The following is a 57,671-nucleotide window of genomic DNA, read 5'->3' on the forward strand; positions in this document are numbered from 1 at the left end:
AATCAAGAGTTTTCTTCCTATAAGGAACATTTGTCTTTTTATAGTAGACATTTTTGTTTTCTTTCATAGTATATGTCAAAATGACGCTACAATGATCAAGATTGTTTCTATCATATAAGAAAAGCGCAAGCGCCTTGATCAGCCCCGACAAGCATAAGGCGATTTGGAATAGAAGGCGTTCTTTGCCTTCTATTCCAAATTGGCTTATGACCTCGAGGGGCTAGGCGCTGGAGCTAGACACTAAAACTAAGTTCAAAATGTTATACTTTCTTACCTTGTAAAAAAACCTCTCTAAGATAGAGAGGTTTCACCACATGTATTAGGAGTCTCCTCTCTTATCTGTCAAAACCAATATTGATTTTGCAGGAATTAGCACCAATTCTACGTATAGAACGGTTGCTGGGCGTCATCGGGCCAGTCCCTCCGCCACTCTTGATAAGAGATATTTAGAATATGCATTTAAGAAAGAATAAATTTACTTTAATCTTGAACATGGAGAATGTCAAGAACAATTGAACCTTGGGGACTGTCCCCAATATTAAATATCAACCTTTACTTGTTTTTTCGCTGGCTTATTGAGCACTAGCGGCATGACGAGCAGTACACCTAGCAGCATAAAAATCGCGGAAATTTGATAGGAAATCGTTAAGCCGAACAGTTGCTTTAAAACACCAGCTAGCCCCATCATAATGACCATCGCTCCCATAAATAATGGTGTCATAATCCCATTTACACGGCCTACAAATGCTTCCTCTGCATTTGTTAAAATCATCGTATTAATACTGATTTGAATCGCAGGCATCATGAGACCACAAAAGAATTGAGCAGCAATGGATAGCCATAATATATTTGAAAAACCGATTATCGAAATCATTAAAGCGTTGATAATCATCCCTGCAGCAAGCATACGAATTGGTGAGATCTTTTTCGATACAGCTAATGCGATGCCACCGCCAATAATCATCGCAACCCCATTTACCGCCATAAACCATTGAAGAAATTCCTTATCCATATGTAGCTGCTGTGTAACAATAAATATCCCTAATGGCTGAATTAATCCTATCGCTAACCCCGCGACAAAGAAATTCGCCCCTAATATTGTTAAAAAGCGATTGCTTACTACATATTTAAATCCTTGAACAAGCTCTTGAATGACCGTTGTTTTTTCTCGAGAAGCTTCCACTACCTTATCAGCAGGTAAAAACATGAGCGCAAATGCCGAAAGTAAAAACATCACACCAGTAATCGCAATCGAAATTGTAATCCCAAAATTCCCATAAATAATCGTACCGATGACAGGACCGATAATCATAAATAACGCAAACATCGTTTGATATATCGACATCCCCATTTGTAATTGGGCTTCAGGTACATGCACCTTAAACAGCTTCATTCCTGATGGCTGAGAAAACTGTGACAAAATGGAGGAGATTAGCATTGCAAAAAAGACAACCTGCCAAGTTCCGACAACAAGAGTTAGCAAAACCGCAAAAACGGAAATGGAGCTTAAAATATCGCACCACACCATCGTTCGTTTCGGCCTCCAGCGGTCAGCAAACGTACCACCTATAATTGAGAAAATAAAAATTGGGGCATATTCTGCCACTGAGATTAACGAAACTGCAAAGGGATCTTCATTTGTTTGTTCCATAACAAATAATAAAACAGCAAAATTTCTAATCCAAATACCTAATTGCAAAAACAATCCTGAAAGTAATATGGCCCTTACGAACCGATTGCTAAGAAAATCTTTAAATGCTGACTCCTGACTCATTTTCCATCCTCCACTTATTCATCTATCCAAAGGTAAACACCATTGCACGATATTATCATAATTCCACTATATCCAAAAAATTCCTACTAAATCAATTCATCTTTTTAAAATTCTCTTAAAATGAATAAAATTTAACTTTGTGTGCAGAATGAGTTATCATGCAATTATATGAATTTTACTAATGAAATTAACCTTTTTCAATTCTATTGGTATAATGATATGCAGAACTTATTTTTACATAGTAAAATTGGTTTTAAAAAGATGGAAGTGTAGATCATTTGGCATCATTATTTCATCTCTTTAAACAACCTCTATAAAGAAAGGTTTGATTTGAATTGGAACACAACTCCTCAAACTTTATTAAAAGTATTATTAAAGAGGATCTTGAAACTGGTAAACGCGACTATGTATATACTCGCTTTCCACCAGAACCAAACGGATACTTACACATCGGTCATGCGAAATCAATTGTAATCAACTTTGGACTAGCTGATGATTTCAATGGAAAAACAAATTTGCGATTTGATGATACAAACCCATTGAAAGAAGATACAGAATTTGTTGAGGCAATTAAAGAGGATGTAGCTTGGCTAGGTTATGAATGGGATGGCTTATTCTTTGCTTCAGATTATTTTGAAGAAATGTATAACCGTGCATTACTGCTCATCAAGAAGGGCAAAGCCTATGTTGATGATTTAACAGCAGATGAAATAAGACAATACCGTGGAACATTAACAGAGCCTGGTAAAGAAAGTCCGTATCGCAATCGTTCAATTGAGGAAAACATCGATTTATTTGAAAGAATGCGCAAGGGAGAATTCGGAAACGGTGAAAAGGTACTCCGTGCCAAAATTGATATGGCATCACCTAATATTAATCTTCGTGACCCTGTTCTTTACCGTGTATCTCATGCGACACATCATAATACTGGTGATACTTGGTGTATTTATCCGATGTATGCTTTTGCACACCCACTTGAGGATGCAATTGAAGGAATCACACATTCATTATGTACAACTGAATTTGAAGACCAACGTCCACTTTACAACTGGGTTATTGAGGAATGTGAGATGGAGCATAAGCCTCAGCAAATCGAATTTGGTCGTCTAGGTATTACAAATACTGTCATGAGTAAACGTAAGCTAAAACAGCTTGTTGATGAAAAATTTGTTGACGGCTGGGATGATCCACGGATGCCGACAATTTCCGGCTTACGTCGAAAAGGGTATACACCTGAAGCAATTCGTGAGTTTGTAAAACATACAGGCGTATCAAAAGGATCTGGTTTAGTAGATGAAGCCATGCTAGAGCACTTCGTCCGCGAAGATTTAAAGCTAAAAGCTCCTCGAACAATGGGAATTTTAAAGCCTTTAAAGGTTGTCATTACGAATTACCCTGAAGGACAGGTTGAGATGCTTGATGCAGAAATTAATCCGGAAGTTCCTGAAATGGGAATGCGCCAAATTCCATTCTCTCGCGAAATCTATATTGAGCAAGAGGACTTTATGGAGGATCCGCCAAAGAAATATTTCCGACTTTTCCCTGGTAATGAGGTCCGCCTAAAGCATGCTTACTTCATTAAATGTGAGGATGTCATTAAGGACGAAGAGGGGAATATCGTTGAAATCCATTGTACGTATGACCCAGAAACAAAAAGCGGTACAGGCTTTACAGGTCGAAAAGTAAAAGGAACAATCCATTGGGTAGAAGCTTCACAAGCAATCCCGGCAGAATTCCGCTTATATGAACCGTTAATTTTAGATAAGCAAGATGTAGAAGATGAAGATGAAGACAGTGAAGAAGATGTGGAAGAAGAAAAAACGTTCCTTGATTATGTAAATGAAAACTCATTGGAGGTTTTACAAGGGTTTGTAGAGCCAAATATGAAGGAAGTAAAGGCACATGATAAATTCCAATTTTTCCGTCATGGCTACTTTAATGTAGACCCAAGACATTCAACGGACGAGAAAATCGTCTTCAACAGAATAGTATCTCTAAAAAGCTCATTTAAGCTACAGAAATAAATAGTGAACATAAGCGCAAGATCCTTCAACTAGCCTCGAGGGGCTAGGTTGCTCGAGCTTGATGTAAAAAAAGGGTCAGTCCCCACACTTTCGTAGGGACTGACCCTTTATTTAATTGGAATGGAAATTTGAAATGTAGTACCTTCCTCTGTACTATTAAGTAATTTAATCGATCCTTGATGGTTTTCGATGATCCTTTTTACAATCACTAACCCTAAGCCTGTCCCATTTTCTTTAGATGTAGAAAATGGCTCAAACATCGTTTCACGTACTTGTTCTGGGATACCAGGACCATTGTCCCTCATATATATTTTGTAGAAGTTGTCCTCTACTTGTGACGTAATAGAGATTTTTCCCTTTCCACCCATTGCCTCGATACTGTTTCGAATCATATTATGAAATACTTGCTTTATTTGCTTTACATCGACATTTACTGGAGTTTGATTTAGTTGGATTGAAAAATGGATATCCTCTGATGACTCAACGATTAAAGGTAAAAATTCCTTAATAATCTCTTCAATATAGACCTCTTTCGTAATTGGAGCACCTGGCTTTGATGTTAATAGCATTTCTTCAATAATAACATTGATTCGCTCAATTTCCTTCATAATCAGTGGTAAGTGAAACTGGTCTTTATTACTTTCTGATAATGATTGATTCATCAAAGATAAAAAGCCATGGACAACAGCAAGCGGATTTCGAATTTCGTGTGCAGCATCTGCAGCCATCTCCCCAACAAGAGCTAGCTTTTCTGATTGGTGCATCCGTTTTTCTAATTCCTCAGTCTCTGTAATATCGATAAAATTAATGACTCTTCCGATTGTATCCTGCTTTTGATCAACTAACCCGACTTGAGAGACTAATAGAATTCGTCTCTCATCGTTGGCTTGAAATGTTACCTTTGTATGCTTATACGATTCTTTAGCAGCAACAATTTCCCAGAACTCCTGATTCTCACCTTCTGCTTTTGTAAATAAAAAGGTTTTCACCTGTTCTTCATCAAGGTTTAGCAAATGCTTAGCTGTATTATTTAATGTAATATCCCTTTTTTGATCATTGAGCGTTATTATTCCGACTGATAATGAATTCAATATTTGTTCTCGGTAGTTTTTATCATTTAAAATTGTATTAAACGAATCCTTCAATCGACTCGACATTGTGTTAATTGAATTCGTTAATTGTCTAAGCTCGATTTGATCATTTATTGATCCAAGTGACATACCGTAATGCCCTTTTGCAATTTTATCAACCTTGCTGATCATGTTTTCAATTGGCTTCGTAATGTTAGCGCTCATTCGATAAGAAACAATAATAGAGAAGAAAACAGCCCCAATCGAAAGGCAAATGAGCAGCCATAAGGACCCTTTAATGATCTCGGAAAAGGAGCTTGATTTACGATTTAAATTTCCAATGGATTTATTCTTTTCTACGATAATCTTATCTTGTAACTGATCAAGCTTCGGAAGAAATTCTGTTTTTATATAATCCTCAGCTGAAGCATGATCATTTACATTCAACAAGCCTCCAACTCTATCATCTAAATCAAAATCTAACAAATCAATCTCACTCTTAATTTTTTTTAAGCTACTTGGCAGTTCCTCTGCTTCCGTCTCTTCCTTAACATCCGCAACATATGCTTGATATTCTGCTATAAAGGTACAGCATGAATTGGATTTTATAGAGCTCGTTACAATATGCTCCCTTATCGATAGCTCCTCACTAAATTTTGATAACCAGAGCAGCTCGGGAATATTCTCCTCTTGAATGTTATTACTAACTTTCGTAATATCCTCAATTGAGTGAACGAGGATCAGACCGAAACTACTATATAAAAGTGTAATAAAAAGGAGAACTGTGATAATTTTCAATCGAAATGTCATATTTCCTACTAAATCCCTCATCACAATTCCCCTCACTTAGTTAAATTTTAACTCACCAATTTTGTATTTCATTCTTTGGTCTTTTATATATTCAATATCCTCTTCATCAAACATTGGTCCAAATGGAGCTAATTCATAAACACCATGACTACTATTAAGCATTCTTCCTCCTGGTGGAATGCCCTCTTCACTAAAATAATCATTCATAATCGCGATATATGCCTGTGAAACATCGTTCATTACACTTGTTAATACATAATTTTTCCCCATATATGATTGATCGTCAAGATATCCAATTACATAAATACCTTCTTTTTTTGCTAGACTAATAACATCACGATTATATAGATTTCCCTTACTATATATTACATCGACACCCTCTGCTATTAGCTCTCTCATAATTTCTGTCGCCTTTTTACCATTATCCCGATCCCCAACAACTCTATAATAAAAGGTTGCATCAGGTTTATAGTGACGAAGAGCATTTTCAAATTCTGGATTTATGTCTCTACTCTCTATAGAATCGATTAAACCGATTTTATTTGATTTTGTCACTAATGTTGCAGCTAAGGCAGCAAAATACTCGATTTCACCTTGATCAAATGTATAGACAGCTTGATTTTTATATTTTGCATAACCATGGATTGTAACAAATTTAATATCTGGGTAAGATAGAGCTAGCTTTTCGAACGAAGGAGAGAATTCCCGACCATGTCCAATAATAACTTTTGAACCGTTATGAATCGCTTCAGTAACAGTTTTCATTATCGATTTTTTTGTCGAAATTCCACTATAAATAGCTACAGTAACTGGAAATTTTTCTTCAATTTTTAATTTTCCCTTATATGCTAAGCTTCCCCAGCTTTGATCTGTTAAAGTCCCTGAAGCGATAATTGTTACTTCCGGCTTTTTTATGTTATGAATATTTGATACTTCAATTTCCTTTATTATCCCGTTTGTTTTCAAAATCATTGTTCCAATAATAATGATAACAACAATCACGGTGAAGGTGGCTATCATTCTATGAAGTTTTGATTGCTGCATCGCCTTTTCTCCCCTTAAAACAGTTCCATTATCCTATTCCATTATAGCGAACAAATATGTTATAAGCTACAAATTTCTAAAAACTTTCTACATTCTTCGACAAATTCTACTATTATCATCTACTATCTATTATTCGTAGTAATCCCTTAAGTATAGGCATAGAAAAACCCAGTAATTGACTAAATCACTGAGTTTAAAGGCATCATTCATTTACTTCAAAGATGTTAACCAAATCTTTAATTGCTGCATAAGTTCCTCATGTATCGGCGCTGTTGCTCCTTGTTTGTACTGTTTCATTAAGTTTAAAACTGTTTTTTCACCTTTAAATTCTTTTAGCATATGATTCATATTTTTAATGATTACAGTCTTAATCGTTTCATTTCCTAGATCTTCAACGACTTTTAAATCATCGACATTTGCTTGAACATCCTTATCACCCGTTACTGCAAGTATCGGGCATGTGGCATGCATTAAATCATGAAGAACCTCTTCTGTACGATAACGAAAATGCTCCCGAAACCATTTTGCAGGCATCCTTTTCAATTTGTACTTCACGAAATCAGTTGTCGATTGTTCCATTTTGTTAAAGAGCGCATTAGTCTGATTCAAGATTTTATCTTCTTTTACAAGAATTCTTAATAGCTTCCCTTTCAAGCCTCTAAGTCGTTTAATTTCTTCGAGCATTTGCCGGTTTTGATAAATTATTGGATCCTTTAAATTTGTTCCTGCCCCAGCAATTAAAATTAATCCAGCAACAGGCATCGTTGCATTAACCTTTGTTGCTAAGACACAGCCTTCACTATGGCCCAGTAGCATAATTTTATCTGGATCAACTTGTGGGTGCTGTTTCAAGAAGGTGATCATCGTCTTTATATCGTCGACTAATTCTGTCATTCCTGTCTTGAGCAGGTCACCTTCACTTTCACCGACTCCTCTTTTATCATATCTTAACGTGATAAAATCTAATTCAGTCAGAAAATGTGCTAAGTCTTTATATAAATTCGTAACAAGTGGCGGCTTTTTCATATTCCCATCCCTGTCTGCACCGCCTGATCCACTAATGATGATAATAGCAGGATACCTGGCTAATCCTGAGGTAGGAATAGCAACGGTTCCCTTGAGCATGACATCACCTTTTACTTGAATCTGTTCCTCTCTTAATCTCCCCATTAAATTGTTGCCCCTTTTCAAATAATGTTATTATTATCAATAATGATAACATTATTTTTGTTAAAGAAATAGCCTTTTTAACAAGACTAGGAGCAGAAGTTATTCAGGGCGGCATAAAGAGATTCTTTGCTTAATCCTCATCCTTTATATCAATGTCCTCAGGTATAGGCTCTTTCATATACTCATCATATAATCGTTTATATTTCTCTAATTGCTCAAAATGAGTTTGAAATTGATCTTTATAAATTAAATATTGCTCCCCGTCAAATAAAGCTCTAATCTTCTTTTGAAGGACTAAGCTTCTCACGATTTCCTCGGGTAATGACAAATATTCTGCAGTTTCTTGAATCGTTAAATACATCTGATTCACCTTACTTTTTTCACCAATTATATCATATGTTTATGAAAGGAATGAGAAAAACACGTGCACTTTAAATCAAAAGGCACGTTCTTTCTTTCAATTCACTTGTGTTGTAGTTACAGAGAGAAGCTAGGCGCTGTAAAAAGCAGAAGCCCCTCACTCAATTTGGAAAATACTTTTATTAGATGCTCATCTTAACTCTTTCAAGTACTTCCTGCTCCTTTGTTAACCCATAAGGTAAGCATAGTGGCAGCCCTGTACGCGGATCAGGAATGATATCACTTTTTACTCCGAATACTTCCTCAAGCACTTCCTCCGTCATGACCTCAAATGGTGTTCCGCTTTTCACAACTGTCCCTTTTTTGATCGCGACAATATGGTGTGCATAACGACTTGCATGATTTAAATCATGAACAACCATAACAATCGTCCGACCTTGTTCTTTATTTAATTTCTCTAGTATCGTTAATACTTCAATTTGATGGGCCATATCAAGAAATGTCGTCGGCTCATCTAGAAATAAAATCGGTGTCTCCTGTGCCAACGCCATCGCAATCCAAGCACGTTGACGTTGACCACCTGACAATTGGTCAATAGGACGATCGGCAAATTCAACAATCCCTGTCATTTCCAATGCTGAATAAATAATTTCCCGATCAGCATTTGTTAAAGCTGCCATCCCACGCTGATGTGGAAACCGGCCAAATGTAACGAGCTCATAAACCGTTAATCCCTCTGGTGCAGTTGGATTTTGAGGTAAAATCGCTAATTGCTTAGCAATCTCCTTTGTTTTTTGCGTATGAATCGCTTTTCCATCTATCGTTACAATTCCACTTTTCGGCTTCATTAACCTGGCGATTGTTTTTAAAATCGTTGATTTCCCTGAACCGTTCGCACCGACTAAAGCAGTAATTTCTCCATTTGGAATGACAATATTTAAATCCTTTACGATTAACCGTTCTTCATATCCTATATTTAAATTTTCAGTCGTGATCACGTTTATCACCTCTGCCTTCTAAAAAATACATTGTTGCCTTGCTAGAAAATATAAAAAATATCGATACTAATAAAAGCCATCTTAAAAATTTCATACAGCTATATTAATCTCTCTCGATTTGTATTTGCAATAATTACAAACTTCTGTTCTTCTCTAACGGTATGACAAAAAATGTGGATACACCTAATGTTCTTGCATAAATCATACCAAAAAAACTTCCCTAGTACAGGTTAATGACTATCACCTAAGCTTAAATACAACTGTTGGTATTGATAATCATTATCACCATCTATAATATCAACCCTCTCATTAATTGTCTATATGATTCGAGTTCTTTTCCCCAATTGACTTTGAGAGGGAGATGCTATCTTGTTTTTACATAAGGGTATAAGATTTTTTGTAACTTTATAACTAGAAAATACAAGCAGGAATTATCCTAAATATATCGAAAATTGAATGATGGGATTTTGGGAATAATTAAATTTGGCGTAACACCTTATCAGGTGGCGTGACGACTTAATTATTCCCCCCTTTTTAAATCTGTTTTAAAGCTTTTATTTCTAAAGCCTCCACGAAGCAGAGTAATATTAACGTGTACATCCAAATCTGCTCTTGCAAATTCTTTATCCCAATCAGCTTTTACTTCCTTAAACTTTTTCGGATTTGTTTGATTTAATCGATCGCCGAATCCATAAATATCACTGCCAAAGTCTTCTTGAACTTTCTTTATGGAATCAGTTATTTCTTTTTTTACTTGCTTGTTCAAGTTTTTTTCATATTCCTGATAAACATCCAAATTTGTTAAATCTCTCGTACATTCATTTCCTTGAATATTTGCTTCTCCGTATATATCAACATGAAGCTTAGGCATATTATGCTTATATGTCGTCTTTATGTTCGTTTTCGTTCGGATAATTCGAAGATCTAAGAACGTTTCATCTTCTTTCTTCTTCTCATTACAAGGAACAGCTATACTTGTTTGTTGTAGTCTTTGCGTCCAAAAGTAGTTTCTTGTATCGGTAACTGTAAGTGAACCGACCATTTTATCATTATTAAAAACAGCAAGTCCATCGATATAGACAAGTGCTTCCGGATCTAATGATTTGTTGTTTTCTGTTTTTTTCCCTTTATCAACATCCCCCTTTAGTTTAACAATAATCGCAACCGGGTTCCGACCTTTTGATATAATTGAGGAAATAAAATCAGTTAGTTTAACAGAAGGGTCACCGCCCCATTCCCTTTGCATTGATTCTGTTTGTTGATGCAGTTTTAAGGATGGACTTTTTTGGATCGGATATACGATTCTCGTAAAATCTGCAGCCTGATCTCCTTTTGTAATAATGATTCTAAAATCATTGCGAAATTGTCCACTTCTTTCAAGGAAGTCTAAAAAACCGAGCAATCCTTTTTTAGCAATTTCTTCATTGATAAATAGAACCCTCGTATGGGAATAAACAAGCTGCTTCGTTAACCCGATATTCATTTTATTTGTCAGCTCGGCAATGGAATCCCCTTCAAGAGAATAAGTAATAACCGGGGCATCTCCTTGTGCACTCTGTTTTCCGAACTCTGCTGCATTTGCGACTTCAACAGTTAATTTATATTTTTTCTTTTCGCCCGGATCGACCGCAATCCCTGTCACGATCGATATATCATTTAACTCACGTCTATCCCAGCAACCTGTTAGAAAAACAATCATACATAAAAAGATAATAATGATCCTTTTATCCATTGTTTTCATCCCCTTTATTTGGACTAGGAGGCTTTGGCTGTGATTGATTTTTCATTTTAACCGGTGCTGCAGTTCTTAAATAGGACGGACGTGTCGTGTTCGTCCAAAATGGAAATCGAGCAAATACATCCTTCTGATCCTTTAATTTAAAAGGAGCAACAGGTGTTAAATAAGGAACGCCAAATGACCGTAAGCCAACGAGATGAGTTACCATGACGACAAGGGTCAAAAGGATTCCGTATAACCCCATGATGGATGCCATGAGAATTAAAATAAAGCGGATTAATCTTGCTGCAATCGAAAAGTTAAAGACAGGTGATACAAAGCTTGCAATTGCAGAAAATGCAACAACAATAACTAATACATTTGACACTAATCCAGCTTCAACAGCCGCTTGTCCGATAACTAATGCCCCTACAATCGATAGCGTTTGCCCAACAACTCGAGGCATCCTAATTCCAGCCTCTCGCAAAACCTCAAATGTAAACTCCATAATTAACAATTCAATAACGGCAGGAAACGGCACACTTTCCCGTTGTGATTGTATATTAATTAGAAGTGTTGTTGGGATTAGCTCCTGATGATACGTAACGATCGCTACATATAAAGAAGGTAAAGTTAACGTAATCATAAAGGATACATAGCGAATCACTCGAATAAACGTTGTTAAAAAGTAAGGCTGATAATAATCCTCTGATGATTGAAAAAAATCCGTAAATACCGCTGGAGCAATTAAAACAAATGGTGTCCCTTCAAGAAAGATTGCAATTTTCCCTTCAAGAATATTTCCACTCGTGCTATCAGGCCGCTCAGTGTTAAATAAAAGCGGAAAAAAAGTGTAGCTTGAATCTGTTATTAGCTCCTCGATATTCCCAGTATCTAATAGTGCTGATGCCTCAATTTTTTTTATCCGACTTCTTAGCTCTGATAAAATATCTTCATTTACAATCTCCTTCATATAACAAAGTGCAAGCTTCGTATTTGAATCATTTCCAACAACAAATTCCTCAAAGACTAACCGGGGATTTTTGATCCTTTTTCTCACTAGCCCCATATTTACTTGCATATCTTCAACAAAGCTATCTTTCGGTCCACGAACGATCGTCTGTGTACTCGGTTCCGTAATGGACCGCTTTTCCGTTCCTCCAATATTTAGCGCCAATGCTCGCTTACATTTATCTATCATTAATATCGCGGAACCATTTAACATTTCCCAAATGACCTGGCTTAATGAATCCACATATTCATAGGAAACAGCCGGAAAAAAAGTCTCTCTAATACTTTCTATACTTTTAACTTCTACATCTCTTTTATAGGCATCTCTTAATGGCTCAAGTATTTGCGAATTTAAATCATTTTTACTTAATGTAGTCGTTAAATAGCATAGATAAGCATCTTGGTGGCCAATTTTCAAAGGAACTTTTTTAAAATCTACTGTTTGATGAAAAACATTTTCTAAGCTTTTTATATTCTTTTCTAGAGCAGAATCATATTTTTTGGGGATATTTTCCTTATCAAAAAGCTCCTTTTCTGCAGTTCTATTGCTATATTTGTTTTTTCTCCTTTGAAACAATGCTGATAAAATGCTCATTGGTTAGACTCCTTCTTCTGTTTTTTCTTCGCCTTCCAAAATAAAAAAGGAAGAATAAACAACGGGATTCCAAATTGTAACGGAAGATGGATATATAATGGAACAAACTTTAAACCTTCGATGATATGTTCCCGATAGCTACTAGCGATTTCAATTGATAAAAAAGCAATAATCGCTCCTAACGGAAGGGTAAATGAACGATGCGTTTTATGTGTTAGCGCCTCAATCCCCTTCAATCCGCAATAAAAAAAGATACTGACCTTTACAATTACGCCGAACATAATCGTAAAGACGATTAAGATATCTACTCGCTCAATAAAGTCTAGTAGCGATATTTCCCGTGCCGCATTAAGCAACGGAAAATTTGTCCGCTCCTTTAAATTAACACCTAAAGTTGCAATTTGAATGATCGCACTATATGTTAATAAAAATCCACTTGTTAGGACGGCAATGATACTTGTCGAAGTCACTTTTTCATTTGTTATCACCTTTGAAAAAATACACATAAAGGCTATCGATTCACCAAAAGGAAAGGTAATGATCCCTGGAAAGATTGCATTCATAACAGGCTTAAAACCATCCCCTAACACAGGCTGTAAATTATGGAAATCCATTTCACCTGATAATAATAAAAATAGCCCGATAAACACGATAAATGTGAGCACATATGGAAAAAACACTTCACTCGTTCGTCCTAATACTTCAACACCTTGGTGAAGAATATAAACGATTGTTAAAATCATTGTGATTGAGATAAACTCAATTGGTGTAAATTCAAAAATAGAGGAGACAATTAGTTCGTCAAAATCTCTTAATACCCTTGCTGATAAATACAAGAAGTAGATGACATAAAGAAAGATAAGCGGCTTACCTATCCATTTACCAAAGCAAAAGAGGATGATTTCAAATAGATTTTTGCCTGGTAGCTTTTTTAATATAAACAAATAATACCAAATAATTGCCACTCCTATAATGGTTCCAATGATGACCGCTATCCAGGCATCACCCTTTGCTTCATTACCGATCCCAACTAAAACAGCACTTCCAACCTGAAAACCGATAATTAAGATATATAACTGCCAAATCGATATTTTTTCTACATTTTCATTCATCTTACGATTGTTTCCTATTCTTTTTAATCTTTTCCTTTACATCTGCAACAACTGCAAATAGCAAGCCGAATAGTAAAAATGATGTTACCATCCATTCATTTGTCCCTTTATCAATTGAAAGTAAATGAATGTATTCTTTTAATAAGTAACTTTTATAGATATAGGTATCTCCGACTGAAGTAAGTGTTGATGTACACAAAAACAGCAGTATAAAAATGAATACTCTCAACCTCATCATCCTACTTTTATAAATTTCAGTACGATTTTCTCAAAACTTAATATGTGCAAAAGAAGGAAAAATTAGTCCATATGTGGAAATATGTAGGAAAAATTATTTTTTTGTCTATTGCATAGAACAATTGTCGAAACCATTTCAAAAATTAATAAAATCATTAATAATATAAATATTAGTTAATATCTTTTACAGGAGAATTAAAAAATGAATACAAATATTAACTCTGATTTATCATATAAAATTAATCTCGTTCGTAAATTGATGGTTGTCACCGCAGAAACAAAGGGGTTTACAAATCCAGAAACGATAAAATATAGCGAGGAATTGGACAAGCTTATTCTTGAAACACAGCTTATCGGTTATTACAATAAAGCTGCAGTTAATGGATAAATCTAGATTAACACCTTACTTTTAGCTCCTCATCAAGATTGTCTTCATTTTAGTAGCTATTACAAAATACAAATCCCTATCATTTATAACTATTAAGACTCCTTATATATAAGGAGAAGATATGAGCATCTGATTAAATAAAAAACCTTAGCCCATATAAGAGCTAAGGAATTTTTCATAAAAAATTTATTTGCTATCAAGATTTTCTTTATCTGACAAGCTGCCCCATGCTTCAACATTTTTTAAGCCTTTAATATTTGATACATGGAATACTGGATTCTTTCCGTTCTTTTTTTGCTTGATATAATCGTTTAGCGCTTTTATCGCAATATGGCCTAATAGCACAATCGCAATCATATTAATAATTGCCATTAGTCCCATCATTAAATCAGCTAGGCTCCAAACAAAGCTTAAAGAAGCAAGTGAGCCGAATGCAACCATTGCAACGACGGCAATTCGATAAATATTCAACCAAAGTTTATTAGTACTAATAAAATCAATATTTGTTTCACCATAGTAATAGTTTCCAACGACAGAACTAAAGCAGAACAATAGGACGATGATCGCTAAGAAAATGCCGCCCCATGAACCTAATAATTGATCTAATGCATTTTGTGTCAAGACAATTCCATCGCTTTCCTTTGACGTGTATAGTCCTGAAAACAAAATGATAAATGCTGTTGAGCTACAAATTAATAACGTATCAACAAAAACACCAAATGATTGGATTAAGCCTTGTTTAACGGGGTGTGTAACATCTGCTGTTGCAGCTGCATTTGGCGCACTACCCATTCCAGCTTCATTTGAAAATAAGCCGCGTTTAATCCCATTCATCATCGCTGCCCCTAAAGCTCCTCCAGCAACTTCACTTAGACCAAATGCACTCTTAAAAATAAGAGCTATAACACTTGGAAGCTCTGTAATATTTACAATCATAATAAAGAGGGCAATGATAATATAACCGCCAGCCATGACAGGTACAATCACTTCAGAAACCTTTGCAACGCTTTTTAATCCCCCGAAAATGATAATTGCTGTAATAACTGAAAGGACAACAGCAATTAAAACTTTATTTATCCCAAATGACTCATTTAATGCACTCGTAATTGTATTCGCTTGAACAGAATTAAATGCTAAACCAAAAGTTAAGGAAATTAATACCGCAAAAACAATACCCATCCACCGTGCATTCAACGCTCTTTCCATATAATAGGCTGGTCCACCACGGAACGTATCTCCATCTTTAACCTTGTAAATTTGTGCCAATGTGCTTTCAATAAATGCAGAGGCTGATCCTATTAAGGCGATCAACCACATCCAAAACACAGCCCCAGGACCACCTGTCGTAATTGCAATTGCAACACCGGCAAGATTTCCTGTCCCTACACGTGAGGCAGTACTAATACAAAATGCCTGAAACGATGATATTCCCTTTTTATCAGCGTTTACCCCTTCGCCTAACAAGCGAAACATTTCCGGAATCATCCGAAACTGGACAAATTTAGTACGAAACGTAAAATAAAGACCGATACCGATTAACATAATTATTAAAACATATGACCATAATAACGTGTTTGTTCCATTAATAATCGCTTCAATAATTTTCATTCGCAACACCTCTTATCTCTAATTGTATTCTCGACATTATAGAAATATCTATATGAAGTTATTATTTTACCATATATACTTCATTTTCGGAACTTCACACCTTTTTTCTGTAACCCTCCGTTAGACCTGATTGTAGATTTCTGCTTTAGGCATTTACGCAAGGAAGCAATAGTATTCATAAATATAAAAAAACTATTTGAGCATAGGTCTCCCCATACCAAATAGCTTTACTTTTTTATAACAAATTATAATCGTTCAATGATTCTATTGGCAGTTTGAACACCATTTTCAATACAGTCTGGGATGCCGACTCCATAATAGGAACAGCCTGCTAGCATTAGCCCAGAATATGCTTCGCTTAACTTTTGCTCCAACGCTTGAACTGTTTGAGGATGTGTAATTTGATAAGTCGGCATATTATTAGACCAATTCGTTACAATGCTTTCAACAGGATCGGCTGTTAACTGCATTGCTTTTTTCACATCAGCAAGTGCTACTTCAACTAGCTCTTGCTCACTCATCTTCTGAATAGCAGCAAAGGAGCGATGACTGCTTTTATAAAAGAGCCTTACAAGTAAATGATGATTTTTCGATGTATGTGACCATTTTTTACTTGTCCATGTACAAGCATTGCAGGATAATTCACTGTCATTAGCCGTAATAAACCCAGTTCCCTCTTTAGGAAGCAGGCTATCAGGCAGCTGAAATCCAAGGTATACACTAATTAGTGAGCTTGTTTTCAAGTTAGCAAAATGCTCTGTTAATTGCTTATCATTTAACAGTTGCTCTGCAGCATGGTGAGGAATGCTTAGCACGACGTAATCTGCCTCAATGACTTTTCCCTGTGAAGATACAATTTTATAGCGATCATTGATTTTCTCCAAGCTCTTTGCCTGCCAGCTTGTATGCACATCAACATCAACAAGCTTAGTCTCCATTGTATCAATTAATGTGCTTAAGCCATCCTTGAAGGATAGAAATTTCTTTTCCCCATTGCTTTGAAATTTTTCCTTATTTGCTTCAAACCCTTTTATAATACTTCCATAATTGTTTTTATACTGCAAAATATACGGAAGGGTGGAAGCAATCGTTAAATCATGTAAGGACCCTGAGTAGACACCAGATAGTACAGGAGCAATTTGCTTTTCGACTATCTCATGTCCAAGAAAATATTCAAGAAAATCACCGATTGAATCATTTTCTGTAAATGACTCATTTTTCGTATAAAAGTCCTTTAAAGCTTCTACCTTTCCCTTTGCAGATACTAACGTACTAGAAGCAAGTGATTCAATACTTGCCGGTATCCCAAAAACAGAATCAGACGGAATCGGTTTGATCTCACCATCAGTAAAGATGAACGAGCTTCCTGTTGCATTGTATACAATCTCATTTTGCAAGCCAAGTTCATCTAAAAAAGAATCATTCACCTTCCGAGATACAATTGAATCTGCTCCCGTTTCCATAATAAACTCGCCTTTCTTCTCGGTGCTAATTTTCCCACCAAGATGGTCTGCTGCTTCCACTAAAACCAATTGAACATCTGATTCATTTTCCGTTTTCCACTTTTGCAGCTCATACATCGCTGATAAGCCAGTTATACCTCCACCTATTACTAAGACTGTTTTCATAGCATACACCTCTAATTTAGCCATTTCATAACAAATGTTCATTCTTTAAGCTCTTTCGTAAGCTTGTTGCCTTTGATTAGTAGTCGTATTGGTGATTCCTTGTGCAGCCATATCCTACGCATCTCGACTTACTCTCTTAAAACAACAATTGTTTAGAAAAGGAGACTTCTTAAAAAACCCGTTATCACATACATATAGTATAAAATCTTTTTATCATTAAATTTGTGATATTTTTCACAATTTTATGTAAGCCTTTCATCATCTCTAACATAAAATAAGCATACCTTCTTATCTAATAAGTTGTCCACCCTGACACTTTAGAAAGAAAAAGTTGAAAATTATAACTGTTTTTCCATTCATATCATAAAATGACAATGGTATGATATAGATAGATGGATTACATTTAATAGGGAGTGAAACTAAAGATTGAAGTATTATAGTAGTTTTATTACTGCAGTATTGCTTACAAGTCTTTCATATTTTTTAGGCGATATCTTTTTAACAAAAGGATTATCAATTTGGCATGCGATTATCATCGGGGCGTGTGTCGTCACTTTAGGAGCCGTCGTTGAAAAGCTTAATTCACCTATGTGGCTAATCATTTTAACCCCTTTCCCTGTAGGAATGGGCCTATTGTTCCTATTCTTAAACGAGTCTTTCATGCAATGGTTCATCACCTATGCTCTAACATTATTGATTTATGTCGTCATTCATGTTGTCGCAAGCAGACTTTTCCGGTTTCATTCTCTTATTCCTGCATGGAAGCTATCAAAATCTTAAACTGCTAATGAAAAGGCTGTTTCTAAGGGTCAGACCCCTTTAAAACAGCCTTTCACTATACTTATTCCCTCTCTAATATGCAATAGGTTGCTGCTAAAGCTTTCGTATGGGTAATGGAAAGATGAATTTTCTCATGATATTTTCCATAGATGAAAGCACGTGGCTGGCCGTTTTCCATCGGGATTACCTCAATATCCTTTAACGTTAACCTTTTTTGTATCCCGGTGCCAATCGCTTTACTGATCGCCTCTTTTGCAGAAAATCTCCCAGCTAGCCACTCTACCCTTCTTTGCTGATTTTTAATGTGTGAGAAAATAGCTGTTTCCTTTTCTGTGAGAATCAGCTTAATAAATTGATGATGATACCTTTCAAGCAGCCTTTCGATTCGTGAAGTTTCAACGATATCGAGCCCAATTCCTTGAATCATATTACTCCTCCACATTTTCGAAGTAATAGGTTACCTCTGCCTTTGCAACTACTTTGCCATCAACGCTTCCTTTAACTTCAACCTTTGCATATTGACCAAATTCTTTTATTTTTGTCGCCTCTGTAACAAGCTGATCCCCTGGTCTTACAAAATGGATAAATTTTGTCTTATCAACTCCTACTAAGAAGCCCTTTTCCTTTTCGGAAAACATCAGTCCACCAATTTGCGCCATCGATTCAATAATTAATACCCCTGGAAATATTGGATTTTCAGGAAAGTGACCGTTAAAATAAGGCTCATTAAACGTAATGTTTTTATAGCCCTTTATCCATTTATCAGGCTCTCTTTCGACGATCCGATCAACAAGTAAAAACGGATAACGATGATTCAGCTTGGTCATGATCTCTTTAATATCCACAGTAACTCTCCTTTATACTAAACCTCGATTTGTTCATTAGTGATTTGCCTTGTTAGTTTTTCCACATATCTTTGCTCATCTGAACGGTGAAAGGCTTCCATATGGGTAATCCCACGAATCGGGATTGAAGAAACTCGGTACATATTTAATCCTGCCATAATTTCCTGATAGGAGATTAGCTTTAATTGCGATTCATAAAATGATAGCAATTCTTGTTTTCTATGAAACTGCTTCGTTATATTTACAACCGTATTTGGTCGTAATGGTGCCCACACCTCATATTCCCAAATCATTCGTTCGGCATTGCCATTTTCTTTTATACAGGCAAAAAACAATAGATTCGTCATAAAATGATCGCGATGGGTGTCATGGGAATGAGGAATAAAGACATCTGTTGGCTGAAATTCTTCCATTATGTCTATTAATTGACGACGTTTCGTTTCTTCTGGTATATAATCTCCATCCTTACAGCCAAGAAAAGAATAGGTAGCTCCTAGCTGCTCGCAAACTGTAGCTGCCTCCATCATTCTAATCTCAACAATTTCCTCGATCGTTTGCTCCCTTGATCTCCCTTTACTTCCGTCAGTTATAAAGACGATATGCACCGGATTTCCAACTTCAATATGCTTTACGATCGTTCCACCTGGTCCAATAATCTCATCATCTGGATGTGGGGCCAGAACTAGCACCCGCTTCCCTGTTGTGATTTTCATCAGCTGTGGCCGTTTATGTGTATCACTAAACGCTTCAAGAATTCGTTGCATAGACAACTTCCTTACTTTCCTTTTTCGTTAAATGGGCATTTGGGCGAAAATAAATCTCTTGTTCAGTACATGTTGGCTCTTGTTTCATGACAATCCGGTATAAATCAGACATTGAAATTTTCCCTGTTACATAATCAACATAAGCTTTAACTTCCCGTTCAAATGCTGATTTTTTATAAAAATACAAAACATTTTCAAGTAGTTGGGGACGATTAATTTGCTTTCGGTGATCAAGATGAAAGGCTTTCGCTTCATCTAAATAGCGGAATTTACCACCTGCTTGATGAAACCGAAACGCGAGCTCATGATCCTCGACACCCCAGCCTTTAAACCGTTCATCAAAGCCATTCACTTGTTTAAACATTGAAATCGGAAAGGAAACATTCGCTGCAACCATACATACCCAAGACAATGCAGCTTGCTTGTTGCTCCATTCATAAAAATATCGTCCGAGATTAACGAGCAAGTCCTCCTCCTGGAGATTCGCTAATGTAGCAAAGTCAGCACCAGCATGCTTTTCTGCAATAAATCTCTCTACTTTATCACTAGAAATATTTAAGATTTCACCTATATAAATACCTTCTTGCTCCTGCTGTGCAGCTAAATGGTGCTCGATAAAACGAGGAAGGACGACCATATCATCATCTAAAAAGAGCACATATTTTGAACGAGCCTGCTGCATCCCTGTATTTCTCGCAGCACTTCTTCCCCTATTTGCTTGGTGAATAACCTTCAACCAGTCATAGTCAAGCTGCTCCAAAAATAACCTTGTCCCATCTGTAGAACCATCATTCACAACATAAACAGTTGTGTCTCTTAAGCATGATTGCTTAGCTAATGCACCTAGCGTTTCCTCTAATCTTTCTCTCTGGTTATACGTTGGAATCACAATGCTTAACAACGAAATCACTCCCATTTGAAGAGTAAACTACCCAATATAAAGCTCGCAAAACCCCAAAACAGCAAAATTAAGCTAGACATCATCAAAGTAACTGGCTCGATGGCAGCTCCTAAAAATAGGCTGCGGAGCATTTCAACTAACGGTGTTAAAGGTAAAAAGGAAACGATGCTTTGAACAGTCTCAGGCAAAATTGTTAACGGGATAAAGATTCCACATATAAATGCCATTAAAAAATTCACTGATTGCGAAAGGATGTTTCCTGCCTCAGGAGATTTTAAAACACTCGCAATAAGCAAGCCTAAGCTTAAAAAAACAAACCCACCTAATATAATGAATAGAAACTGGGTATACCAAAACTCAAATTGTAACGGGACACCTAAAATAACCCTTCCAAATACGATTAGAACTAGAGTTGAGAAAAGCACCATGACTAATCGACTTAAAATATGGCTTAAAATGACTTGCCACGGCTTAATTCCACTAATTTTAAGCCTTCGCAAAATTTGCTTACTCCGATCCTCCAGCAATGAAGTACCACCGAATAGACCAATTTGCATAATCGTCAAACCGATCATCCCGGGCATAATAAAATCGATTGGCTCTATTTTATGGACTCCCTCATATGTAACAGAATCCATTATTCGCTCGCCGATATTTGGCGTAATTGCTTGTTGAATGTTTTTCACCCATTTTTCTTCCTCTTTCAAATAATGAAAATCGACTCTTTCCTCTGTGATAGATACCAATATTGAGATATTGCCATTTTCTAGCTCCGTCTTCCCTTCATTGAGCGTCATATCCTCATCGATCATTGTTCGCGGAAAGGTCATAAGTTGATCCGTTAACAGCTTTGAATTTTCTCCCTCGGCTAAAATCACCATATCGTGTTGGTTTCCAACGTTAGGCACAACATAGCCAAACAGCAGGACGAATAAAAGTGGAAATGCGAGAAACCAAAATAATGTCATTTTATCCTTAACTAGTAACGAAATATACGCTTTAGTAAGTGCAAATACACTTTTCATTCTCTTAACTCCTTACCTGTTAATTGGATGAAAAGATCCTCTAAATTTGCTTCTTTTATGACGATTGATTTCAGTTCAAGCTCGTTTTCCTCAATTTGCTTCATCACTTTTTGAAATGCTTCATCGATTTCATCCGTCTTAATCACGACCTTTTCATCATCCCTAACAATGATTGCACTTAAATGTTCAACATTCAGAAATGGATAAATATCAGGAGTTGTTTCAATAACGATCGAAAATCGTTTATCAATCTGGTTTAATAAATGATCAACTGTATCAACAAAAAGAAGCTTTCCTTCATTCATAATCGCCACGCGATCACATAATCTTTGTGCTTCATCCATGAAATGAGTCGTTAACAAAATCGTTTTTCCCTTTTGCTTTAAACTGAGAATAATATCCCATAATAATCGTCTTGATTGAGGATCTAAGCCTACGGTTGGTTCATCCAAAATTAAAATCTCGGGGTCGTTTGCTAATGAAAGGCTTAGTGACAAACGTTGTTTTTGTCCCCCTGATAGACTTTTTACCTTTTGATTTAAAAAAGCCTCCAATTTTGTTAAGTGGATATGCTCATCAATAAATGCCTTTCGATTATGAAATGATAAAAATAAATTCAGCGTTTCCTTTACAGTTAAATTCCCGTACAGCTCTGCTTGCTGTAGCTGGACTCCTAAATAATTGTAGCGATCCTTGTCCGTCATTTCTTTCCCGTTAATCGTCACGACGCCACCAGTCTTTTTTTTAAGACCAGCAATGATTTCGATCGTTGTTGATTTCCCCGCACCATTTGGCCCTAAAAAACCAAAAATCTCACCCTTTTTAATATCGAATGAAACATGATCAACAACTTGTTTCGACGCATAGGCCTTAGAGATATTTTTTACACTTAACATCACCATCGATTTTCAAGCTCCTTATCTCCACATATCCGTTATCTCTTTTAATCTTGTTATTGCCCGAATTTCCTTCTCATAAATTTCGTTCGTTAATCTTTCGTTTGCCTCATTCCCTGAGAATAGCCCTTTTATTGGATCGTGACTACCCTCATGTAATAAATTCGCTAGCTCTGACCACAGTGATGCTAAAACTAAATACTCCTTTGATAGCAAGTTAAGCCTATCATCATGGAGCAAATATGCAGCCTTCTTAAGAAACCGACTAAACATTTTCCGGAAGGCACCTTTCCCTGTCCCACCGATCTCTAACGAAATATAGGAAGCATATGCCAGCTTTACTCTTGCTTCCTCATTAAAAAGATAGTGCCAATTTGGCGATTCTCTTAAAAATGCTTTTAATCCAGATACACCGTGAAATTTGTTCCATGGCGAAAGCATGCGAAAGACATTCATTTCTATACCCTTTTTAATCGCTTCTTCAAGTGGAAAAATGGATATAGGAAACTCAAATTCATACCATAAATTACACGCAGGTGCTAGCCCATTAAATGAGTTCCAAGCTTGATAAAATGCTTCCCTTTTCATCCGCTTTGGCTCGACCCATAAATACTCGTATAGGATAATTTCATCCGATGCTTGATCATACCCGCCAAATACCGCTTTATGCCCGCCGTGTGACGATGTCTCAGGCCACATTAATGCTTGAGTTAAATATGGTAGCTTACTAATATCTAAATCAACAATCACTGGTTGATTTTCCGAAAAACGCTTCAACACCTTATCTAAGGCAACATCGCTATTAGGATGCTGACAAAGTCTTGCGGAAATCCCTAACATTTCACAAAGGTTAAGCTCAAGGTCATCACTGCGGCCAAAAACAAGAAATTGCTCTAATTTCCTGCCTCTTGTGTACGTAAAGCCGAGTCCGCTCCCAATACCGAAGCAAAGCTCTTCGGAAATCTCAATGCCTTTATGATGAAGAATATTGGTCATTGCCGTTGTTATACAATGTATGCCTCTATCATGCTTATACGGAGGAGGATATGTTGTAGACAAGCTGCTCTTCCTCCTTTCTTTTCATGCTCTCTTTTAGCAGCATGGTCACTTCCTCTTCTAATGATAAAATCTGTTCCGTCACTTCTTGAGGAAATCGACCCTTTCTCATCTCATTTAGGCAAAGCCTCCACTGAAGGGATAGCCTTTCATATATAGAAGCTGCTTCTTCAATAGCTCGGCTTTCAAGCTGATTACTAGCCTCCCTTAAAAAGGCTGCATACCATGCTCGTCCAAAGTCATCAGCTAAAGAGCTTGCATAGGAAAATACATCGTGCCACGATTTAGCGTTTGGATCTTTAGCAAAATCGTGAAAGAACTGTTCCATATTTTGCTTTGGCGTACCAAAGGATTGCCACCCTGCCTCAACACGATGAATTTGCCTGCTTAATGAATGCTTATAAATCCAGTTAAGCGAGATATCTTTACTCGGAAAAATGAGATCAACCCAACGATTACGATACCTGGTTATTGCTTCAAGAAATTTGTTCCTGTCCACGACAATAGCTTCGTTTTCACTATGAATCCTACATTCTACGCCGCTCTCATTGATATGAGTCACCAAGCATTTCGTAACAGGCTCAATATCTTCATAAAATATCTCCTCTGTAAAACGATAACTGCTCGGGAAAAGGCTTTGCGGTACAGTTACTAAAACCGGTGCTTTCCAAACAGATAAATAGTCTGCCATTTCAATCAGCGCCTGCTCTCCTGTCGCTGAGAATCGACGGTTAATCCACGTACCCGTACTCGTCGCTAAATCTTGTAAACTATTTAAAGAGTGGGTTGCAACTACAATCCTATCCTCCCCTGCTGACTTATATATAAATCCAGGTCCAGATGAGATGCTAAATAGAAAAGCTTCGGAAATTGATAGCTTAGTCAGCTTGCCAAACTGCTGTTGCTGAAATAGGAATAATGTCTTTAATAGACTTAGCTGTGGATGACAGCCTTTTTCATGATGAACTCGATCATTTGTTATGAAAACCACTTTTTCGATACCTCATCTAATAGCTGAATCGCTTCATTTTCCATTATTAAAATCTCATCTGTTAACAATTTGAATTCTAATGAGGAAAAGACACTGTATTCCTTCGCATGATAGCCGTTCATCATCATATCGATAAGAGCATCCCACTTTTTAGCAAGCTTGCGATACATATTTGATGCTTGTACTAATTGTGGTTCATTTAAATGATCATCTGCTTCTCGTAAAAATCGGGCATACATTTTCCGAAATAACCCGCCGCCTGAAATGCTATTTTGAATAAATGCTGTGAAAATACTAAGCTCTAAACGATCTTTATCTAAAATACTTGGCCACTTCATAATTTCCTCATGCCAAACGCGCAGTCCTGGAAGCCCACTCCACTCCTTGTCTGTCCCATATAAGGAAAACGCTGGATATTTCATTAATTGGACATTCTTTCGAATAGCCATTTTAATCGCAACAGAAATATCCTGAATTTGCTGCGGTGGATCAATATAAAACCATTCATTTTCAGAAGGATATAAATCGGCAGAGGCTCTAATCATATGAAACGCATCTAACGGAATTGTTACAGGCTCTTCGATAACATTTTCAACGATAACCGCTTCATTTCTTTCCTCGTTATAGCCAATTAATATTGCCTTATGTCCTCCCATTGAATAGCCAAATTGCTCGGCAATCGGATTTGTATCGTGAATTTTTGAAACATCAATATCACATGCAACAGGTATATCACGATCGATTAATTCCTTTACAGTTTTCCAAGCAATCTCTTTATCATGTGTTCTTTTCAAGGTAATCTTAATACCTAGAACACTGCATAGCTCAACAAAAGGAGTTTCCGTTCGTCCTGTAATTACCGTTAGCGGTGCACGATATTGTCTATCAACAACCTCTTCTCCGCCATGATGGTAAACGAAATGCAAGCCACTGCCTAAGCCAAAACACATAGGCTCCGTAAACATAAAGCCATTATATTCAAGCATATCTCGGATAGGTGCCGAACCGCAGTTCAATCCTAAACGATGTGTTTCAAACTCTATTAACTTACTCATCCGAAACTTACCTTCTTTCTTCTTTTTATTGAACGGATTACTTTTGTTAAATAATAAGCTCTTTCTTTTCTCTTTTCTTAATTAAAGAAATGCCCGATTTTTTCATGTCAGAATGCTTTCACTTTTCTTCATAGCCTCTAAAACAACCTTTAATGCCTGTAAACCATCGTTTCCTGTTACAGGTGGAGCTTGATGCTGAACAATGCTATCTATAAAAGAGGAAACGACCTGACTTCTTCCTGGAAGCTGTTTTTCATAGGAAAGCAATGATGGAATATCATAGTTGAGTGCTGTTCCGTCGGAAAATTTGATGATAAGTGGATATGTTGGGTCATTTTCAATATGAATCGTCCCCTTTTCACAATGAATCACTGTGGAAAAGTCGGGATGAACATAGCTCCAGCTTGCGGTTACTGAACCAATTACTCCATTTTCCATTTTCAAGGAAAGAAGTGCATTATCCTCAAACAGACTATTATCCTTAGCAATTGATCCTGTTATTACATGTGCCTCACTCACTTCAACTCCGAGAAGAAAATGAAGTAAATCGACTTTATGAATAGCCAGGTCACCTAAAACACCAAAGCCCTCCTCCTTTGAAAGCATATAAAAGGATTTCTCCCCATCGATACTCCAATTTTCCGGGCCGTTATGACCAAAGGTTGATTGAAAGGAGTAGACCTTTCCTAACTCACCTCTATCTAACCATTCCTTTGCTTTAACATGTGAGGGAACAAATCGCTGATTATGAGCAACCATTAAATTCACACGATTTTCCTCTGCAGCCTTGACCATTTCTCGGGCATCTTCTACGTTTGTAGCAATCGGCTTTTCAACTAAAATATGCTTTCCGGCATTTGCAGCATCAATTGCTACCATTGCATGCAGATGGTGTGGTAAACAAATAATGACAGCATCTAACTCAGGACTTGCTAACATTTCATGATAATCAGTAAATGCTTTTGTTTTATATGCTCTAGCAAATCGTTGCACCCGCTCTCCATTTACATCACAAACACCATAAATCGTTACATTCTCATGTTCCTTACATTCAGGAAGATGACGGATTTTTGCAATAGCACCACAGCCAATGATCCCAACTTGTACAGTTTTCATATCACTTCCTCCTCCCGTTAGCTGCTATAGTAATATTGTCTAAGCTCCTGAATTTTGCTTGTTCTCGTCTCCTTGAGCTCACCGTCTCGTAAAATGAGCTGCTGATTTGCGATCGAGGCAATTTCTAGATCATGTGTGACAATAATGATCGTTTTTCCCTGCTTATGTAATTGTTTAAATATGTCAATTACTTCAGCACCTGATTTACTATCAAGACTTCCTGTCGGTTCATCGGCAAGAATGACCTCTGGATTTTTGGCAATTGCACGGGCAATCGATACACGTTGCCTTTGACCACCCGATAAATCCGCAGGATAATGATGTAGATGAGATCCTAACCCTACACTTTGTAAAGCATGAATAGCAGCCTCTTTTCTTCGCTTCTTATCCGAGCGCGAAAAATACAACTGAAGGGCAACATTGTCTAGCACATTCATTACAGGGACTAAATGAAAGCTTTGAAAAATAAAGCCAATTTGCTCTGCTCTCATTTTCGTCTGTTGTTTATTTGTCAATTGGCTAATTTGTGTACCATTAAACGATAGTGAGCCACTTGTTGGATTGTCGATCATTCCGAGCAAATTTAACAGCGTACTTTTCCCTGAGCCTGATGTACCAATTATTGCTGTAAATGACCCCTTTTCAATCGTAAAACTAACATTTTTCAAAGCGGGTACATCCACTTTTCCCATCTTGTACGTTTTCGATAATTCGTTTGCCTCAAGTAAGTAGTTATTCATAACGCAGCGCCTCCTGTGGTTGAATATTTACTGCCTTTAAGCTTGGATATAAACTTGATAGTACGCCGACAAGAACCGCCATCGCTAACGATGTTATCCCAATTTCAGCCGTCATAAATTCCGGTGCGGAAAAAATAAAACGGAGAATACCATATCCACCTAATACACCGAGCACACCACCTAGCAGGCTCATACAGAGAGCCTCAAAGATAATAAACTTCGTAATATCTGCCTTTTGAGCCCCTAGCGCCCGCATAACCCCGATTTCCTTCGTGCGTTCCATAATGGCAAGCGTCATAACAATTAAAATAACAATGATCGCAACAACAATGACAGTTATTAAAATCGTACTCATAAACATCTTTGTTCCTTGAAGCGATTGATTAATATTTTCAGAAATATTCCCTTGAGTCATGACTTCGACCCCTTGATAACCTGATTCAATTTTCTCTGAAACTCTATCAATATCATCGATTTTATTCATTGTTAATAGCAAAGTAGAATACGTGTTTTGCAATGAAAAAACATGTTGCAGCTCGTCAATAGAAGCAAGCACCATTGGATCTGTTACGCGGTTCCCCTCCTCTAGAAGACCTGTAACTTCAAAAGATTGACCGGAAATTTCAATTTTATCCCCCACTTTGTCAACCTTATAAAACTGCGCTGCTGTTGCTCCAAGAACAACTTGCTGCTCGCCCTCCTTCAGCTCTAAAGCACCTTCCTTTACCTTGACCTCTTCACCTGTGTATGCCATTTCCTTACCTGCTTCAACCCCAACCGCTAACGCCTGTGATGGCATATTCGGTGCTGTTGGTCCAGCAATCTCTCTAAAAATAATCGGGGTGCTTAGCTCTTGGTTTACATCTGACTGCAAATCCTTTAAGATGTCATCACCGGTTTGGCTTGAAATCGTACTGCTCATTGGCGGGAATTCAACACCACTGCTAGCAGAAGCATTAATGTTTTTCACGTACATTTGGCCAGCATACTTGGCCATTTCCCCCTCTAAATCAGCAATCGTATAATTTATAATTGAATTGATTACCGTAAACATTTGGATACAAACACAAATCCCTAAAATCGTTAAAATCGTGCGAACTTTCCTTTTACGAATATTTTGAATGACATAATTAAACATACAAACCTCCAGTTTTTAGAAAAGCAATAGCACCTTATTTAGTAGTACCACTAGCTCAAAAAAGCACTGCACAGCAATCACTTTTGACACTTTACACAATGTAAGAGGCATGCTTTTTATGAATTTTCTCTAATGCTTGTACCCACTCATTTGGATAACGAAGCAGCAGCCTACCTGATTCATTTACGAATGCATGCTCTGTACATCCTTCAAATAGCTTTTTACCCGTCTTTTGATCTCTCATTTCATAAATAAATGTTGCGATTGCTTCCTCGCGCTCTACTAGCTTTAAATAAATGACGATGCTCTGACCTAACAACGCTGAACGGATATATTTACAGTCAAGCTTCGTGACCGGTAAAAAGATTCCCATCGATTCAAAATCTTGAAAGGTAAAGCCGAGCATTTCTTTTGCAAATTGAAACCTCGCGATTTCCATCCAATAAATATAGTAACTATGATGAACAATTTTCATTGAATCCACTTCATGAAATTGCACAGTAACCGTCGTTGAAAAACCGTCTCCTAAATTCATATACACCAATCCTTTACACACCATTTACCTTTCCAATAAGAATCGATGCCGTATTTCCACCGAATGCGAACGAATTTGATAAAGCATACTGAATTTCCCCCTCACGAATATCGTTCGGAACAAAATCAAAGCTGTTATCAATGCTTGTTTCAAAATTAATCGTTGCCGGAATAAACTGATGCTTAATCGCCAATGTGCAAACAATCGCCTCGATCGCACCAGCAGTTCCTAACGTGTGACCAAATTGTGATTTAGATGAACTAATCGGAATCGTTTCCGTTTTTTCACCAATTAACTCTTTAATCGCCTTAATTTCCATTTTGTCGTTATAAGGTGTTCCAGTTCCATGAGCGTTAATATACGAGACATCTTCTATCCTTACATTCGCCTCTCTTAATGCAGCGTTCATCGAACGGATCGCCCCTCCACCATTCGGGTCGGGAGATGTAATGTGATACGCATCATTGCTAATTCCATATCCTAAAAACTCCGCATAAATTGTTGCTCCTCTTTCTATCGCAGCGTCCATTTCTTCAAAAATAAGAAAGGCGGAAGCTTCACCTAATGTCAGTCCATCACGATGCTCATTAAATGGTTTTGTCACTTGTGGTGAAAGTGAGCGAAGGACAGAAAAGCCGCTAAACGATATTGTAGAAAACGGGTCGACTCCACCAACTAGCATCGCCTTTGCTCTTCCTTCCCGAATAAAGTCAGCACCGATTCCTAATGCATTTCCCCCAGCCGCACACGCTGTAACAACCGTCGAATTTGGCCCTCTAAAGTTAAAATGCCGGCTTAATGAGCCAGCTAAGCAAGCTGTCGGTACATTAAGAAGAAGCTGATAATCAACGATTCCCCGCTCTTTTTGCCAAAGATAATACTTTTCCCTTGAGCCCACTCCTCCTAAGGATGTCGCAATTGATACGCCTATTTCTCTTGGCTTATAAACGTTGCGTATCCCTGATTCGCTAACCGCTTCTACTGCAGCGACAATCCCTTTCTGAACAACCTCATCTTGATAGGTCTCATCTTCATGTAAATCAACCGGAAGAATTTCCGCACCTTTTTTTACAGGGTAATCTGTAACATCAAATGATGAAACATCACGCGCCCCAAGCTTACACTCCATTAACCCTTGTAAAAACTCATCCTTTCCATTTCCAATTGAAGAAAGCACACCAATTCCCGTAATTGCAATTCGTTTCACCATTTACACCTCCAGTTATTTCTCCTAATCTTTTTTCTAAAGATTTCCCTTTTGTTTTCCTTCATACAAAAAAGGCTGACTTAACTATGTAATCGAAACATAGCAGCAAGCCTTTTTTAGCAAACGCTTATTTAGGTAGCTTTAAATTAATTGACTGTTTTTCTCACGAATAAATTCACAAATTGTTTCAATTGTATTCAACACTTCATACTCATCATCACCAATCGTTACATCGAATTCTTTTCCAATCGCAATAACTAGCTCTAAAGAATCCAATGAATCAAGACCTAATCCATCACCAAATAATGGTTCACTATCAACGATTTCTTCTGGTGTAACCTCTAAATCTAAACGATTAATAATGCATTCCTTTACTCTGTACTCTAATGTTTTTTCAGCTGTCATATGAAACTCCTCCTAAAATAAATAGTCTAAATATTGAAAAAATATAATATAGGAATCCGTTTCATTTATTCAGATAGAAAGTAGAAACGGTTGCCTTGATTAACATTTACACAGATAAGCCGCCATCTATCGCAAAAATTTGTCCTGTTACATATTCGGCTTCATCTGAGGAAAGAAAGGTAACAAAGTTCGCAATCTCTTCAGGACGCCCAAATCTTTTTAATGGAATTGAATCACGATATTCCTCAAGCATTCTTTCAGGAAAATCTCCCGTCATATCTGTTTCAATAAATCCTGGAGCAATCGAATTCACTAAAATATTGTAAGGTGCAAGCTCCTTCGCTAATACCTTCGTAATTCCATTTAACCCTGACTTACTAGCAGCATATGCAGCTTGTCCTGCAATCCCACTTATACTAGCAACCGAGCTAATATTGATGATTCTGCCGCGTTTCTTTTCAATCATCGGTCTTAGTACAGCCTTTATCCCTAAATATGCACCTGTTAAATTCGTTTCAATCGTTTGATTCCATTCATCAGGCTTTGTCATCATCAAATATTTTGGAATTAAAATGCCCGCATTATTGACTAATACATCAACTGTCCCGAAATGCTCAATAGCATTTTCAACCATTTGCTTCATATCCTCTGCATTAGCTACAGAGCCTTGATGTAAAATCGCTTCTCCGCCATTTTGTTTTATTTTTGCTAATGTTTCTTCAGCACCTGCATGGCTGTTGTGATAATTAATGACTACGCTAAATCCTTTATTCGCTAGAGCGATAGCAATTGCTTGCCCTATTCCCCTTGATGCTCCGGTTACAATCGCGACCTTTTTCTCGTTCTTCATGTCCTTCATACTCCTTTAATCATTCCACTTTTTAATAATGAGAGCGATATGATTTCCACCTATCTCATTGTTGAGCAATAATGCTTCATTTATTTCGGTATGATTGTTAAGCAGGTGAATGGCGCTAATAACGCTTAATACACTAGACGCTCCAAATGTTTCACCTAATATATGCTTTGGATAAAAAATCTCTAATTTCGGATATGTATGTTTCAATGACTGCATGACATTCTCTTCAAGCCTGTCAACGATTTGCGATCCATTTGTAGATGACAATACGAGAAGATTCTCTTTTTCACGGTTTAGGGAAATTTCACTTACTAGCTCTTCATAAATAAGGCTTGTTGCATCAGCCCCTTCAAACCAAAGATTCATTGTAGGTTCAGATCCTATCGCATAATCTCCAATCTCAGCATATATTTGTGCTCCCCTTCTTGTTGCATGCTCGAACGTTTCCAAGATAAGAACACCAACACCTTCACCAAAAATAACCGGACTACCTAATTCCTTGTATGCCTCCATTATGTTTTCATTCAACTCATCTGCTCCTGCCACGATTATTCTTTCTGCTTCACCTTTAGTAAGCAGGCTAACCGCATAAGGAATCGCCGACAAACCAGCTATAGTTGAGGTTGGCCCCTTCATTTTGAATGTTATAGACACATGTCCCTGTGCGGAATTAACGACTGTATTTGGAAACAATCTCGGACTTGCAAAGGCAGGTCCACTTTCGACAAGCTCCTTCGTATATCTATTTGTCGATTCCCATGGCCCATATGTTGTATTCATGATATAGCCTGTTTCCTCTAAATCATCTACATTGAGACTCGCATCCTCTAAAGCTAGTTGCACTGCAGCTATATTTATTTTGGCAAACCGGTCCATATTACGTGTTTTAAATGGCACCAGATGCTCCGCAAGCTTCGAATCATCAATCCGATAGCCTGTTAGCTCAACCTGTTGTTCTGAAGAAATCCATCTCATAGCATTGCGATTTTCAACGCTCATTAACCCTTGAGCCAAGCTCTCATGTCCGAATCCGAGATGGGTAACTGCTCCTAAACCAGTGATTACAACCCTTACCAAGCGGAATCCCTCCTATAACGACAATTTGTGTAGCAGCTTTTCTTTATTCCTTCTTTTTGTTTACCGCATTAACGCGACAAAAGAACTAGAAAAAATAAAGAAAATCATGGAAAAACAGGATTAATTCCTTATACAGAAAAACCCTAGAAAAAAAGATAATAAAATAGTATGAGTAAAAGATAGAGAGCGATGTTCATACTTCATCATTTGATAAGAATCTTGGTTTTCTCTCATCTATTTTTAAATTACCACAGGATTTTACATTTACCTATTGATAAAGTGATCGCAATTGGCTACTGGATAAATGGGGTCTTTTTTCAAACTTTCTCAAGTCGAAAAAGGAGGAGTCATGGTGACTGGTAGTCGTATTAAATACTATCGAATGAAATCTGAACTCACCCAAGAAGAATTATGCAGAGGTATTTGTTCTCCATCTTATTTAAGTAAAGTAGAAAATAATAATATGGAACCAAGTGATGAAATTTTAAGATTATTATGTGAGAGAATGGGGATATCTCCAACTGTGGTTGTAGAAGAAGACATAAAGCTGCTTGAGAAGAAACTTGATGATTGGTATGACAAAATGAAAAGGGATTGCTCAACTGTTAAGTTGACTTATGATGAGATTGCTAAACAATTCCATCATATCCAAAACCCCTATTTGTCATCGAAATATGAATTATTTCAAATCAAGTATTTTCTTATAACCAATCAATATGAAACAATTCTTCAACATATAAAGGAATTGGACAGGTTTCAAGCTTTTTTATCAACTGAGCTTTTATTTTATTATCACTATTTTGTTGGTTGTGCTTATTATTACATGAACAAGTTGACTGAATCCGAGCAACACCTTACTTTGTCATTGCAAAAACTCCAACTAATTCCAAAAAACAAAGATTTGTTCCAATTTGAATTAGCGGACGTTTATTATCACTTATCCCTCTGTCACGGAAAGCTTTGTCATACACATCGAACGAGGGACTTCGCCTTTAAAAGTCTTGAAATCGTTGATAAGCTGCTTGATTACAAGAAACAAATTAAGCTTTATATTGTGCTAGGAATTAATGAAGGAAGAATCAAAAATTTTAAAAACTCCTTAGACTATTACGAGCGCGCACTTAAGATTGCTAAGCTTTCCCACATACATCACTATCTTGGTAACATTCATCACAATATAGGATACCTTTATAGCCTTCAAGGAAGAGCTACAGATGCAATTCGATATTATTTAGAAAGCCTACACTATACACCGACGGAAAAGGTAGAAAGCTTAATTTCAACCTATTACTGCCTCGCCAAAGAATACAAACGATTAAATCAGCCAGAAAATATGCACAAGATGATAAATAAAGGAATGGATTTATTAAAAAAATATCCATTACAAGACTATGAATATCATTATAAAATGCTTTACTTAACCGAAAGAGATGATTTATCAAGCGAGAGAAACTTCATTAAACATGAGGTCATTCCATACTTTCGTGAAAAGCAACAATGGAATTATGTTGTTGAATATGCGGAAATACTCGCACGTCATTATGAGGAAAACATTCTTTATAAAGAAGCAAGTAAGTATTACAAAACTGCATTTTTAGCCCAGCAAAAAATCCAGTAAGGAGCACTTATCCAATTATGTTATTAATAAATGATGAATTCTTATTTGCACGTTTATTTCGTCTTCTTTCAAGTTTAATTAATTCTCTAAAAATCCAAGTTTTCTTTCATGAAATATTTCCAGATTGACAAGTGATTCGTTATAACAGATAAGAAAACACCTTTAGCAATAATGCAGGAGGTGTTTTCTTATCTTAATCAACCTTAACTGGATTTTCATTTTTAGGAATTGAGGCTGTGAGTAAAAACCTGTCTGATATTACCTTCCACTTATTGTCTTCTAGATAAACTACATATACTTGCTCATTCAGCTTCCCATTTATCTTCGTCTTAATCGAAGTAATCGCAACCGTTTCTGCTATCATCTTCACTGCTGCAACATTAAACTCGAAGGATGCCGATTTCGTTGCAGCGAGCATACCATCCTGTTCTTCCTCAACGCCACCAAGCTTCTTTCCGTACATGTCCATTCCTTTTTGATTAGCTGTTTTAATACTATTTAAATAGTTGTTAATCCCATTTACAATTTCCGGCTTTACTTTTTCTGTTGTTACAACTGGCTGATGATTGTTAATGCCAGCGACGAATTTCCATTTTCCACTCACTTTGACAACTGGTGATGTTTGAACGACAATTTTGTCTGGATAATCTAATTTTGTCGATACTAAAGCTAAGTCACTTGAAGCCATTATGTAATCTGTGACCTCTGCATTCTGAAGTTGATGTTTTTGACATGTACGTTCATCTTCGTCATGCTTCAATATCTGCAAGGAAAATTGCTCCATTTTATCTATTTGACAGTTCTTTTTGGCACTTAAATAGTTCACAGCCGCTGTTAACGCGTTATTTCGAGCACTTATTGTTATCGGCTCCTCTGCCCCAACATTTTGAGGAAATCCGCATGAGAATAAAATGATGCTCCAACATAATAAGGAAATGAAAATTTTATTCATCTAACCAACCTTTCATTTTTAGATCCTCATTATGTTGTTCAATAATCTAAAAAGTATGTAAAACTACTAAAATTCTCCAAGTATATTTGTCTAGAGTTTGACAATTCCTTTTTACCTAATAAAAGGAGGCCTTTTATATTTGCTCTTTGCTTAGCATTTTTTTATGATGAAGAAAGGAAGAAAATATAAGGAGCGTATAAGAAAGATGACATATAATCAAACTGACCAAAAACAACGAAATTACACCCCATTGATTTGGGTATTATCAATTGTCATAGTCGGAGTCATTTTTGGAACCTATTTCTTGCCAAAAAGTAATGATGGAACAATCTTTGGCATTGATTTAACGGTTTTACCATTGCTAAATGCCATTTTCAACACATTTACCTTTCTCTTTCTAGTTGCAGCACTAGTTGCAATTAAAAAGAAAAACATTCCTGTACATAGACGTTTTATTGTAGCAGCCTTTACAACAACGTTCTTATTTTGCATTTCCTATTTAACGTATCATGCAATGGCTGAATCGACTAGCTATGGTGGTGAAGGAATATTAAGATCAATCTACTATTTCGTCCTTCTTACACATATCGTTCTTGCAGCAGTTATTGTACCGCTTGCCCTTATTACACTTGGACGCGGATTAAATATGCAGGTTGAAAAACACCGAAAAATTGCCCGCTGGACAATGCCACTTTGGCTTTATGTAAGCTTTACCGGCGTATTAGTATACTTCATGATTTCACCATATTATTAAAAATAATGAAAATAGGGCCAGTCCCCCAAAACTATCTGGGGACTGGCCCTTACTCTATTAAAATAATCCTAATGTATGTAGATAGACGATGATGATAACGATAGGAACGATCCATTTCATTAAGAACGTCCATATTGAATATAGGGCTGGTGAATATGTATTAGCTAAGCGAAATTGCTGTTCTACCAGGGATCTATCCATTTTATAAATAATAAAGATAGCAATAAAGAAATTACCTAATGGCAATAAAATATTGCTCACAAGAAAGTCTGTTGCATCAAAGATATTTTTCCCGAAAATCACGATATCACTTAAAGGTCCACCCATCGACAATGCGGCTGGTATCCCTGCTATAAAAACAGCAATACCTGATATCCATGATACTGATTTTCTTGATCGGTTCCTTCCATCTGTAAAGGCTGAGACGATGATTTCTAATAAACTAAACGACGACGTTAATGTTGCAAATAAAAATAACAGCAAAAATAAGCTTAAGAAAAGCTCCCCAAATGGAATTTGTGAAAAAACAGTTGGCAGGACGACAAATAATAAACCAGGTCCTTCAGTCGGTTCTAAGCCTAATGCGAAAACGGCTGGAAAAATCGCCAAGCCCGCAAGCAGTGAAACGAAAATATTCATCACAACAACTGATGATGCCGAAGACGGAATGCTCACATCTTTCCCTAAATACGAGCTGTACGTTACCATACAAGAAAAACCAACTGCAAGCGCAAAGAACGATTGTCCAAGTGCATATAAAATTCCATCGCTCGTTATACTTGAGAAATCCGGATTTAAAAAGAAACGGACTCCTTCCATTGCTCCATCTAATGTTAATGAGCGAATGACTAATACAATAAAGAAAATAAATAATAGAGGCATCATATAAGTGCTTGCTTTTTCGATCCCATTTTTTATCCCAAAAGTTAAAACGATAATATTGATCAATAAATATAAAGCTAAGCCGAGAAGAGTTATACTCGGGGAGCTCGTAACCTGCCCAAATAATTGTCCATAATTCACTCCAGTATCAATTACCTTCCCAATAACTGATAAAATGGTATAGATTAATACCCAACCACCGACAACACAATAGAATGTCAGTAATAAGAAGCAACCAACTACTCCAAGCATCCCTAATTTATTCCAACCACTTTTTGGAGCTAACCTTCGATATGCCGTTACTGCCTCACGCTTTGCCCCTCTACCAATAATAAATTCTGAAATGAGCATTGGAAGGCCAATTAAAACCGTAAACAATATAAAGAGCAAAAAGAAAGCTGCTCCACCATTCATCCCTGCAACATATGGAAACTTCCAAATCGCGCCAAGTCCAATAGCAGCTCCAGCAGACGATAAAATAAATCCGATTTTAGATGACCATTGCTCTCGTTTATCCGCCATAGCTAACCTCTCTATCCGATTCTATTTTTCTATATAACTTTTTTAATCCATTATTACTATAGTTCAAAGCAAAGCGAACTACAATAGCGAATTGTCAAATTTAGGTGGATTTTGACAATGAACCACCCTAAAAAAGCAAATAAAAAAAGAGCCATCCATTGGCTCTTTAGCTAGAATTACAATAGTAGAATTGAAAAACTATCGTTTGTTTAAATAGATTAAAGTTAGTCATAGTAAAAGTGCCTAGTATTTTAACAGCATCGCAACTAATTGGTAGCCAGCTCCAATTGTCCAAAAAAGAACATGATCGCCCCGTTGAATTCGGCCTGATGCAATCCCCTCATGTAGAGCGATAAATGGACTACTAGTACCAGTATAGCCAAATTTATCCCCAACATAAATAATTTGCTTATCCTCGAGCTGAAAATGCTCTTGTATTTTCAAAATATTCCCTAATGCAAATTGCGAAAAACAATAGGCCTTTATATCTTTTGCCGTTAGTTGATTTCGTGTAAGCAGAGTTTCAATTATTTCATACGTTGGAGGAAGGGCAATGCTACCATCAAATGGAAGCCACTTAATTAACATATTTTCAGAATCTCCTCTGACAGCTTTAGATAACCCTTCCGGCGGAAACAGAATTTTATCGCGATTAACAGAGTCCGTGAAATAAATTGCATCGATAAATCCAGTATCCTCATCTGTTTTTTCCAAAATAACAGCAGCTGCAGCATCACCATAGTTTGCATACGTAATTTCTTCTTCTTCATTGCTAATTAACGAATTATAATCAGAACCAACAATAAGTGCTGTATGTACATTAGGATTTGCCTTCATATAATATGAAGCTTGTTCAACTGCAACAGTCATTCCTGCACAATTAGCATTTGAATCCATCACAATTGTTTGATTGTCTGCTCCAATCGCATCATGGAGGAACATCGCATTTGTTGGGAAGGTTGTTTCAGGAACTTGAGTTGAAAAGACGATAAGATCAATATCTTTTCCTGACATATTCGCCCGTTCAAGGACTCTTTTACTTGCGGCAATTCCCATTGTTAATCCATTTTCCGCTTCATCCTTTATGACATATCGTTCTTTTCTTCCCATAGTTTCTAAAAAATGACGAACATCTTTCCCCTTTTCCTGATAAAACTGATGGAAAAATTCATTATCAACAATATATTCGGGATGATAGATTGCTACATCTTTTATTTTTATATGCTTCATTTTATTGAATTCTCCTCTGCCTTTTTATAGGGATTTTTATATGCAAAAACAAGGCTAGATCCTCTTATCAGCCTTGTTTTCTCATCTTTATTAGAGTTCAACAACCTCGGCATTCGTTAATCCAGAATTTCTTGCAATACGGTTTAACTGCATTTTTAAGATTGCACTTTTGTTTATCGTAAAAAGAACCTTTCCAAATCCTGATTCCTTATACATTTTAAATGAATTTTCTAATGAAGAAACCATCTCTGGCTTTAAAATATCCATAGTTGTACAGTCTACATCTAATGTATAAGCAGATGCTTCAATGGAATTAACTTTTGCTTGATAATCTTTCACGAAATTTTGGACATCCTCAGGTGTAAAGGTTCCAACAACCTTCATGTTAATTACTTTTTTTGCTGCGTTAATAACAATGCTATATTTTTCTGACACGATAAATACCTCTCCTGTTGTAATTTTTATGACTATTAAACTAGTTGTTTTTTAACTTAGGCACTTATAACTATATAAACTTTAATACTAAATGTCTAGAGTTTCGCAGTAAAAAATGAAATTATTTAATATTTTTCCATAAAAGCAATAGGAAATTTCAAGACTTTTGCACTAATTGATAAATGAGAAACCTTTCATTTTCGTTTTGTGGATATAACTCCTTTAATCGGATCTCTTGTTTTAATTCAAATACAGTTTGATTTTCGAGATAGTAAACATAGTCTTCAGATGGATAGTACAAAATTAACTCAACCTCTCTTTTATACACTTCAACTGACTTTAGAATATTTTGAATAACTTTTATAAAAATTTGTAAGGAAAACGGGTTAAAAAAATAGAAACGATTATCTTCAGGTGCCATGATATACTCTTCTGCTAAACAGCAGTAAAACTGAATTTTATCCTTTTGGTTTGCATGCTTCTTTAAGTACCTGTCACGATTAACCAATGCCTCCTGATAATACTCCTCATTCATTTCAATACCAGTAACCGCTGCTTGACACTGATCGTGAAGGAAGAAATTTAACCTCCCCTTTCCACAGCCAAAATCAACAATCTTATCATGTTTATGAAAGGTATACTGGCTAATTAACGTTTCTAACGCTTCATAGGGTGTTGCCTCATATCGATGGTAATGAAACGATTTATGAAAACCTTGTTGACTCTTTGTCGTTTTTATATTGAGTAATTTATCGTAAAGATTATCTTTCATTGCTTTGCTCCTACTTCGTATTAATGATGTTTTTATAAAATAGTTTTTTCTGTCTTTAGTGAAAAGGGAGATTTGCTCTAATAATAGATAAGATATATCAATTTGATGAAATAAACCAATTTATCGTTCAACCACGAATAGGTAAAAAATTTTTTCAAACCTTTTCTTTTATTCTATTCACTGTGGTATATTGGTTAAAATAGGATAAAGGAGTGATAGAAATGGCTGTAGAAGTGTATCTTGTTTTTAATGGAAATTGTCGAGAAGCAATTGAATTTTATGCAAAGGCCTTTAATACAGAGGCATCACAAATCATGACCTTTGGTGAATCACCACAAAATCCTGATTTCCCACTGCCAGATGAAGCAAAGGATCGCGTCATGCATGCGAGACTAACAGTCAGTGGTAGTACGATTATGTTTTCTGATACATTCCCTGGCTCACCTTTTGAAACAGGAAACAATATCACACTTGCTGTTGTAAGTAAGGATATCGATGAAATCAAAAATGCATATGAAAAGTTAAAAGAAGGCGGCAAAGTAGAAATGGAGCTCCAAGAAACGTTCTGGAGTAAATGCTACGGAAAATTAACAGATAAATTTGGCATCGGCTGGCAGCTTAGTCATGATGATGGCCGTCAACAATAAGGAAAAAGCAAGTTAATACATATGTAATAACATAAATAGAAGGATAGATATACTTGAGAAATCACCTGTATATCTATCCTTTTTCTTCATCAAAAGCCTCACTTGCCTTTAGCCGATATATTGAAACCCTACAATCCTAAAATTTGATAACCTTTCTCACATATCTTTTTATCGATTTGGAAAACTAATATAAATCGGAGGTAGTGTCATTTTAAATTAGTTATTTTTCTCTTGGACCAGTTTGTACTTATTCAAATGACATTCTTTTTATCCCTACATGGTATCAAAGGCTTTTTTAGACTAATTAAACGTTTGATTCTTTACATTAAGGCTTACGAAATGAATACAAAAAGGATTTTTTCGTATTTACATTCAAAAAGAACTTGAGCGCTATTTACATGAAATGCGCCTCCGATTCGTTTTGAAACTCCATAGACAATATGTAAATTTTGACGACAATTGGAGGTATTTCCTTTGGAATCTTTAATAAAGCAAAGAAAAACCCGTTAACTGCTTCAGAGGTATCTGCCCTTTGGCTTCAATATATGGGTGATAGCATGGCGATTTGTATTTACAAGTATTTTCTTAAAATTGTTGAAAATTCTGATATAAAACCTATTTTAGAATCAGCATTGAAGCTAGCTGAAGGTCATATATCTAAAATCGCCAATATTTTAAAAGATGATCATTTCCAGGTCCCAATAGGATTTACAGATGATGACGTAAATCTTAATGCCCCACGACTATTTTCTGACCAGTTTTTACTCTTTTATTCTTACATTATGACAATACACGGGATAACTGCTTATAGCTTAGCGATTACAACATCAGAGCAACAGGATATCCAAGATTATTTTCTTGAAAGTACGGTAACATCTAAAGAATTGTTTCAAAAAATAGTGGAATTGGCTAAAACACAGCCAATGTTTTCAAGTGTTCCAACTATTCCATCTCCACATAGGAATGAGCTTGTAAATTCGACAGGAATTATTTCTAATTTAATAGGTGATAAAAGAGCACTTAATAGCTCAGAAATTAGTAACCTTTTCTTTAATGCAAAGAAAACTGGGTTTATTAGGTCGTTAAGCTTAGGATTTAGTCAAGTTGCAGAGAACGAAGATGTTCGTAATTTCATGTTAAAAAATGTGAAATTAGCAGGGAAAGATGCTGATAGCTTCAACAACCTTTTAAAACAAGAACATTTGCCAACACCTGAAAGCTGGGATGCGGAAATTACTGATTCTACTATAAGTCCATTTTCAGATAAATTGATAATGTTTCACGCAGCGTTTTTAGTGAATGCAGCACTTTCCTATTATGGTGCTGCGATCGGGTCCAGATTAAGATCAGACATTATTTTAAATTACAGCAAAGTATTTACCCATGCAATGGAGGCTGGAACCCTTTGCTACAATATTATGGTAAAACATGGATGGTTAGAAAAACAGCCTGAAGCAATTGACAGAAAAGCTGTTGCACAAGACTCATAGTAATGCAACTGAATATATACAAAAGGCAGTAGAACGAATTCTAACTGCCTTTTTAAATCCCAAAATCTATTATAGCTCTGCACCGTTTGATTCAATGACCTTTTTGTACCAATCATAGCTTTTCTTTTTATATCGTTTTAACGTGCCATTTCCATTATTATCTTTATCAACATAAATATAGCCATATCGTTTTTTCATTTCTCCGGATGAAGCACTTACGATATCAATTGGTCCCCAGCTTGTATAACCAATGATTTCGACCCCATCCTTTATCGCCTCACCCATCTCAGCAATATGCTTTTTCAAATAATCAATACGATATTCGTCATCCACTTCGCCTGTAGCTGACAATTCATCGACAGCACCTAGTCCATTTTCAACAACAAATAGCGGCTTTTGGTAACGATCATACAATTGATTTGCCGTAATTCTAAAGCCTTTCGGATCGATTGTCCATCCCCACTCTGATTTCTCTAAATAAGGATTTTCAACAGATGCGAAGACATTTCCAGCTGTTTGTTTGCTTAAGACTTCAGGATCAGTGCTTGTTGCACGGCTAGCGTAATAGCTAAAGCCAATATAGTCAACCGTATTCGCCTTTAGTAGCTCTTCATCTCCTTGTTCCATCTCAATCGTTAGGCCGTGATCTTCAAAAAATCGTTTCGCATAACCTGGGTATTCCCCACGTGATTGAACATCGATGAAAAAGAACGACTCACGGTCACGTTCCATCGCATCAAAGACATCATCTGGATGACAAGTATATGGGTATGTCATTCCTGCGGCAAGCATACATCCAATTTTTGCATCTGGAATCATCTCATGACATGCTTTAACAGCAAGCGCACTCGCAACTAATTGGTGATGTGCTGCCTGGTATTGAATTTGCTTCTTATTTTCTCCTTCTTTAAAGACAAGACCAGCACCTACGAAAGGTAGATGTAAAAGCATATTAATTTCATTAAATGTCATCCAATACTTTACTTTGTTTTTATAACGTTTAAAAATCGTTTTTGCATATGTTTCAAAAAATGTGACAAGCTCCCTGTTTCTCCAGCTGCCATATTCCTTCACTAAATGGACTGGGACATCAAAATGTGCAATCGTTACTACCGGCTCAATACCATGCTTTAATAATTCATCAAATAAATCATCATAAAACTTCAGACCTGCTTCATTTGGCTTCTCATCATTTCCATTTGGGAAAATCCGTGCCCATGCAATTGATACACGCAATGCTTTAAAGCCCATATCAGCAAAAAGAGCAATATCCTCTTTAAAGCGATGATAAAAATCAATCGCTTCGTGTGACGGGTAAAATTCCCCCTCAATCGGTGTAAATGATTCTAAATTACCTAACATAATCTCAAAACGTTTTGGACCTGTTGGCAAAAGGTCAACTGTTGTTAAGCCTTTTCCTCCCTCAAGATAAGCTCCCTCTGCCTGGTTAGCTGCGATCGCACCACCCCAAAGAAAATTTTCAGGAAATGTTGATTTTGACATATTTATTACCTCCGTTATGTAAGAAAGGAAGCATAACGTTAATCGCTTCCTTTCTATTTAGTTCTAGTTTATTTTGCAACTAGCTCAAATAGTTGTTCTCCAACCTTTGTCTGTTTACCACCTAGTGTCACTACATCGAATTTATCTTGGTTTGTCACAATAACTGGCGTTGTTACCTCATAGCCAGCCTTTTGAATCGCATTGATATCAAACTCAATCAATAGCTGTCCTTTTTCAATTCTAGAGCCTACTGTTGTATGTGTAATAAAATGATTACCATTTAGCTGAACAGTGTCGAGTCCAATGTGGATTAAAATCTCTGCACCATTTTCAGTTGTAATTCCAATCGCATGCTTTGTTGGGAATAGTGCAGCAACCATACCTGAAACAGGGGCATATAATTTCCCTTCTGTCGGAACAATGGCAACACCTTTTCCTAATGCACCTGATGCAAATGCTTCATCACTTATTTCACTTAATACTTTGACTTCACCAGCTAATGGGCTAGTAATCATTTCATTTTTTACTTCAATAACTGCTTCCTTCTTTTCATGGGCTTTCGTTTCACTAGTTTCTTGAGTTTTATCTTTACTCATACCGAATAACAAAGTTAAGATGAACGCTACTGCAAAACCAGCTATAATGGCGATAACTGAGCCCCAGAATGCAAGATTTAACCCTTCTGTTGGGTGAATATAAGAAGGAATACCGAAAATACCTAGTCCACCAATAATAAATCCTTGGGTTCCAAACAAACCAATAATTGCTCCACCTATTGCTCCACCGATACAGCTAATAATAAATGGCTTTTTAAGTGGAAGTGTAATACCGTAAATTGCCGGTTCAGTAACACCAAAAATACCTGAAATAAATGCTGGGATACTTAATGATTTTAGCTTTTGTTGCTTTGTTCTAAGCATGATAGCTAGTACTGCCCCTATTTGCGCAAATGAAGCCGCAAATACTAAAGCTAAGACTGGATCTGCACCATTTACTGAAACATTGTTGATCGCGATTGGTACAAGCCCCCAGTGTAAACCGAAGATAACAAAAATTTGCCAAAAACCACCAAGAAATAAACCTGCAATAACTGGACTTAAGCCGTAAATCCATAAAGTCGCTTGACCTAGTAGTTGACCAGCCCATGTTGCAATTGGACCAATTACCATAAATGTTAATGGAACAACTACTAATAATGTTAAAAATGGCACTAAAAATGTTTTTACAACATCAGGAATAATTTTCTTAAAGCCTTTTTCTACTTTAGCCCCAAAATATGCGGCAATAATAATCGGAATAACAGAAGATGAATAAGACATTAAAATAACTGGAATACCTAAGAATGTAATATAAACTGGTGATTCAAACATCGTTCCTGTAAATAATGTGTACAGCGGGTCACCTGTCATCAGCTGTGACATCGTCGGATACACCAGCGCTGCTCCAATTGCCATCCCAATAAATGTACTACCACCGAATTTCTTACTTGCTGTATATCCTAAGAAAATTGGGAAGAAGTAAAATAATGAATCCCCGATTGCATTTAATACTTGATATGTTCCTGAATCTGCGGTAAGCCACTTTAATGATAAAAACAATGCATTAAGCCCTTTAATCATCCCTGTTGCAGCTAACACACCGAGAATTGGTGTAAAGATACTTGATACGATATCTACAAATCTATTAAACAAGTTGCCGCCCTTTGCTTCTTCCTCTTCAACTTGCCCCTCTGCCTTAAATCCACCAACAGCTAACACATCCTTATAGACATCTGGGACATGGTTGCCAATGACCACCTGGTACTGACCACCGCTTTTCATAACGGTTACAACACCATCCATATTTTTAAGGACATCAGTATTTGCTTTTCCTTCATCCTTTAGCTTAAAGCGTAATCTCGTTACACAGTGAACAACACTGATAACGTTTTCATTTCCACCAACATTTTGAATAATATCTTTAGCTAATTGCTCATATTTCATCATTGACCCTTCCTTCTTTTTTTATTTTTGGCAAATAAAAAACCTGACCCGATCTGGTAGAAATAGACACACAGCGTCCGTTAGACAGCGCTACTATTCTTTCCAAATCAGTTCAGGTTATGCCCACTAAAGGTAACATTCCTTTATGAATATTTAATTGTTGAGATTAATTTAACACCTTATCAACACATTGTCAACGCTTTCATAAAAACTTTTTTGAAGGGAAAATTCACCAGATTTTTTTATTCATCTAACTTCAGCTTTTTTCAGTTAAGTACTTTTTTATATAGTTCTTTCCACCTTAGACAGGCACTTACTAGTATGATAAGTTGGAGACATAGCTCATATATAATAAATTAATACACTAAAAACATAGGAAAAAAGAGGAGTGTTCACATGGCAAAGCAGCACAAAATTATCGTTGCTGGATGTGGTGGAATGTCAAATACTTGGTTTGATTATGTATCACAGCGGGAGAATGCTGAAATTGTTGGGGTTGTTGATGTTAACTTAGAGGCAGCAAAAGCAATGGTAGAACGTCGAGACCTAGGAGTCCCTTCATTTACAAATTTATCAGAAGCTATAATGAAAACGGATGCAAATTTAGTGTTTGATATCACAATTCCAGCTGCACATAAAGAAATAGTGATAACTGCTTTAGAGGCTGGATGTAATGTCTTTGGCGAAAAACCAATGGCAGAAACATTAAAAGATGCAAAGGAAGTCCTCCGTACTGCAAGAAAAACTGGAAATACATACACCGTCATGCAAAATCGTCGGTATTTAAATCAAATCCGTACGTTTCAAACGATTCTTTCTAACGGAACAATCGGCGAAATCGGCTCAATTCATGCAGACTTTTTCCTTGGACCTAACTTTGGTGGCTTTCGTGATTTAATGGATCATCCCCTTATCGTCGATATGGCGATCCATACGTTTGACCAGGCTAGATTTTTAACAGGAAAGGATCCTGTATCAGTTTATTGTCATGAATATAATCCAACAGGCTCCTGGTATAAAGGCAACGCCTCTGCTATTTGTATCTTTGAAATGACAGATGGAACTGTTTTTTCATATCGCGGGTCATGGAGTGCCATTGGAAATCAAACATCGTGGGAATCAGACTGGCGTGTAACCGGAAGTAAAGGCAGTGCAAGATGGGATGGTTCGAACAATCCAATATGTGAAGTGATCGATGAAACAAAACCAATTGAATTTATTACTCCTGTTAAGCAAATAAATATCGAAAGTGAAAAGGCTATTCGCGAAGGGCATTGGGGCTGTCTTGATGAAATGTTCCAAGCTTTAGAAGAAAATCGTCTAGCCGAAACGGATTGTCGAGATAATATTAAAAGCATGGAAATGGTATTTGGTGCTGTCCAAAGTGCCAAGACAGGTAAGAAAGTTATCATTAGTGAAATGGATTAACGTTTGAGAAAATTGACAATTCCACTTATTATACTTACCATATATTTTAATTAGTAAAATATTCATATAGGCTGTGATGGGATGTCAAATAATAAGCAGATGCAAAATGTAGAAACGATTATGAAGGAAATGCTTGAAATTCAACAAAAATCAAAAATGTTTGTCCAGCTCCTATCTGATCAGGAATCACTTTCACAAAATCAACTTATTTTGCTTCTTCAGCTCAAATTTGAAGGTGGAATGAAGCCAACAGAAATTGCTGACTTCTTTAATGTTACTCCTGGTGCAGTTACATCAATGTGCGATAAGCTAGAAAGCATGAACCTGGTGCAAAGAATAAGAGAAAAAGATGACAGACGTGTGGTCAAAATGATGCTAACAAATGCCGGTGAGGAGAAGGTAAAAAGCATTTTTTTAAAGTTTCCTAATGAAAAACTAACTGATATGACAAAGGTGCTTGTAGAGGTAAATAAATTAATGAGTACTATTTTCGAAGGGTCCAATTAATTGGGTCCTATTTTTTTGTCCCAAAATTCATCACGAGTGCTTTTCTAGGTTCTTGACAATTTAGCTGAAAATATACTTTAATAAATATATATTTTAATAACTAAAATATATATTTATTAAAGTAAGGTGGTGACATATTGAAAAAAGCAAAGCAATCATTACGAAGTATAACCTTTACAAGCGGTCGAATTAGAAATTTAAGTTCAGAATATGAAAAAGTAAATACTAGAGGGTCTGTTCGCTTTTGTCAGGAGATACACGTTACAGAGCTACCAACACACGGATATAGTTCATTTAATTATCACGTTATAGCAGACCGATTGAGTAGTACTGGTGTTTGTAACATCAAAAATAACTGTGGAATAGGAAAGCTAACAAGTGCAGGCACTATGAGATTAACAAAGGTGAGAATAAAAGAAGTCAATTCTACAGGACAGCTGACGATCCAACATTCACTACAAGCAGACCAGATTAATATACTCGGAAAAGTTACTGCTAAGAAAATAAACACAAAAGCGTTTCATTTAATATTGTCAGGTAAAAGTCAAATTGAACAGCTTCATGCAAATACAATCGAAGTACACTCTGAGAAAAAAACACTCTCATTACAAAAGAAACAATTAATATGTGGAAAAATAACGGGAAACAACATTAACCTTTCTCATACATCAGCTAAAAACGTTGAAGGAGATGTGGTCACAATTGGTGAAAAATGTGTAATTGAAAAGTTAACTTTTAAAGAATCATACACCATTTCTCGCCATTCTACAGTTAAACAAATTATGAAGAGGAGCGACTGAAAGTGAAAATCTTTAAAATGATAAAAGCCTTTTTATTCTCACTTTGCATCCCAGTGCTATCTGTTTTGTATATTGGATTAATAGTTAGCGCAATCGTTTCAATCCTTGCTGGTATTTTACGAACAGTCGGTTATGAACAAATAAAATTGTCAATCTGGAAAGGCATTGAGCTCCCAGTCACTTTCAGCCTCCCGTTTTCATTTACTGTTTCATTTCTGCTTATATATTTATCTATCTTCATCAAACGCTCAATCAACTATCTTGTAACTAACGTCCGCATTTAATATACAAAGAAAAGAACCTAAAGTAGCATCATCGCTTTTTTAGGTTCCTTTCATCATTTATCCTTGTAGATCTCGTTTGTTATAACCAATTACTCCAAAACACATACCGACCATAGCAAGACATAATAAAACCGTAATACTTAAAGCATCGAATTCCTCAACAGGTAGCTGAGGAATATGACCGAATGGTGATAATGCCTTTAACCACTCAGGTAATTTCATGATTCCACCAAGATATACGACAAAAAATGAATACCCTAGATATAACCATATAAAACTAGTAAACTTCGGCGCGAAACCAATGAAAAATATAGTTATTCCAATTAATACTGCTATTGCAGGTAGATACACAATTCCAGCAGTAGCCATTGTAGAAAATGAAATTATCTCTTCTGTAACTGATGCTGCAGATAGCCATAACCCGAAAATAGATACAATTAACATAAAAGCACTGAAAAAAAGTGCGATAAACAAATAACTTACAATTACTCTTGTTCGGGAAACGGCATGTGATATAAAGTGTTCAACACGATTTGCCTTTTCCTCACCCTTCATCTTTAAAATAAATAACAATGGTGGAATCGTACAAATCATTGAAATAACGGACATAAGCATCGACAAAAATTGTTCTGTTAGCGATTTACCCTTTACTGCTGATAATAGTTGCCGTATCGTTTCATTTTCAGAAAAAAAGGATTCTAGATCACCAAAAACAGATCCATATGATGCTCCTAAAACAAACGTACCAATTGTCCATGCAATAATACTTGTACGTTGCAGTCTTAATGCAAGTCCTAATGGTCCCTTAAGAAAACGAGAGGCACTTGTTCTACCTAGCTTCGAAGGTATTAACCCTGATTCCAAATCACGAACAGACTGCAAAACGAACGAGAAAACGATTAGAACAATTGAAAATCCCAACAATAATAAAACAGGCCACCATTGATTACTTACATACACTTCCGTCCTTACAACCCAACCGAACGGTGATAACCAAGAAAGCATTTCGTTCCTAACATCACCTATCGCCCGAACAAGATACGATAAAAGTAAAATAGAAATCGACAACCCAACAGTTCCTCTCGCACTTTCCATAAACTGAGCGGACAACAAAGTAACCGCAGTGAAAAAAATGCCAGTCGCACCTAAAGCAGTACCATATAGTAACGAACCTTGTAAATCAATGCTATCAATCTGTAAAGTCGCTAAACCAAAGCCAATTAAAAGAGCTAACCCTACAAACACACCAGAAAAAGCAAAAATAGCTGCACCAATATTTGCCAAACGACCAACAGGATGCGAACGAACTAATTCTAGCCTTCCCTCCTCTTCATCAGCTCGAGTGTGGTAAGTAGTGAGTAAAATACTCATAATGCCAACAACGATTGCAGTAAAAAGTAACATTTGATGAGCCATCATTGGACCTGCTGTATAATTGTCTAATCCAAAGCCAGGTCCAACCATTGCAATCATTGCAGGATTTTTCATCGTTTCAGCAATTGCCTGTCTTTCATTTTCTGTCTGATACAGGTCTGTAAAGGCATTTGCAGTAAGAATAGTTATGAATAATAAAGCTAGTAGCCAAATCGGTAATCTTATCCGTTCACGACGAAGAATAAAAAGAAAAAGCTTACCCGTATGTTGAAGCATCTTTTTAATTCCCTCCTTTATTCGTTTCATAATGGCGCATAAATAAATCCTCTAATGTAGGAGGTGAACTCTCCAATTTCAATATCCCAAATTGGCTAATGTATTTCATTAATTCATCTAAATACTGTGAATCTACTTGCATGGAAATGGTATGGTCACCTTTTCTTTCTATGTGATGAACACCTTCTAACTCTGTTAATAACTGGATTGGTTGCTTCGTTGCAACAAGTAGGTTCGTTCTTGTTAAATGACGTAATTCATTCAATGTTCCAGTCTCGATTATTTCTCCATGTCGGATAATACCAATCTTGTCACATAGCGTCTCTACTTCTGATAGAATATGACTTGAAAGTAAGACACTTCTCCCTTCATCCTTCACCTGTAAAACAGCTTCTTGAAAAACCCTTTCCATTAAAGGGTCTAAGCCCGAAGTTGGCTCATCTAAAATAAATAACTTTGCATTAGAGGCAAATGCAGCAACTAACGCAACTTTTTGCCGATTACCCTTGGAATATGTTCTACATTTTTTAGATGGGTCTAGTTGAAACTTTTCAATATATTCGTCACGTTTCCTATTGTTCTTTTCTCCTCGCAATCTCATAAATAAATCGATCACCTCTCCTCCTGTTAAATTTGGCCAAAGATTAACATCCCCTGGTACATATGCAAGATGCTTATGAATATCAACCGCATCTCTCCAGACATCCTTCCCGAAAATTTTTGCTTCTCCTTCTGTCGCTTTCAATATCCCTAATAGTATTTTAATTGTTGTAGATTTCCCTGCTCCGTTCGGACCGATAAAACCATATATCTCACCATTTTCTACTTGCATACTTAGTCCGTTTAAAACTTGCACCTTCCCAAACTTCTTTTTTAAATTTGTAACGTAGACGATCAATTTATATTCCTCCCCCTTAATATAAGTAACTCTAATTTTGAAATATTTTAATCATATTAGTTCATAATATACAAAAGAATTGCCTTTGACAATAATTTATGAACTATATTAATTGTTTTATTACATTTTTTTCATTAAAATATAAATGAGGTGAATCACATGGACGGATTTCAACGACGAAGAGAACAGAAAAAACTTGATATTTTAAAAGCGGCACTCTCGTTATTCTTGGAATACGGTATTCAAAAGGTTTCGATTAGTGAAATAGCAAAAAAAGCGAATGTCTCACAAGTAACGATTTATAATTACTTTGAAAATAAACATACACTTATCAATGAGGTAATGATTTATTTTATAGATACAGCAATTAATGATTTTCAGAAAACTGTAACTGCCAATATCTCCTTTCCTGAAAAAATAAAAACCATTTTATTTAATAAGGGGGAAATTGCAAATCAAATTCATGAAGAGTTTTATCAATATTTGATGAACGAATATACAACGGAAGGAAATTATATTGAAGAGATTTATGTTAAGAAGACAATTCCATTATTTACTGACCTAATAAAAGAAGGGAAAGAACAGGGCTATGTTGACCCTAACACATCAGATGAAGCGATTATGTTTTATATCAAGATGTTGAAGGAATATATTCAACGTGATGATGTTTATTCAAAAGTCTTGCCTTTAACAGAGGATATCACGAAAATTTTCTTTTATGGCATAATGGGACAAAACATAAAGGAATAGAGGCTGATACAAATCAGCCTCTTCACATATTAGAAATCACTCCTTTTCTAATAGAACATGCTTCCTTTCTAATTCCCTTATCGTTTTCCAAATCGTAACGATTGAGTAGCCTAGCATTAGAACTCCAGGTATAATCATAAATAAGACACTTCCGTTCGCTGTTTGCGTGAAATTAATGAGATAACCTAGATATGGAATCATAAACCCTCCATATTTTGCGATAACATTTTCTGCTAGGACAGGATTTGAGTCAGCTGAATTGTTATTGTCCCCCTTTGTTTCATAACGGACAGCTTGTTCTGTTGCTAACACATCTGTAATTCTATGAGTTATTAGTCTTTCCTCATCCAAATAAGTAATAATATCCCCTGCTTTTAGGCTAGAACGTTCCGCTTCATCCAGTGATTTCACAGCAATAACAGAACCTGTTAATATCGTAGGCTCCATAGATCCTGATAAGACGGTTTTAATCTGATAACCGAATATTTGTGGCTCACCATTCGTTAGTTTAGTAGAGAGGACGATCCCTGCTATACTTACTAACAAAATAAGTAGGATACTTGTAACCATTCGATTTACCCATTTCATCATCTGTTTCACTGTTTATTCCTCCTCCTTATCTTCTAATAATAGCTCGTTCTCTTCCATTTCCAATTCTGTTCCGTGCCCATCGGCATCATCTATATCTGCCCAGCTTCCAACTGTTATCCCAATGCTCGCTTCGTTTTCGTCACGATAGTATGAATATGTATTTGAAGTGAGAAGGCCGATAGCCATGACAAGAGAATAGCCAAGAAAAATGAGTTGAATTCCGCTTGTAAGATGTTTCTTTTGCTTCGTTTGCTTTTTAAGCCAGAACATCATACCTTCACTCCTCTCTATGCTGCCATGTCATTTTTAAAAATCAGAATCTCCATCTCGTTGGACAGCTTCAAATTCCCATTTTAGCTTTAACTCATCCTCCTGAAAGTGATTTTGATTTTGCCCATTATCAACAAATTTAATACGAACTGCATATTTCTCTACTTTGCCTTCAGATGGAAATTCATCGCTCACCTTTATCGGCTCTCCCGATAGCTCTGATAATTTCTTTTGTATGACTACATTTTTTCGCTCATTCACTTTATAAATATACTCAACAACAAGATGATCACCTAAATCATCACCATTATTAGGATCCCCTTTGTCAATCACCTCGTAGGAGGAGTGAAGGAGTATTTCCTTCATATCGACACTCCCATCATTTGTCAGCTCAAAATTGCCATGAACCGTATCACCCGGCACTAACCCTTTGACATCAATAATCGTTGGTTTATTAATCCCAAGCTCAAGCACACCTGTCGTAAACGTATTGGTTGTCGGCTCCTTATCTTGAAAATACGCTGTTGTTCCTTCACTAATAAGACCTAGTCCACATAAGGCAATAGCAACGCTTGTTAAAAGTTTTCCTTTTACACCCATACGTTCTCCTCCTAAATAATCCTTATTGACGTTATAGTATAAGCCGCTAAGGAATTGAAGAGACTGTTTCTTCCATTTCTTAGTGGCTTATCGCAATAGCAGGCAGCATTTTATAACAGTGGAGGGGGAGGTTCCCCCTCATCGATTCAAAAAGAATTTATCAATTATCTTGCCTCGAAAGACCAGTTAAGCTTTAATTTATCCCCTTGGAACTGGTTTTGATCCTCTCCATTGTCAACAAATTCAAATTCAACATACATTGTGTCCTTTGTTCCAGCTGGAAGTCCACTAATCTCATTATCAAAACCAATTACCTTCTTTTCTACCGCATCTGGTGTCATTTGCTGTAAATCATAGAGAGTAGTAGAGAAAATGATATCGTTAGGTCCAGTTTCTTCAGATTTATCACTGTTTTCTAGGAAGTTAACACGAATATGTTTACCGAAATCATCTGTATTATCGCCCTTTGCATCTTCAACCTGATAGCTAGTTGATAATAGTACTTGTGTAATATCAAGTGAGCCGTTATTGACTAAATCAAATGAACGAATCATCCAGTTCCCCGGACTTAAATCCTCAACATCAATAACTACCTCTGGGTCTACAGAAAGATCTATTGTTCCTGCTGCAAACGTATTAGTCGTTGCAACTGTATCACTAAAATACGCATATGTTCCGCCACCAATTAATCCTAAGCCTAAAACAGCCGTTGCTACACCTGTTACAATATTTTTCTTAATACTCAATGTTTTCTCCTCCTAGAAATTTGGTTACCAAATCCATTGCCAACTCTACTATCATTGTTTACTAGAATAGTAAAAGAGTTATCTTCTCCTCCCTTCCACACCTTTACGAATCGACGAACAACTCACATGAAGTATAGAAAATTTAAAGGTAACTAGAAAAACCGTAAAACACGACATAATTTCGTTAAAAAGAACAATTATCTCTCATTTCCTTCTTTTTCCTCGTCAAAACTCAGCTTTCGGAATTTTTCGTTAATTTTCCGTAAAGAAAAATATGCAAATTTACGTATGATTTACAAAAATTTTGTAGATTTTTCTCACAAGCTATCCTGAACAAATCTAGTAATCTCAAGATATTTAATACGTATTGAATTCGAAATAAATACTAGTTTCTCACATTAATAAATGAGGTTTCCTTTAACATAGACTTCATAATTCCCTTAATCTTTTTTAGTACTATTTCGTTACTATTTTTGCATTACTTTTACCCTTCTCTTCTATTTTATTACAGTGTGTAGACTCATTTTTCATTCTTTAGACTTACCCTTCTCACATAATTTTCCCTTTTTGTTCTTTAAAACAGCCACTTTTAGCTTATTTTTTCTCACATTTAATAAATTTACTTTTGCTTAACAGAATTTTTATAGTAAACTGATACCTTTTTCATGTAGAACAAGTTTCATAGATTTGTACATCGTTACTAATCAAAATTTGGAGGGAAAACGGGAATGAATATTGGAAAAGATGGCTTAAACAGGCGTGACTTCCTGAAGGTTGGCGGATTAGGTACAGTTGCATTGACTTTAGGTACCACTGGATTATTATCACTTACTGGGGCAAAAGAAGGTGTTGCCGCAACTAGTGGCTTTACTGGCTATGGACCACTCGTAAAGGATCCGAATGGAATCCTCGATTTACCAAGAGGCTTTCATTATAAGATCATTTCTCAAACTGGTGAAAGAATGCCAAATGGAGACTTAATTCCAGCTTTATTTGATGGTATGGCTGCATTTAAAGGTGAAAAAAACACAACCATCCTTGTTCGCAACCACGAAAATGGGACAAACTCTCAATATCCTGTTAATGGAAAAAACCCATGGAGCAAAGGTGCTGCTGGCGGTACAACAGCACTGATTGTTGATGAAAACAGAAATGTGATTGATGAATATGTTACCAATTCTGGAACGATTCGAAATTGTGCTGGCGGCCCTTCTACTTGGGGTACTTGGTTAACATGTGAGGAAACACGTGATTTAGGCCATGGCTTTGTTTTTGAAGTAAATCCACTTGATCCAGAAAATGAAATGTCAAAAACACCGATTCGCGATATGGGGTATTTTTCACATGAAGCATGTGCTGTTGATCCAACAACAGGTATTTGGTATTTAACAGAAGATAGCAGTCCAAGCTTTCTCTATCGATTCACTCCACATGATCGCAGTCAAAAGCTAGGTTCCCTTCAAAAAGGTGGAATTTTAGAGGCTGCAGCGATTGATGAAATTTCTACAACCTCTCCAAGCCAGTTAAATAGTGGGCAAAAATTCGGGATCGTTTGGAAACAGTTAAACCCAGAGCGCGCTCAGCAGGATGCAAAGGATTTAGGCTGTATACAATTTAGCCGTTTAGAAGGTGCCTACTTCTCTGCTGGAACATTTTGGTTTGATGATACAAGTGCAGGTAGTAAAGCACTTGGTCGCGTTTATCGTTACATCCCTGCGACAAATACATTGGAGCTCTTCTACGAATCAACATCACAAAATGAATTAGAAATGCCTGATAACATTACGATCGCTCCTTGGGGAGATCTTTGGATTGCCGAAGACGGTGGTGGAAATGACCGTATCGTTGGTTTAACTCCTGAAGGAAATATTTATACATTTGCAGAAAATCGAATGAATGGTTCAGAGTTTGCTGGCCCTACCTTCTCTCCTGATGGAAAGACGCTTTTTGTCAATATGCAAACACCTGGTATTACATTTGCGATTTGGGGGCCATTTGCTCGTCGCAATGTAGCGCGCCAACGGGCAATGAACCATGCAGCACCACCTGCTAGTCTAGCACCAGATGTATCAGATAAGCTAACAGCATTTGCTGATGAGCAAGGAATGTCTATCTTAGAAGCAGCTGCACTTGAGCGTCATGGAATGCCTATCCTTTAATAAGGAAAACTTGAAGCTCATTGCTTAGCCTTTAGCTATAAAACGTATAAGAATAAAAGGTGTTTACACTGAATTCCTATACAATGCTGATCATAAGGCAAGTGACCTTAGCCGTATCTACTCTTATCAAAACTTATTATGAAGCAAAATCTATCTTAGTTAAGGGGGTTCTATCGTGCCAAACGTTGGAATACCAGGTCTAATACTCATTCTTGTCATCGCCCTCATTATCTTTGGGCCATCCAAATTACCGGAAATTGGGCGTGCGTTCGGAAATACACTTAAGGAATTTAAAAAGGCAACAAATGATTTAGTAAACGGTGATAGCGAACAGAAAAAAAGCAACGAAAAAGCAGAAGTAGTCAAGCTTGAGAAATCCGAAACAAAAACGGGTAGTTAAGAAAAAGCGAAGTAGCTTGCATACCCTATGACAAAAATGTGGCACAAGAATAGAAGCTGTTTATTCTTGTGCCTCTTATGACTAACAAGCGCTAAGTAAACAGCCTTTCGATAAGAAAGCGAACGATGTAAAATGGCCAACTGAGCTTTAGAGTAGCTTATATCGTTCTTCTATTAATAAAGGAGTACATGTTATGGATCAGACAAAATTGAAATTCACCGATCATTTAGAAGAATTACGAAAGAGAATTATTATTACCGGAGTTACCTTCATTCTTTTCTTTATCCTAGGTTTCGTTTTTGTACAGGATATTTATCAATTTTTAGTAAAGGACTTGTCTGGAAAGCTTGCCTTGCTTGGTCCTGGAGATATTATTTGGATTTATATGGTGATTGCTGGTGTAACAGCAATAGCTTGTACGATTCCTGTAGCTGCATATCAAATTTGGAGATTTGTTAAGCCTGCCCTTACTCATTCAGAGCAAAAAATCTCCTTAGCCTTTATCCCGGGATTATTTTTTCTCTTTCTTTTTGGAATCGCATTCGGATACTTCATTTTATTTCCAATTGTTCTTTCCTTTTTAACAGGCCTTATTGGCGATCAGTTTGCAACCTTTTTTACTGCGGAAAAATATTTTAAATTTATGTTGAACTTAACATTACCCTTTGGATTTTTATTTGAAATGCCAGCTGTTGTGATGTTCCTTACAAAATTAGGGATCATCAATCCTCTCAAGCTTGTTAAAGCAAGAAAAATCTCCTACTTCGTCTTAGTAATTGTTTCAGTGTTTATTACCCCTCCAGATTTTATATCTGATGTTCTAGTTATTATACCTTTACTGCTTTTGTATGAATTAAGTATTACA

General features: G+C 36.5%; 57 protein-coding genes and 1 riboswitch (1 of these 58 running past the window's edge). Of the genes, 15 read left to right on the forward strand and 42 right to left on the reverse strand.

From position 1 onward, the window contains the following. Positions 1 to 332: 332 nt before the first annotated feature. A riboswitch (SAM riboswitch) is annotated at positions 333 to 442 on the reverse strand. Positions 443 to 538: 96 nt separating this feature from the next. Continuing rightward, the gene (locus HU235_RS05965) at positions 539 to 1,774 is read right to left on the reverse strand and encodes an MFS transporter (protein ID WP_145581081.1); all 1,236 of its coding nucleotides are present in this window, start codon (positions 1,772 to 1,774) and stop codon (positions 539 to 541) included. Between the two features lie 335 nt (positions 1,775 to 2,109). Between HU235_RS05965 and HU235_RS05970 the strand changes: the two genes are divergently transcribed. Beyond that, complete coding sequence (locus HU235_RS05970; protein WP_174879611.1) at positions 2,110 to 3,798, forward strand: glutamine--tRNA ligase/YqeY domain fusion protein; 1,689 nt, start codon at positions 2,110 to 2,112, stop codon at positions 3,796 to 3,798. A 107-nt stretch (positions 3,799 to 3,905) separates the two neighbouring features. Here the strand turns inward: HU235_RS05970 and HU235_RS05975 are convergent, their stop codons facing one another. From HU235_RS05975 to HU235_RS06015, 9 genes are all read right to left on the reverse strand, one after another. Beyond that, positions 3,906 to 5,699 carry a sensor histidine kinase gene (locus tag HU235_RS05975; protein ID WP_095300486.1) on the reverse strand — a complete coding sequence of 598 codons (1,794 nt, stop codon included), beginning with the start codon at positions 5,697 to 5,699 and terminating at the stop codon, positions 3,906 to 3,908. Between the two features lie 15 nt (positions 5,700 to 5,714). Next, positions 5,715 to 6,722, reverse strand: coding sequence for a BMP family ABC transporter substrate-binding protein (locus HU235_RS05980; RefSeq protein WP_174879612.1), 1,008 nt, complete (start codon positions 6,720 to 6,722; stop codon positions 5,715 to 5,717). A 210-nt stretch (positions 6,723 to 6,932) separates the two neighbouring features. Further along, on the reverse strand, positions 6,933 to 7,892 hold the full coding sequence (locus HU235_RS05985) for an alpha/beta hydrolase family protein (RefSeq protein WP_174879613.1): 960 nt from the start codon (positions 7,890 to 7,892) through the stop codon (positions 6,933 to 6,935). A 130-nt stretch (positions 7,893 to 8,022) separates the two neighbouring features. After that, a complete protein-coding gene (locus HU235_RS05990; protein ID WP_145581086.1) occupies positions 8,023 to 8,253 on the reverse strand; it encodes an excisionase family DNA-binding protein in 231 nt (76 codons plus the stop codon). Positions 8,254 to 8,434: 181 nt separating this feature from the next. Next, entirely contained in the window at positions 8,435 to 9,250 is an 816-nt protein-coding gene (locus HU235_RS05995; protein ID WP_370877260.1) for an ABC transporter ATP-binding protein, read from the reverse strand. Positions 9,251 to 9,770: 520 nt separating this feature from the next. Continuing rightward, entirely contained in the window at positions 9,771 to 10,982 is a 1,212-nt protein-coding gene (locus HU235_RS06000; protein ID WP_174879614.1) for a Ger(x)C family spore germination protein, read from the reverse strand. Next, positions 10,975 to 12,573, reverse strand: a complete 1,599-nt coding sequence (locus tag HU235_RS06005) for a spore germination protein (RefSeq protein WP_174879615.1) — start codon at positions 12,571 to 12,573, stop codon at positions 10,975 to 10,977. The genes HU235_RS06000 and HU235_RS06005 overlap by 8 nt, the downstream gene beginning before the upstream one ends. Further along, complete coding sequence (locus HU235_RS06010) at positions 12,570 to 13,685, reverse strand: GerAB/ArcD/ProY family transporter (protein ID WP_174879616.1); 1,116 nt, start codon at positions 13,683 to 13,685, stop codon at positions 12,570 to 12,572. Before HU235_RS06010 ends, HU235_RS06005 begins: the two co-directional genes overlap by 4 nt. A 1-nt stretch (position 13,686) precedes the next feature. Then, on the reverse strand, positions 13,687 to 13,914 hold the full coding sequence (locus HU235_RS06015) for a hypothetical protein (RefSeq protein WP_174879617.1): 228 nt from the start codon (positions 13,912 to 13,914) through the stop codon (positions 13,687 to 13,689). 210 nt (positions 13,915 to 14,124) lie between these two features. Between HU235_RS06015 and HU235_RS06020 the strand changes: the two genes are divergently transcribed. After that, complete coding sequence (locus HU235_RS06020) at positions 14,125 to 14,310, forward strand: aspartyl-phosphate phosphatase Spo0E family protein (protein ID WP_095300477.1); 186 nt, start codon at positions 14,125 to 14,127, stop codon at positions 14,308 to 14,310. A gap of 186 nt (positions 14,311 to 14,496) precedes the next feature. On the opposite strand, the gene HU235_RS06025 is transcribed toward HU235_RS06020, so the two are convergent. Further along, a complete protein-coding gene (locus HU235_RS06025) occupies positions 14,497 to 15,918 on the reverse strand; it encodes an alanine/glycine:cation symporter family protein (RefSeq protein WP_174879618.1) in 1,422 nt (473 codons plus the stop codon). 245 nt (positions 15,919 to 16,163) lie between these two features. Then, positions 16,164 to 17,546: a protoporphyrinogen oxidase gene (hemG, locus tag HU235_RS06030; RefSeq protein ID WP_174879619.1), complete on the reverse strand. Its 1,383-nt coding sequence runs from the start codon at positions 17,544 to 17,546 to the stop codon at positions 16,164 to 16,166. 426 nt (positions 17,547 to 17,972) lie between these two features. Here hemG and HU235_RS06035 point away from each other — a divergent pair, with 426 nt between their 5' ends. After that, positions 17,973 to 18,326, forward strand: coding sequence for a hypothetical protein (locus tag HU235_RS06035; RefSeq protein WP_095300470.1), 354 nt, complete (start codon positions 17,973 to 17,975; stop codon positions 18,324 to 18,326). 61 nt (positions 18,327 to 18,387) lie between these two features. On the opposite strand, the gene acpS is transcribed toward HU235_RS06035, so the two are convergent. From acpS to HU235_RS06120, 17 genes are all read right to left on the reverse strand, one after another. After that, positions 18,388 to 18,753: a holo-ACP synthase gene (gene acpS / locus HU235_RS06040; protein ID WP_095300468.1), complete on the reverse strand. Its 366-nt coding sequence runs from the start codon at positions 18,751 to 18,753 to the stop codon at positions 18,388 to 18,390. A gap of 1 nt (position 18,754) precedes the next feature. Beyond that, complete coding sequence (fabZ, locus tag HU235_RS06045) at positions 18,755 to 19,171, reverse strand: 3-hydroxyacyl-ACP dehydratase FabZ (protein WP_233452144.1); 417 nt, start codon at positions 19,169 to 19,171, stop codon at positions 18,755 to 18,757. Positions 19,172 to 19,188: 17 nt separating this feature from the next. Then, positions 19,189 to 19,935: a PIG-L deacetylase family protein gene (locus tag HU235_RS06050; RefSeq protein WP_145581093.1), complete on the reverse strand. Its 747-nt coding sequence runs from the start codon at positions 19,933 to 19,935 to the stop codon at positions 19,189 to 19,191. Beyond that, positions 19,919 to 20,836, reverse strand: a complete 918-nt coding sequence (locus tag HU235_RS06055) for a glycosyltransferase family 2 protein (protein WP_170944344.1) — start codon at positions 20,834 to 20,836, stop codon at positions 19,919 to 19,921. The genes HU235_RS06050 and HU235_RS06055 overlap by 17 nt, the downstream gene beginning before the upstream one ends. Positions 20,837 to 20,841: 5 nt before the next feature. Beyond that, positions 20,842 to 21,861 carry an ABC transporter permease gene (locus HU235_RS06060; RefSeq protein ID WP_174879620.1) on the reverse strand — a complete coding sequence of 340 codons (1,020 nt, stop codon included), beginning with the start codon at positions 21,859 to 21,861 and terminating at the stop codon, positions 20,842 to 20,844. Further along, a complete protein-coding gene (locus HU235_RS06065) occupies positions 21,858 to 22,763 on the reverse strand; it encodes an ABC transporter ATP-binding protein (protein ID WP_174879621.1) in 906 nt (301 codons plus the stop codon). The genes HU235_RS06060 and HU235_RS06065 overlap by 4 nt, the downstream gene beginning before the upstream one ends. A gap of 15 nt (positions 22,764 to 22,778) precedes the next feature. Then, complete coding sequence (locus HU235_RS06070; protein ID WP_095300459.1) at positions 22,779 to 23,816, reverse strand: BtrH N-terminal domain-containing protein; 1,038 nt, start codon at positions 23,814 to 23,816, stop codon at positions 22,779 to 22,781. Further along, positions 23,788 to 24,804 carry a hypothetical protein gene (locus HU235_RS06075; protein ID WP_095300457.1) on the reverse strand — a complete coding sequence of 339 codons (1,017 nt, stop codon included), beginning with the start codon at positions 24,802 to 24,804 and terminating at the stop codon, positions 23,788 to 23,790. The genes HU235_RS06070 and HU235_RS06075 overlap by 29 nt, the downstream gene beginning before the upstream one ends. Beyond that, a complete protein-coding gene (locus HU235_RS06080; RefSeq protein WP_174879622.1) occupies positions 24,792 to 25,859 on the reverse strand; it encodes a BtrH N-terminal domain-containing protein in 1,068 nt (355 codons plus the stop codon). The genes HU235_RS06075 and HU235_RS06080 overlap by 13 nt, the downstream gene beginning before the upstream one ends. Before the next feature lie 102 nt (positions 25,860 to 25,961). Further along, on the reverse strand, positions 25,962 to 26,975 hold the full coding sequence (locus tag HU235_RS06085) for a Gfo/Idh/MocA family protein (RefSeq protein WP_174879623.1): 1,014 nt from the start codon (positions 26,973 to 26,975) through the stop codon (positions 25,962 to 25,964). A gap of 17 nt (positions 26,976 to 26,992) precedes the next feature. Further along, positions 26,993 to 27,715 (reverse strand): ABC transporter ATP-binding protein, encoded by a 723-nt coding sequence (locus tag HU235_RS06090; protein ID WP_095300451.1) that lies wholly within the window; start codon positions 27,713 to 27,715, stop codon positions 26,993 to 26,995. After that, positions 27,708 to 28,853, reverse strand: coding sequence for an ABC transporter permease (locus tag HU235_RS06095; RefSeq protein ID WP_174879624.1), 1,146 nt, complete (start codon positions 28,851 to 28,853; stop codon positions 27,708 to 27,710). Before HU235_RS06095 ends, HU235_RS06090 begins: the two co-directional genes overlap by 8 nt. Before the next feature lie 91 nt (positions 28,854 to 28,944). Continuing rightward, positions 28,945 to 29,388, reverse strand: a complete 444-nt coding sequence (locus tag HU235_RS06100) for an acyl-CoA thioesterase (RefSeq protein ID WP_174879625.1) — start codon at positions 29,386 to 29,388, stop codon at positions 28,945 to 28,947. A gap of 13 nt (positions 29,389 to 29,401) precedes the next feature. Further along, positions 29,402 to 30,598, reverse strand: coding sequence for a beta-ketoacyl-[acyl-carrier-protein] synthase family protein (locus HU235_RS06105; protein WP_095300445.1), 1,197 nt, complete (start codon positions 30,596 to 30,598; stop codon positions 29,402 to 29,404). A gap of 138 nt (positions 30,599 to 30,736) precedes the next feature. Then, complete coding sequence (locus tag HU235_RS06110) at positions 30,737 to 31,000, reverse strand: acyl carrier protein (RefSeq protein ID WP_095300443.1); 264 nt, start codon at positions 30,998 to 31,000, stop codon at positions 30,737 to 30,739. A gap of 106 nt (positions 31,001 to 31,106) precedes the next feature. Continuing rightward, entirely contained in the window at positions 31,107 to 31,850 is a 744-nt protein-coding gene (locus HU235_RS06115; RefSeq protein WP_174879626.1) for a 3-oxoacyl-ACP reductase family protein, read from the reverse strand. Between the two features lie 15 nt (positions 31,851 to 31,865). After that, positions 31,866 to 32,936 carry a beta-ketoacyl synthase N-terminal-like domain-containing protein gene (locus HU235_RS06120; RefSeq protein ID WP_174879627.1) on the reverse strand — a complete coding sequence of 357 codons (1,071 nt, stop codon included), beginning with the start codon at positions 32,934 to 32,936 and terminating at the stop codon, positions 31,866 to 31,868. Positions 32,937 to 33,288: 352 nt separating this feature from the next. On the opposite strand from HU235_RS06120, the gene HU235_RS06125 reads away from it, so the two are divergent. Continuing rightward, a complete protein-coding gene (locus tag HU235_RS06125) occupies positions 33,289 to 34,554 on the forward strand; it encodes a helix-turn-helix transcriptional regulator (RefSeq protein WP_174879628.1) in 1,266 nt (421 codons plus the stop codon). Between the two features lie 193 nt (positions 34,555 to 34,747). Here the strand turns inward: HU235_RS06125 and HU235_RS06130 are convergent, their stop codons facing one another. After that, positions 34,748 to 35,506: a hypothetical protein gene (locus HU235_RS06130; RefSeq protein WP_174879629.1), complete on the reverse strand. Its 759-nt coding sequence runs from the start codon at positions 35,504 to 35,506 to the stop codon at positions 34,748 to 34,750. 205 nt (positions 35,507 to 35,711) lie between these two features. Here HU235_RS06130 and HU235_RS06135 point away from each other — a divergent pair, with 205 nt between their 5' ends. Continuing rightward, on the forward strand, positions 35,712 to 36,260 hold the full coding sequence (locus tag HU235_RS06135) for a DUF420 domain-containing protein (protein WP_174879630.1): 549 nt from the start codon (positions 35,712 to 35,714) through the stop codon (positions 36,258 to 36,260). Between the two features lie 57 nt (positions 36,261 to 36,317). On the opposite strand, the gene HU235_RS06140 is transcribed toward HU235_RS06135, so the two are convergent. The 4 genes from HU235_RS06140 to HU235_RS06155 all read right to left on the reverse strand — a co-directional run bounded on the left by HU235_RS06140 (position 36,318) and on the right by HU235_RS06155 (position 40,101). Next, positions 36,318 to 37,664, reverse strand: coding sequence for a sodium-dependent transporter (locus HU235_RS06140; RefSeq protein ID WP_174879631.1), 1,347 nt, complete (start codon positions 37,662 to 37,664; stop codon positions 36,318 to 36,320). 243 nt (positions 37,665 to 37,907) lie between these two features. After that, positions 37,908 to 38,894, reverse strand: coding sequence for a ketoacyl-ACP synthase III (locus tag HU235_RS06145; RefSeq protein WP_095300432.1), 987 nt, complete (start codon positions 38,892 to 38,894; stop codon positions 37,908 to 37,910). A gap of 90 nt (positions 38,895 to 38,984) precedes the next feature. Further along, positions 38,985 to 39,329 (reverse strand): hypothetical protein, encoded by a 345-nt coding sequence (locus tag HU235_RS06150; protein WP_233452145.1) that lies wholly within the window; start codon positions 39,327 to 39,329, stop codon positions 38,985 to 38,987. Positions 39,330 to 39,486: 157 nt separating this feature from the next. Beyond that, positions 39,487 to 40,101 carry a class I SAM-dependent methyltransferase gene (locus tag HU235_RS06155; protein ID WP_174879632.1) on the reverse strand — a complete coding sequence of 205 codons (615 nt, stop codon included), beginning with the start codon at positions 40,099 to 40,101 and terminating at the stop codon, positions 39,487 to 39,489. Positions 40,102 to 40,322: 221 nt separating this feature from the next. Here HU235_RS06155 and HU235_RS06160 point away from each other — a divergent pair, with 221 nt between their 5' ends. After that, positions 40,323 to 40,748 (forward strand): VOC family protein, encoded by a 426-nt coding sequence (locus tag HU235_RS06160; RefSeq protein ID WP_095300429.1) that lies wholly within the window; start codon positions 40,323 to 40,325, stop codon positions 40,746 to 40,748. A 449-nt stretch (positions 40,749 to 41,197) separates the two neighbouring features. Then, a complete protein-coding gene (locus tag HU235_RS06165; RefSeq protein ID WP_233452146.1) occupies positions 41,198 to 42,238 on the forward strand; it encodes a DUF3231 family protein in 1,041 nt (346 codons plus the stop codon). Between the two features lie 69 nt (positions 42,239 to 42,307). Here HU235_RS06165 and HU235_RS06170 read toward each other — a convergent pair whose 3' ends face one another. Together HU235_RS06170 and HU235_RS06175 are read right to left on the reverse strand one after the other, a co-directional pair. Continuing rightward, a complete protein-coding gene (locus HU235_RS06170; RefSeq protein WP_095300427.1) occupies positions 42,308 to 43,741 on the reverse strand; it encodes a 6-phospho-beta-glucosidase in 1,434 nt (477 codons plus the stop codon). Positions 43,742 to 43,809: 68 nt separating this feature from the next. Next, positions 43,810 to 45,723: a beta-glucoside-specific PTS transporter subunit IIABC gene (locus tag HU235_RS06175; RefSeq protein ID WP_095300426.1), complete on the reverse strand. Its 1,914-nt coding sequence runs from the start codon at positions 45,721 to 45,723 to the stop codon at positions 43,810 to 43,812. A gap of 396 nt (positions 45,724 to 46,119) precedes the next feature. Between HU235_RS06175 and HU235_RS06180 the strand changes: the two genes are divergently transcribed. The 4 genes from HU235_RS06180 to HU235_RS06195 all read left to right on the forward strand — a co-directional run bounded on the left by HU235_RS06180 (position 46,120) and on the right by HU235_RS06195 (position 48,742). Then, on the forward strand, positions 46,120 to 47,151 hold the full coding sequence (locus HU235_RS06180) for a Gfo/Idh/MocA family protein (RefSeq protein WP_145581111.1): 1,032 nt from the start codon (positions 46,120 to 46,122) through the stop codon (positions 47,149 to 47,151). 81 nt (positions 47,152 to 47,232) lie between these two features. After that, the gene (locus HU235_RS06185) at positions 47,233 to 47,658 is read left to right on the forward strand and encodes a MarR family transcriptional regulator (protein WP_174879633.1); all 426 of its coding nucleotides are present in this window, start codon (positions 47,233 to 47,235) and stop codon (positions 47,656 to 47,658) included. Positions 47,659 to 47,795: 137 nt separating this feature from the next. Next, positions 47,796 to 48,458, forward strand: a complete 663-nt coding sequence (locus tag HU235_RS06190; RefSeq protein ID WP_174879634.1) for a hypothetical protein — start codon at positions 47,796 to 47,798, stop codon at positions 48,456 to 48,458. A gap of 2 nt (positions 48,459 to 48,460) precedes the next feature. Continuing rightward, complete coding sequence (locus HU235_RS06195) at positions 48,461 to 48,742, forward strand: hypothetical protein (protein WP_174879635.1); 282 nt, start codon at positions 48,461 to 48,463, stop codon at positions 48,740 to 48,742. Positions 48,743 to 48,799: 57 nt separating this feature from the next. Here the strand turns inward: HU235_RS06195 and HU235_RS06200 are convergent, their stop codons facing one another. Next, positions 48,800 to 50,392, reverse strand: coding sequence for an ABC transporter permease (locus tag HU235_RS06200; RefSeq protein ID WP_174879636.1), 1,593 nt, complete (start codon positions 50,390 to 50,392; stop codon positions 48,800 to 48,802). A 4-nt stretch (positions 50,393 to 50,396) separates the two neighbouring features. Beyond that, the gene (locus HU235_RS06205; protein ID WP_307190741.1) at positions 50,397 to 51,290 is read right to left on the reverse strand and encodes an ABC transporter ATP-binding protein; all 894 of its coding nucleotides are present in this window, start codon (positions 51,288 to 51,290) and stop codon (positions 50,397 to 50,399) included. 159 nt (positions 51,291 to 51,449) lie between these two features. Here HU235_RS06205 and HU235_RS06210 point away from each other — a divergent pair, with 159 nt between their 5' ends. After that, positions 51,450 to 52,040 carry a TetR/AcrR family transcriptional regulator gene (locus tag HU235_RS06210; protein WP_174879637.1) on the forward strand — a complete coding sequence of 197 codons (591 nt, stop codon included), beginning with the start codon at positions 51,450 to 51,452 and terminating at the stop codon, positions 52,038 to 52,040. A gap of 36 nt (positions 52,041 to 52,076) precedes the next feature. Here the strand turns inward: HU235_RS06210 and sipW are convergent, their stop codons facing one another. From sipW to HU235_RS06230, 4 genes are all read right to left on the reverse strand, one after another. Continuing rightward, positions 52,077 to 52,631, reverse strand: a complete 555-nt coding sequence (gene sipW, locus HU235_RS06215) for a signal peptidase I SipW (protein ID WP_174879671.1) — start codon at positions 52,629 to 52,631, stop codon at positions 52,077 to 52,079. Positions 52,632 to 52,643: 12 nt separating this feature from the next. Beyond that, the gene (locus tag HU235_RS06220; RefSeq protein WP_174879638.1) at positions 52,644 to 52,901 is read right to left on the reverse strand and encodes a hypothetical protein; all 258 of its coding nucleotides are present in this window, start codon (positions 52,899 to 52,901) and stop codon (positions 52,644 to 52,646) included. 36 nt (positions 52,902 to 52,937) lie between these two features. Beyond that, positions 52,938 to 53,501 carry a TasA family protein gene (locus HU235_RS06225; protein WP_174879639.1) on the reverse strand — a complete coding sequence of 188 codons (564 nt, stop codon included), beginning with the start codon at positions 53,499 to 53,501 and terminating at the stop codon, positions 52,938 to 52,940. A gap of 164 nt (positions 53,502 to 53,665) precedes the next feature. Next, the gene (locus HU235_RS06230) at positions 53,666 to 54,247 is read right to left on the reverse strand and encodes a TasA family protein (RefSeq protein ID WP_174879640.1); all 582 of its coding nucleotides are present in this window, start codon (positions 54,245 to 54,247) and stop codon (positions 53,666 to 53,668) included. A 728-nt stretch (positions 54,248 to 54,975) separates the two neighbouring features. On the opposite strand from HU235_RS06230, the gene HU235_RS06235 reads away from it, so the two are divergent. From HU235_RS06235 to tatC, 3 genes are all read left to right on the forward strand, one after another. Further along, complete coding sequence (locus HU235_RS06235; RefSeq protein ID WP_174879641.1) at positions 54,976 to 56,406, forward strand: alkaline phosphatase PhoX; 1,431 nt, start codon at positions 54,976 to 54,978, stop codon at positions 56,404 to 56,406. A 172-nt stretch (positions 56,407 to 56,578) separates the two neighbouring features. Next, positions 56,579 to 56,806: a twin-arginine translocase TatA/TatE family subunit gene (tatA, locus tag HU235_RS06240; RefSeq protein ID WP_095302613.1), complete on the forward strand. Its 228-nt coding sequence runs from the start codon at positions 56,579 to 56,581 to the stop codon at positions 56,804 to 56,806. A gap of 193 nt (positions 56,807 to 56,999) precedes the next feature. Further along, a protein-coding gene (gene tatC, locus HU235_RS06245; RefSeq protein ID WP_095302611.1) for a twin-arginine translocase subunit TatC crosses the window boundary here: on the forward strand, positions 57,000 to 57,671 show its 5' portion. Its footprint extends 72 nt past the window's final position; 672 of the gene's 744 nt are visible here — the first part of the coding sequence; its start codon is at positions 57,000 to 57,002; the stop codon falls past the right edge of the window.

Source organism: Metabacillus niabensis (assembly GCF_902829255.1).
GTDB lineage: Bacteria > Bacillota > Bacilli > Bacillales > Bacillaceae > Metabacillus > Metabacillus niabensis.

Coding starts and splice junctions, on each gene's coding strand:
- HU235_RS06080 (WP_174879622.1), bottom strand. CDS start 25,859: ATGAGTAAGTTAATAGAGTTTGAAACACATCGTTTAGGATTGAACTGC.
- HU235_RS06235 (WP_174879641.1), top strand. CDS start 54,976: ATGAATATTGGAAAAGATGGCTTAAACAGGCGTGACTTCCTGAAGGTT.
- HU235_RS05980 (WP_174879612.1), bottom strand. CDS start 6,722: ATGCAGCAATCAAAACTTCATAGAATGATAGCCACCTTCACCGTGATT.
- HU235_RS06210 (WP_174879637.1), top strand. CDS start 51,450: ATGGACGGATTTCAACGACGAAGAGAACAGAAAAAACTTGATATTTTA.
- HU235_RS06060 (WP_174879620.1), bottom strand. CDS start 21,861: ATGAAAAGTGTATTTGCACTTACTAAAGCGTATATTTCGTTACTAGTT.
- HU235_RS06005 (WP_174879615.1), bottom strand. CDS start 12,573: ATGAGCATTTTATCAGCATTGTTTCAAAGGAGAAAAAACAAATATAGC.
- HU235_RS06105 (WP_095300445.1), bottom strand. CDS start 30,598: ATGGTGAAACGAATTGCAATTACGGGAATTGGTGTGCTTTCTTCAATT.
- HU235_RS06000 (WP_174879614.1), bottom strand. CDS start 10,982: ATGGATAAAAGGATCATTATTATCTTTTTATGTATGATTGTTTTTCTA.
- HU235_RS06050 (WP_145581093.1), bottom strand. CDS start 19,935: ATGCAACGAATTCTTGAAGCGTTTAGTGATACACATAAACGGCCACAG.
- HU235_RS05990 (WP_145581086.1), bottom strand. CDS start 8,253: ATGTATTTAACGATTCAAGAAACTGCAGAATATTTGTCATTACCCGAG.
- acpS (WP_095300468.1), bottom strand. CDS start 18,753: ATGATTCAAGGAATTGGGCTCGATATCGTTGAAACTTCACGAATCGAA.
- HU235_RS06095 (WP_174879624.1), bottom strand. CDS start 28,853: ATGTTTAATTATGTCATTCAAAATATTCGTAAAAGGAAAGTTCGCACG.
- HU235_RS05985 (WP_174879613.1), bottom strand. CDS start 7,892: ATGGGGAGATTAAGAGAGGAACAGATTCAAGTAAAAGGTGATGTCATG.
- HU235_RS06185 (WP_174879633.1), top strand. CDS start 47,233: ATGTCAAATAATAAGCAGATGCAAAATGTAGAAACGATTATGAAGGAA.
- HU235_RS06170 (WP_095300427.1), bottom strand. CDS start 43,741: ATGTCAAAATCAACATTTCCTGAAAATTTTCTTTGGGGTGGTGCGATC.
- HU235_RS05975 (WP_095300486.1), bottom strand. CDS start 5,699: ATGAGGGATTTAGTAGGAAATATGACATTTCGATTGAAAATTATCACA.
- HU235_RS06225 (WP_174879639.1), bottom strand. CDS start 53,501: ATGGGTGTAAAAGGAAAACTTTTAACAAGCGTTGCTATTGCCTTATGT.
- HU235_RS06065 (WP_174879621.1), bottom strand. CDS start 22,763: ATGGTGATGTTAAGTGTAAAAAATATCTCTAAGGCCTATGCGTCGAAA.
- HU235_RS06135 (WP_174879630.1), top strand. CDS start 35,712: ATGACATATAATCAAACTGACCAAAAACAACGAAATTACACCCCATTG.
- HU235_RS06175 (WP_095300426.1), bottom strand. CDS start 45,723: ATGAAATATGAGCAATTAGCTAAAGATATTATTCAAAATGTTGGTGGA.
- HU235_RS06025 (WP_174879618.1), bottom strand. CDS start 15,918: ATGAAAATTATTGAAGCGATTATTAATGGAACAAACACGTTATTATGG.
- HU235_RS06155 (WP_174879632.1), bottom strand. CDS start 40,101: ATGAAAGATAATCTTTACGATAAATTACTCAATATAAAAACGACAAAG.
- HU235_RS06130 (WP_174879629.1), bottom strand. CDS start 35,506: ATGAATAAAATTTTCATTTCCTTATTATGTTGGAGCATCATTTTATTC.
- HU235_RS06085 (WP_174879623.1), bottom strand. CDS start 26,975: ATGAAAACTGTACAAGTTGGGATCATTGGCTGTGGTGCTATTGCAAAA.
- HU235_RS05965 (WP_145581081.1), bottom strand. CDS start 1,774: ATGAGTCAGGAGTCAGCATTTAAAGATTTTCTTAGCAATCGGTTCGTA.
- HU235_RS06140 (WP_174879631.1), bottom strand. CDS start 37,664: ATGGCGGATAAACGAGAGCAATGGTCATCTAAAATCGGATTTATTTTA.
- HU235_RS06100 (WP_174879625.1), bottom strand. CDS start 29,388: ATGAATTTAGGAGACGGTTTTTCAACGACGGTTACTGTGCAATTTCAT.
- sipW (WP_174879671.1), bottom strand. CDS start 52,631: ATGATGAAATGGGTAAATCGAATGGTTACAAGTATCCTACTTATTTTG.
- HU235_RS06115 (WP_174879626.1), bottom strand. CDS start 31,850: ATGAAGAACGAGAAAAAGGTCGCGATTGTAACCGGAGCATCAAGGGGA.
- HU235_RS06145 (WP_095300432.1), bottom strand. CDS start 38,894: ATGAAGCATATAAAAATAAAAGATGTAGCAATCTATCATCCCGAATAT.
- HU235_RS06180 (WP_145581111.1), top strand. CDS start 46,120: ATGGCAAAGCAGCACAAAATTATCGTTGCTGGATGTGGTGGAATGTCA.
- HU235_RS06020 (WP_095300477.1), top strand. CDS start 14,125: ATGAATACAAATATTAACTCTGATTTATCATATAAAATTAATCTCGTT.
- HU235_RS06110 (WP_095300443.1), bottom strand. CDS start 31,000: ATGACAGCTGAAAAAACATTAGAGTACAGAGTAAAGGAATGCATTATT.
- hemG (WP_174879619.1), bottom strand. CDS start 17,546: ATGAAAACAGTCTTAGTAATAGGTGGAGGTATAACTGGCTTATCAGCG.
- HU235_RS06090 (WP_095300451.1), bottom strand. CDS start 27,715: ATGAATAACTACTTACTTGAGGCAAACGAATTATCGAAAACGTACAAG.
- HU235_RS06220 (WP_174879638.1), bottom strand. CDS start 52,901: ATGTTCTGGCTTAAAAAGCAAACGAAGCAAAAGAAACATCTTACAAGC.
- HU235_RS06160 (WP_095300429.1), top strand. CDS start 40,323: ATGGCTGTAGAAGTGTATCTTGTTTTTAATGGAAATTGTCGAGAAGCA.
- HU235_RS06010 (WP_174879616.1), bottom strand. CDS start 13,685: ATGAATGAAAATGTAGAAAAAATATCGATTTGGCAGTTATATATCTTA.
- HU235_RS06200 (WP_174879636.1), bottom strand. CDS start 50,392: ATGCTTCAACATACGGGTAAGCTTTTTCTTTTTATTCTTCGTCGTGAA.